This window comes from Phytoactinopolyspora halophila (assembly GCF_003287285.1).
Lineage (GTDB): Bacteria > Actinomycetota > Actinomycetes > Jiangellales > Jiangellaceae > Phytoactinopolyspora_A > Phytoactinopolyspora_A halophila.
This window is the reverse complement of record NZ_QMIG01000013.1, coordinates 57,672-114,098: the sequence shown is the minus strand read 5'-3', so window position 1 is coordinate 114,098 and position 56,427 is coordinate 57,672. Positions and strand designations below refer to the sequence as shown.

The 56,427-nt window shown below is 67.0% G+C and carries 58 protein-coding genes, 1 tRNA gene, 2 pseudogenes and 1 riboswitch (2 of these 62 running past the window's edge); of the genes and pseudogenes, 33 read left to right on the top strand and 28 right to left on the bottom strand.

The window, feature by feature from the left end; genetic code table 11:
* From DPM12_RS13210 to DPM12_RS22820, 3 genes are all read left to right on the top strand, one after another.
* Positions 1-344, top strand: partial view of a very short patch repair endonuclease gene (locus tag DPM12_RS13210; protein WP_112258787.1) — the 3' portion only. Its footprint begins 97 nt before the window's first position; the window shows 344 of its 441 coding nt (coding positions 98-441); the start codon falls outside the window, past its left edge; its stop codon occupies positions 342-344.
* A 97-nt stretch (positions 345-441) separates the two neighbouring features.
* On the top strand, positions 442-1,251 hold the full coding sequence (locus DPM12_RS13205) for a hypothetical protein (RefSeq protein ID WP_123788446.1): 810 nt from the start codon (positions 442-444) through the stop codon (positions 1,249-1,251).
* A gap of 233 nt (positions 1,252-1,484) precedes the next feature.
* Positions 1,485-1,763 carry a hypothetical protein gene (locus DPM12_RS22820; protein ID WP_123788445.1) on the top strand — a complete coding sequence of 93 codons (279 nt, stop codon included), beginning with the start codon at positions 1,485-1,487 and terminating at the stop codon, positions 1,761-1,763.
* 139 nt (positions 1,764-1,902) lie between these two features.
* On the opposite strand, the gene DPM12_RS24305 is transcribed toward DPM12_RS22820, so the two are convergent.
* The 4 genes from DPM12_RS24305 to mobF all read right to left on the bottom strand — a co-directional run bounded on the left by DPM12_RS24305 (position 1,903) and on the right by mobF (position 6,767).
* Positions 1,903-2,229, bottom strand: a complete 327-nt coding sequence (locus DPM12_RS24305; protein ID WP_112258784.1) for a winged helix-turn-helix domain-containing protein — start codon at positions 2,227-2,229, stop codon at positions 1,903-1,905.
* 2 nt (positions 2,230-2,231) lie between these two features.
* Positions 2,232-2,543, bottom strand: coding sequence for a hypothetical protein (locus DPM12_RS13190; RefSeq protein WP_112258783.1), 312 nt, complete (start codon positions 2,541-2,543; stop codon positions 2,232-2,234).
* A gap of 103 nt (positions 2,544-2,646) precedes the next feature.
* Positions 2,647-3,003: a sulfate permease gene (locus tag DPM12_RS13185; RefSeq protein ID WP_112258782.1), complete on the bottom strand. Its 357-nt coding sequence runs from the start codon at positions 3,001-3,003 to the stop codon at positions 2,647-2,649.
* 221 nt (positions 3,004-3,224) lie between these two features.
* Positions 3,225-6,767, bottom strand: coding sequence for a MobF family relaxase (mobF, locus tag DPM12_RS13180; protein WP_245951269.1), 3,543 nt, complete (start codon positions 6,765-6,767; stop codon positions 3,225-3,227).
* Between the two features lie 473 nt (positions 6,768-7,240).
* Between mobF and DPM12_RS13175 the strand changes: the two genes are divergently transcribed.
* From DPM12_RS13175 to DPM12_RS13165, 3 genes are read left to right on the top strand one after another with little or no spacing between them, the layout of a single operon-like run.
* Positions 7,241-7,606 (top strand): hypothetical protein, encoded by a 366-nt coding sequence (locus tag DPM12_RS13175; protein WP_112258781.1) that lies wholly within the window; start codon positions 7,241-7,243, stop codon positions 7,604-7,606.
* Positions 7,603-8,466 (top strand): hypothetical protein, encoded by an 864-nt coding sequence (locus DPM12_RS13170; RefSeq protein WP_112258780.1) that lies wholly within the window; start codon positions 7,603-7,605, stop codon positions 8,464-8,466. Before DPM12_RS13175 ends, DPM12_RS13170 begins: the two co-directional genes overlap by 4 nt.
* 6 nt (positions 8,467-8,472) lie before the next feature.
* On the top strand, positions 8,473-9,507 hold the full coding sequence (locus DPM12_RS13165) for an ImmA/IrrE family metallo-endopeptidase (RefSeq protein WP_112258779.1): 1,035 nt from the start codon (positions 8,473-8,475) through the stop codon (positions 9,505-9,507).
* Positions 9,508-9,901: 394 nt separating this feature from the next.
* On the opposite strand, the gene DPM12_RS13160 is transcribed toward DPM12_RS13165, so the two are convergent.
* The 4 genes from DPM12_RS13160 to DPM12_RS13145 all read right to left on the bottom strand — a co-directional run bounded on the left by DPM12_RS13160 (position 9,902) and on the right by DPM12_RS13145 (position 12,715).
* Positions 9,902-10,507 carry a phosphatase PAP2 family protein gene (locus tag DPM12_RS13160; protein ID WP_112258778.1) on the bottom strand — a complete coding sequence of 202 codons (606 nt, stop codon included), beginning with the start codon at positions 10,505-10,507 and terminating at the stop codon, positions 9,902-9,904.
* The gene (locus tag DPM12_RS13155; protein ID WP_112258777.1) at positions 10,504-11,688 is read right to left on the bottom strand and encodes an MAB_1171c family putative transporter; all 1,185 of its coding nucleotides are present in this window, start codon (positions 11,686-11,688) and stop codon (positions 10,504-10,506) included. Before DPM12_RS13155 ends, DPM12_RS13160 begins: the two co-directional genes overlap by 4 nt.
* Positions 11,685-12,182, bottom strand: a complete 498-nt coding sequence (locus DPM12_RS13150) for a hypothetical protein (RefSeq protein ID WP_112258776.1) — start codon at positions 12,180-12,182, stop codon at positions 11,685-11,687. The genes DPM12_RS13155 and DPM12_RS13150 overlap by 4 nt, the downstream gene beginning before the upstream one ends.
* A 101-nt stretch (positions 12,183-12,283) precedes the next feature.
* On the bottom strand, positions 12,284-12,715 hold the full coding sequence (locus tag DPM12_RS13145; protein ID WP_112258775.1) for a helix-turn-helix domain-containing protein: 432 nt from the start codon (positions 12,713-12,715) through the stop codon (positions 12,284-12,286).
* A gap of 341 nt (positions 12,716-13,056) precedes the next feature.
* On the opposite strand from DPM12_RS13145, the gene DPM12_RS13140 reads away from it, so the two are divergent.
* The 8 genes from DPM12_RS13140 (at position 13,057) to DPM12_RS13105 (ending at position 20,579) form a co-directional block, all read left to right on the top strand.
* Entirely contained in the window at positions 13,057-14,109 is a 1,053-nt protein-coding gene (locus DPM12_RS13140; protein ID WP_112258774.1) for an ArdC-like ssDNA-binding domain-containing protein, read from the top strand.
* Between the two features lies 1 nt (position 14,110).
* On the top strand, positions 14,111-14,983 hold the full coding sequence (locus DPM12_RS13135; protein WP_112258773.1) for a bifunctional DNA primase/polymerase: 873 nt from the start codon (positions 14,111-14,113) through the stop codon (positions 14,981-14,983).
* Between the two features lie 26 nt (positions 14,984-15,009).
* Positions 15,010-15,759, top strand: coding sequence for a DUF2637 domain-containing protein (locus DPM12_RS13130; RefSeq protein WP_170313700.1), 750 nt, complete (start codon positions 15,010-15,012; stop codon positions 15,757-15,759).
* Positions 15,759-16,184, top strand: a complete 426-nt coding sequence (locus DPM12_RS13125; RefSeq protein WP_112258772.1) for a hypothetical protein — start codon at positions 15,759-15,761, stop codon at positions 16,182-16,184. The genes DPM12_RS13130 and DPM12_RS13125 overlap by 1 nt, the downstream gene beginning before the upstream one ends.
* Before the next feature lie 127 nt (positions 16,185-16,311).
* Positions 16,312-17,136 (top strand): hypothetical protein, encoded by an 825-nt coding sequence (locus DPM12_RS13120; RefSeq protein WP_112258771.1) that lies wholly within the window; start codon positions 16,312-16,314, stop codon positions 17,134-17,136.
* Complete coding sequence (locus DPM12_RS13115) at positions 17,129-18,157, top strand: ParB/RepB/Spo0J family partition protein (RefSeq protein ID WP_112258770.1); 1,029 nt, start codon at positions 17,129-17,131, stop codon at positions 18,155-18,157. The genes DPM12_RS13120 and DPM12_RS13115 overlap by 8 nt, the downstream gene beginning before the upstream one ends.
* A 50-nt stretch (positions 18,158-18,207) precedes the next feature.
* Positions 18,208-18,912: a hypothetical protein gene (locus tag DPM12_RS13110; RefSeq protein ID WP_112258769.1), complete on the top strand. Its 705-nt coding sequence runs from the start codon at positions 18,208-18,210 to the stop codon at positions 18,910-18,912.
* 20 nt (positions 18,913-18,932) lie between these two features.
* Positions 18,933-20,579 (top strand): peptidoglycan DD-metalloendopeptidase family protein, encoded by a 1,647-nt coding sequence (locus DPM12_RS13105; RefSeq protein WP_112258768.1) that lies wholly within the window; start codon positions 18,933-18,935, stop codon positions 20,577-20,579.
* A gap of 76 nt (positions 20,580-20,655) precedes the next feature.
* Here the strand turns inward: DPM12_RS13105 and DPM12_RS13100 are convergent, their stop codons facing one another.
* Complete coding sequence (locus DPM12_RS13100; RefSeq protein ID WP_158542883.1) at positions 20,656-21,681, bottom strand: DUF4238 domain-containing protein; 1,026 nt, start codon at positions 21,679-21,681, stop codon at positions 20,656-20,658.
* A gap of 128 nt (positions 21,682-21,809) precedes the next feature.
* On the opposite strand from DPM12_RS13100, the gene DPM12_RS13095 reads away from it, so the two are divergent.
* From DPM12_RS13095 to DPM12_RS24300, 11 genes and pseudogenes are all read left to right on the top strand, one after another.
* Positions 21,810-22,121 (top strand): DUF6112 family protein, encoded by a 312-nt coding sequence (locus tag DPM12_RS13095; RefSeq protein WP_245951267.1) that lies wholly within the window; start codon positions 21,810-21,812, stop codon positions 22,119-22,121.
* Positions 22,122-22,216: 95 nt separating this feature from the next.
* The gene (locus DPM12_RS13090; RefSeq protein WP_170313699.1) at positions 22,217-22,549 is read left to right on the top strand and encodes a DUF6112 family protein; all 333 of its coding nucleotides are present in this window, start codon (positions 22,217-22,219) and stop codon (positions 22,547-22,549) included.
* Between the two features lie 51 nt (positions 22,550-22,600).
* Entirely contained in the window at positions 22,601-24,211 is a 1,611-nt protein-coding gene (locus DPM12_RS13085) for a conjugal transfer protein TrbL (RefSeq protein ID WP_211658943.1), read from the top strand.
* A gap of 101 nt (positions 24,212-24,312) precedes the next feature.
* Positions 24,313-25,776: an SCO6880 family protein gene (locus tag DPM12_RS13080; RefSeq protein WP_112258766.1), complete on the top strand. Its 1,464-nt coding sequence runs from the start codon at positions 24,313-24,315 to the stop codon at positions 25,774-25,776.
* 29 nt (positions 25,777-25,805) lie between these two features.
* Positions 25,806-26,249: a hypothetical protein gene (locus tag DPM12_RS13075; protein ID WP_123788444.1), complete on the top strand. Its 444-nt coding sequence runs from the start codon at positions 25,806-25,808 to the stop codon at positions 26,247-26,249.
* 48 nt (positions 26,250-26,297) lie between these two features.
* The gene (locus DPM12_RS13070) at positions 26,298-27,779 is read left to right on the top strand and encodes a TraC family protein (protein ID WP_112258764.1); all 1,482 of its coding nucleotides are present in this window, start codon (positions 26,298-26,300) and stop codon (positions 27,777-27,779) included.
* Entirely contained in the window at positions 27,776-28,270 is a 495-nt protein-coding gene (locus DPM12_RS13065) for a hypothetical protein (protein WP_123788443.1), read from the top strand. Before DPM12_RS13070 ends, DPM12_RS13065 begins: the two co-directional genes overlap by 4 nt.
* A 53-nt stretch (positions 28,271-28,323) precedes the next feature.
* Positions 28,324-30,084 (top strand): type IV secretory system conjugative DNA transfer family protein, encoded by a 1,761-nt coding sequence (locus DPM12_RS13060; protein WP_112258762.1) that lies wholly within the window; start codon positions 28,324-28,326, stop codon positions 30,082-30,084.
* 81 nt (positions 30,085-30,165) lie between these two features.
* Positions 30,166-30,705: a single-stranded DNA-binding protein gene (locus DPM12_RS13055; RefSeq protein ID WP_112258761.1), complete on the top strand. Its 540-nt coding sequence runs from the start codon at positions 30,166-30,168 to the stop codon at positions 30,703-30,705.
* 15 nt (positions 30,706-30,720) lie between these two features.
* A complete protein-coding gene (locus tag DPM12_RS13050; RefSeq protein ID WP_211658941.1) occupies positions 30,721-31,368 on the top strand; it encodes a hypothetical protein in 648 nt (215 codons plus the stop codon).
* 249 nt (positions 31,369-31,617) lie between these two features.
* Positions 31,618-32,748: pseudogene (locus DPM12_RS24300) on the top strand (recombinase family protein); the annotation flags it as partial.
* Between the two features lie 156 nt (positions 32,749-32,904).
* Here DPM12_RS24300 and DPM12_RS23915 read toward each other — a convergent pair.
* The 3 genes from DPM12_RS23915 to DPM12_RS13035 form a co-directional block, all read right to left on the bottom strand.
* Positions 32,905-33,108 carry a hypothetical protein gene (locus DPM12_RS23915; protein WP_245951265.1) on the bottom strand — a complete coding sequence of 68 codons (204 nt, stop codon included), beginning with the start codon at positions 33,106-33,108 and terminating at the stop codon, positions 32,905-32,907.
* A gap of 144 nt (positions 33,109-33,252) precedes the next feature.
* Positions 33,253-33,337 (bottom strand) — tRNA-Leu (locus tag DPM12_RS13040).
* Between the two features lie 170 nt (positions 33,338-33,507).
* Positions 33,508-34,020 carry a pyridoxamine 5'-phosphate oxidase family protein gene (locus DPM12_RS13035; protein WP_112258806.1) on the bottom strand — a complete coding sequence of 171 codons (513 nt, stop codon included), beginning with the start codon at positions 34,018-34,020 and terminating at the stop codon, positions 33,508-33,510.
* A 95-nt stretch (positions 34,021-34,115) separates the two neighbouring features.
* On the opposite strand from DPM12_RS13035, the gene DPM12_RS13030 reads away from it, so the two are divergent.
* Positions 34,116-35,003, top strand: a complete 888-nt coding sequence (locus DPM12_RS13030) for an NUDIX hydrolase (protein WP_112258760.1) — start codon at positions 34,116-34,118, stop codon at positions 35,001-35,003.
* 51 nt (positions 35,004-35,054) lie between these two features.
* Here the strand turns inward: DPM12_RS13030 and ku are convergent, their stop codons facing one another.
* Entirely contained in the window at positions 35,055-36,065 is a 1,011-nt protein-coding gene (gene ku / locus DPM12_RS13025) for a non-homologous end joining protein Ku (protein ID WP_112258759.1), read from the bottom strand.
* Between the two features lie 252 nt (positions 36,066-36,317).
* Between ku and DPM12_RS23215 the strand changes: the two genes are divergently transcribed.
* Complete coding sequence (locus DPM12_RS23215; protein ID WP_158542882.1) at positions 36,318-36,482, top strand: hypothetical protein; 165 nt, start codon at positions 36,318-36,320, stop codon at positions 36,480-36,482.
* Between the two features lie 117 nt (positions 36,483-36,599).
* Here the strand turns inward: DPM12_RS23215 and DPM12_RS13020 are convergent, their stop codons facing one another.
* The 4 genes and pseudogenes from DPM12_RS13020 to DPM12_RS13005 all read right to left on the bottom strand — a co-directional run bounded on the left by DPM12_RS13020 (position 36,600) and on the right by DPM12_RS13005 (position 40,044).
* On the bottom strand, positions 36,600-37,397 hold the full coding sequence (locus DPM12_RS13020; protein ID WP_112258758.1) for a TrmH family RNA methyltransferase: 798 nt from the start codon (positions 37,395-37,397) through the stop codon (positions 36,600-36,602).
* 263 nt (positions 37,398-37,660) lie between these two features.
* Positions 37,661-38,671 (bottom strand): annotated as a pseudogene (locus tag DPM12_RS13015) (SPFH domain-containing protein); the annotation flags it as partial.
* Between the two features lie 85 nt (positions 38,672-38,756).
* Positions 38,757-39,224, bottom strand: coding sequence for an NfeD family protein (locus DPM12_RS13010; RefSeq protein WP_112258756.1), 468 nt, complete (start codon positions 39,222-39,224; stop codon positions 38,757-38,759).
* A 37-nt stretch (positions 39,225-39,261) separates the two neighbouring features.
* Positions 39,262-40,044, bottom strand: a complete 783-nt coding sequence (locus tag DPM12_RS13005; RefSeq protein ID WP_112258755.1) for an ABC transporter ATP-binding protein — start codon at positions 40,042-40,044, stop codon at positions 39,262-39,264.
* 222 nt (positions 40,045-40,266) lie between these two features.
* Between DPM12_RS13005 and DPM12_RS13000 the strand changes: the two genes are divergently transcribed.
* The 3 genes from DPM12_RS13000 to DPM12_RS12990 are packed head-to-tail and all read left to right on the top strand — an operon-like array spanning position 40,267 to position 42,634.
* Positions 40,267-41,025: a hypothetical protein gene (locus DPM12_RS13000; protein WP_112258754.1), complete on the top strand. Its 759-nt coding sequence runs from the start codon at positions 40,267-40,269 to the stop codon at positions 41,023-41,025.
* 13 nt (positions 41,026-41,038) lie between these two features.
* Positions 41,039-42,310, top strand: a complete 1,272-nt coding sequence (gene serB, locus DPM12_RS12995) for a phosphoserine phosphatase SerB (protein WP_112258753.1) — start codon at positions 41,039-41,041, stop codon at positions 42,308-42,310.
* A gap of 33 nt (positions 42,311-42,343) precedes the next feature.
* Complete coding sequence (locus DPM12_RS12990; protein WP_112258752.1) at positions 42,344-42,634, top strand: YrhK family protein; 291 nt, start codon at positions 42,344-42,346, stop codon at positions 42,632-42,634.
* 68 nt (positions 42,635-42,702) lie between these two features.
* Here DPM12_RS12990 and DPM12_RS12985 read toward each other — a convergent pair whose 3' ends face one another.
* A complete protein-coding gene (locus tag DPM12_RS12985) occupies positions 42,703-43,215 on the bottom strand; it encodes a SixA phosphatase family protein (RefSeq protein WP_211658939.1) in 513 nt (170 codons plus the stop codon).
* Positions 43,216-43,451: 236 nt separating this feature from the next.
* Here DPM12_RS12985 and DPM12_RS12980 point away from each other — a divergent pair, with 236 nt between their 5' ends.
* Positions 43,452-44,684 (top strand): type III PLP-dependent enzyme domain-containing protein, encoded by a 1,233-nt coding sequence (locus DPM12_RS12980; protein ID WP_342778786.1) that lies wholly within the window; start codon positions 43,452-43,454, stop codon positions 44,682-44,684.
* Between the two features lie 19 nt (positions 44,685-44,703).
* Positions 44,704-45,561 (top strand): MOSC domain-containing protein, encoded by an 858-nt coding sequence (locus DPM12_RS12975; RefSeq protein WP_112258751.1) that lies wholly within the window; start codon positions 44,704-44,706, stop codon positions 45,559-45,561.
* Here the strand turns inward: DPM12_RS12975 and hisG are convergent.
* The 10 genes from hisG to fmt all read right to left on the bottom strand — a co-directional run bounded on the left by hisG (position 45,533) and on the right by fmt (position 55,763).
* Entirely contained in the window at positions 45,533-46,387 is an 855-nt protein-coding gene (gene hisG, locus DPM12_RS12970; protein ID WP_112258750.1) for an ATP phosphoribosyltransferase, read from the bottom strand. The two genes, DPM12_RS12975 and hisG, sit on opposite strands and share 29 nt — an antisense overlap.
* A 73-nt stretch (positions 46,388-46,460) precedes the next feature.
* Positions 46,461-46,724 (bottom strand): phosphoribosyl-ATP diphosphatase, encoded by a 264-nt coding sequence (locus DPM12_RS12965; protein ID WP_112258749.1) that lies wholly within the window; start codon positions 46,722-46,724, stop codon positions 46,461-46,463.
* An 11-nt stretch (positions 46,725-46,735) separates the two neighbouring features.
* Positions 46,736-47,206, bottom strand: a complete 471-nt coding sequence (gene ribH, locus DPM12_RS12960; RefSeq protein WP_112258748.1) for a 6,7-dimethyl-8-ribityllumazine synthase — start codon at positions 47,204-47,206, stop codon at positions 46,736-46,738.
* Positions 47,203-48,537 (bottom strand): bifunctional 3,4-dihydroxy-2-butanone-4-phosphate synthase/GTP cyclohydrolase II, encoded by a 1,335-nt coding sequence (locus DPM12_RS12955; RefSeq protein WP_112258747.1) that lies wholly within the window; start codon positions 48,535-48,537, stop codon positions 47,203-47,205. Before DPM12_RS12955 ends, ribH begins: the two co-directional genes overlap by 4 nt.
* Positions 48,534-49,154: a riboflavin synthase gene (locus DPM12_RS12950; RefSeq protein WP_112258746.1), complete on the bottom strand. Its 621-nt coding sequence runs from the start codon at positions 49,152-49,154 to the stop codon at positions 48,534-48,536. Before DPM12_RS12950 ends, DPM12_RS12955 begins: the two co-directional genes overlap by 4 nt.
* 4 nt (positions 49,155-49,158) lie before the next feature.
* On the bottom strand, positions 49,159-50,256 hold the full coding sequence (gene ribD, locus DPM12_RS12945) for a bifunctional diaminohydroxyphosphoribosylaminopyrimidine deaminase/5-amino-6-(5-phosphoribosylamino)uracil reductase RibD (protein WP_342778785.1): 1,098 nt from the start codon (positions 50,254-50,256) through the stop codon (positions 49,159-49,161).
* Between the two features lie 143 nt (positions 50,257-50,399).
* Positions 50,400-50,548, bottom strand: a riboswitch (FMN riboswitch).
* A 284-nt stretch (positions 50,549-50,832) separates the two neighbouring features.
* Positions 50,833-51,495, bottom strand: a complete 663-nt coding sequence (rpe, locus tag DPM12_RS12940; protein ID WP_112258745.1) for a ribulose-phosphate 3-epimerase — start codon at positions 51,493-51,495, stop codon at positions 50,833-50,835.
* A gap of 163 nt (positions 51,496-51,658) precedes the next feature.
* On the bottom strand, positions 51,659-52,219 hold the full coding sequence (locus tag DPM12_RS12935) for a pyridoxamine 5'-phosphate oxidase family protein (RefSeq protein ID WP_112258744.1): 561 nt from the start codon (positions 52,217-52,219) through the stop codon (positions 51,659-51,661).
* A 1,092-nt stretch (positions 52,220-53,311) separates the two neighbouring features.
* Entirely contained in the window at positions 53,312-54,721 is a 1,410-nt protein-coding gene (locus tag DPM12_RS12930) for an RsmB/NOP family class I SAM-dependent RNA methyltransferase (RefSeq protein WP_112258802.1), read from the bottom strand.
* Positions 54,722-54,827: 106 nt separating this feature from the next.
* Complete coding sequence (gene fmt / locus DPM12_RS12925) at positions 54,828-55,763, bottom strand: methionyl-tRNA formyltransferase (protein WP_112258743.1); 936 nt, start codon at positions 55,761-55,763, stop codon at positions 54,828-54,830.
* 209 nt (positions 55,764-55,972) lie between these two features.
* On the opposite strand from fmt, the gene DPM12_RS12920 reads away from it, so the two are divergent.
* Positions 55,973-56,427: the 5' portion of a helix-turn-helix domain-containing protein gene (locus DPM12_RS12920; RefSeq protein ID WP_123788442.1), read on the top strand. Its footprint extends 430 nt past the window's final position; the window shows 455 of its 885 coding nt (coding positions 1-455); the start codon lies at positions 55,973-55,975; its stop codon lies off the right edge, out of view.

Sequence of the window (56,427 nt, the reverse complement as noted above, 5' to 3'; positions counted from 1 at the left end):
TGCACGCTCTCGGTTTCCGCTATCGCGTCAGCATCCGACCAATCAAGGGCGTGCGCCGCACTGCGGACCTGGTGTTTACCAAACAGAAGGTCGCGGTCTTCCTCGACGGCTGTTTCTGGCACGGATGCCACGAGCACTACCGACCAGCGACCGGCCCAACCTCCGAATTCTGGAACAACAAAATCGCGGGCAATCGACGACGAGACGCCGACACCGACCAGCGCCTCCAGCAAGCAGGCTGGGAGGTAATCCGTGTCTGGGAACACGAGGAGCCCTCCCAGGCGGCGCGCCGCATCACCGAACGAGTCCAAGCCAAGCGTGCCGACTCACGCGGAGCCACATAGCCACTCTGACCTGTCGCGTGCGCACGTTGACATCACATGAGCATTCAAATCTTCTCGCACACCTCCCCTGTGACTCAGACTTTGGAGGTGCGTGGACGTGAACGCTGGACAACGCGACATGGTACTCACGATCGGTACCCTGCGGCTGTCGGTTGTGTATGCCGGGATGGTGTCGGATGAGTCGGGTGGGCGTCGATGCCAGTACCGGTACATGGTGGAATCGACCGATCCCGAGGCTCCGGGCGCCTATTCCAATGATGATCTTTTCGCCGGTGTCGGCGACCCCGTAGACGCCGAGCGGGCGATGCGGGCATTGAGCTCGTACTTATCCGCTGCCGGGGAGGCTTTCGGTCTGCGGTTCGCGTACCCGGGTCGGGAGTTCGAGAACAAACGCATGTTCCCGGAGTGGGTGGATGAGGCGGCTTACCAGAACGCTGAGGAGTTGGCCACCCTAGCGTTGAACGACGAGGAACTCATTCCCGACGAGACGACGCCGCCACACCACGAGCGCTACATCAGTGTGGTGTTCCATCAAGGCGATGACGCAGAGGAAACATTGCGGATCCTCGACGAACAGGGCCTGCAGGCGGCCTTGGAACATCTCGCACGGTGGGATTTCGGCGATGAGACCGAGTACGCGGCCGAGGCCAACGGCTATGTCTACGACGCGCCGCCAACCGGTGATGCCGACCGTGAGTACACCGATGGCGAGTATGTGATGAGCTACAGCCACGCCTTCGGCCACGTCGGCCTGGTCCGTAAAGTCGAAAAACCCGCCAGCGGCGTCGACATGCCGGAGACAACGTTGCAACAGCGAAGTCCACGCCGCTCGTCATCGGATCGGAGCGCGTGGACAACGCCTGCCGAGCCACACCTCCCTCCTGGGCTGGAACCACCAGGTCGCTGATCGGTCAAGCAGCCTTCGCCGCTGCTGGTCACGTTGATCCCGGACCGAGTTTTCGTCCCGGTGCCAGGTGTACAGCCAGGCGCCCGGATCGAGAACGATGTCATCTCGATACCAGGTGCCAAGGCGGTCTCGTGCCTGCGAGCACTCACGTTGGTTCGGCTCTTTGCCACCGGAACGGGTCGGCGAGAGTACAGACGCTAGCGTTCCTCTTCGTCTCCGGGCACCGGCCCGTCATGCAGCAGTTGGTGGGCTCTCTGGTGCGAGACGCCGAGGATGGTGCCGATGTCGCGCAACGACAAACCAGCGTCGGCGAGGAGACGAGCCACGACACGGCTCTCGGTGGCGGCGGTGCGATTGGCCCACGATGCGGTGCGTCGCAGTTCCCGTGTTCGAGTGATGTGCTGCTCGACGGCATGGGGAAGCACAGGCCGCACATCAACGACAACCTCGTCGGGGAGTGGGCCAAGACGGGCGGCGATACCGAACCGTTGATGCTCAGCCGCGTGGGCTAACAACCGGACATCTGAGCGCACGTCGGGGTGCTGGTGGCAGTGGACCAGCCAGCGCCTGCCTTGCCGAACAGCGGTGCTGGTGAACCTCCACCGACGTGGTTGCTGCTTCGAACTCCCTGAGGCGATAGGACGAGAGTGTTCAGTCATCGCCACCACGCCCTACATCGCCACCCTGCCCTTGCCATTCCGCTCTTGACCTACGTGAGTCGTCACCCTGGCCGGCAGAGCGGATGACGTAGGTGCCTTTCGCTGGCAAGGTGACGACGAGGCCACGCTCACGCAAGACCTCAGTCGCACGACGCACAGTCCCAATTGACACGCCGTGCTCGGATGCGAGGTCACGCTCACCCGGTAGTCGGGCACCGGGTGGAAGCGTGCCATCGTCGAAGCGAGCGGCAAGGTAGTCGGCGAAGGCAAGGAATAGATACTCCAGACCCGCCTTCTCGGGATCGAACTCCGCAACCATGACTACCGACTCGCGTACGATCGGCGGGCCTGCACCAGCAGCGTGGCTAGGAGTTCGACCTGTCGCCAGTCGAACACCAAGCGCTCCTGACCAGCGGCCAGTTCCAGGCGGCGCTCACCGACGCCGGTGCTGATGACCGCGACGCTGACGAAGCTGGGGTTGCGTTCTGATCCAGCTCTGGCCTCACCGAGATAGCGTCGGCACGGCCCAAGATGGAACTGGAGCTCGTCGCACCAACGAAGCTTCTGACAAGGCTGAGTGCGGGTATTGAGGCTGGTCGAGGCGTGCGTGAACGGGTTAGGTAGCGTACCCATCGGGTCTCCTCCTGTTGCGGCAGGTAGGGGATCAAGGGGCCGTCGTGGAGTGCCAGCTCCCGGCGGCCCCGCCTGGCAAAATGAAACGTGTCCGGTTAGTTGATCAGCTCCCTTCACTCACTGACTGACGAACGTTGGCAAAGTCGTCATGCTGGGCGTGGCCAGGCCGCGCGACGCGGGCGGTGACGAACAGGGCAAGGCTGACGGGGACGAAGAAGGCGAACTTCAACCCGTTCCAGATAAACAGCCCCGTGGTCGCGTACAGCCATTCCGGTGCGCCACGATCCACGAGCACGGTGCAGACGGCGGCGGCATACATGTAGGCGCCGCCCAGGAGCAGCGCAATCAGGCTGGCTGTGAGGTCTCGCCGCGTGCGCAGGTGTGCGAGCAGCACGTTCGACGGTGCGTGGGTCAGCAGCTGGCAGTAGCCGCTGCCGAGGCGGCTGATCAAACGGAACATCGCGGGTGTCCTCCCACCATCGAAGACGGTGCCAACTACTGGGATGCGGCCCCATGAGTTGAAAGGACGCCCGAGGATCCGGGGTTCGCCGCCCAGGCTCAAACTGGGTCGGAAAGACATTACTGCCGCAACATCCACGTTACGCCGGATCGGCCGCCATCGCCATCGATACCATCGGCGTGGCGGCTGTCAGGATCGCCCCGTGCGCACACCCCGATGACTCATATGCCCCGTTCCATCACCGGCCGAGCGGGCGGCTCATGACTGACGGCAGGTCGCTGGGCTGTGCCGTCGTGTGCGAGTCGGCGTGCGCGTTCCACCGCTGCGCGGGCATAGGCCGTGTCGGTGCGCGAGGGTTCGCTTGTCGCGGTTGCGGCCCCGAGGAGATGCGCATCAGTGATGCCGTAGCGGTCTCGGTAGGCAGCGAGTGCGACGACGGCGCGGTGCCAGGCAGCCCGCCGCCGCGGCTCGCGGGGTTCGTTGCCGAGTTGGCGCACCCAACCCGCCCGCTCCTTCATGGCAGCCCGAGCAAGCGTGTGTGCCCGGCGTTCAATGATCCGGTGCCGTTCATCCAACGCCTGCCGCGCCGACGCGTCCATGGGGCCTAGAGCTGCGGGGATGAGGCCAGCAATCAGTTCCGGCGGACGCTGGCGACCGGTGTGCCGCAGTGGAGCCGCGACGATGAGGCGTCGGTGCAGCACGGCTGCGATGTCGTCGGCGTCGTCGAACCCTTTCCGTGCGACGAGCCGTGGCAGGAGCGAGTCGACGTCGTAATGGTGGGCTTCAGCACGACGCAACGCCGCAGCCAGCGGTCCAAACGCCTCCGACGCAAGAACCGCCTCCACCTGCTCAGACGTGAGCCCGCACGATCGCACCAGCCTCACCCAGCGTCCGCGCTGAGCCTCCGCGGCGATGGTCTCGTACTCCGCGGCCAGCTGCCCGATGCCCGTCCAACGCTCGTGCTCAGCCCGGAGCGTCTCATGTGCGGACAGCTCCGCGCCACGGCGTGCCAGCACACCCTCCAGGACTGTCGTGGCGGTGACCTCGTCGTCGCTGACCGGCTTCTGGTGCTCTTCCAAGTGGGACTGATCGGTGGCCACATAGGCGGTGTTGCAGGCGCGGCCGCGGGTCATCGCGACGTAGAACGCCTCACGGGTCATCGACGGCGAGGCAACCACGGCGTGGGCCGTGTCCACCGTGAGACCTTGCGCCCGGTGCACCGTCACCGCGTAGGCAAGTTCGACGTGCTCACTGACATAGCTCGCCGGCAACATCACACTCAAACCAGGGCGTCCAGCGCGGCGGACGACCACGGAACCGTCGCCATGAACGGCCGTGACCGTCCACCGGTCGCCGTTCTTCACCCACCCCCGCCCGCACGCCAACCTCCTATCGTTACGGCGGCTGACCACCAGATCACCGACACTGGCCCGCGTGCCATCGTGCAGGCCCACCTCCGACGTCGTGGCGACCTCTCCAGCGACGATGCGGTCCAGTCGCGCCCGCGCGTTGAGGGTGGAGACTGTGTCGGTGGTTTCGGCGATCATGATCGACGTGTGCCCAGCATCGAGATCGTTGCGCCAAGCGCTGTAGGCGGCGTCCAGAATGTCGTCGAGCTCGCCACCGACGACACGGCCACGCTGGTCATACATCTCGACGACGGTGACATCGCCGCAGCGTAGCCCCAGTGACGCTGACCGTTCCCACGCATGGTGGAAGCGGCGCACGCCGGTCAGCTCGGCGACGTCGTTGCCGCGGTCACGAACCAACAACCCGAACACGCCACCAGCATCGACCGCGGCAAGCTGCGCCCAGTCCCCCACCAACAGCACCTTCGCCCCCACGTCAGCGGCTTTGGCTGCGATGGTATCGAGCGTGAACGTTCCCGCCATCGACGCCTCATCCACAATGATCAGCTGTCCTCGCTGCAGCGGCCACCGCCCGGCGGTGTGCTCGCTCAACCACTTGGCGGTGTTCTCGCACGCCACGCCGAGATCAGCGGCAAGCACCTCAGCTGCTGCGGCCGAGGGCGCCAACCCGACCACCGACCCGGCGCCATGCCTCGACTCCCACGCCCGGCGCATGCCCCGCATCGTGGTGGTCTTTCCGGCTCCGGCCGCGCCTACAAGCACGTCCACAGTCCGCCCGGAGGTCACGATCTTGGTGATCGCGTCCACCTGGTCCGTGTCGAAGGCGGCGCCGTCGCGGAGGTCTCGACGTGCACGCGGCCGGCCGTCAACCACCCTTGCGCGCGGTGCAGTGGTGGCGCGAGCGTAGTCCAGAAGCCGGTCCTCGGCGGCCAGCAGCTCCGCCGAGGTGAACACCTCGCCGTGTCGTGGCCGGAACACCGACGTGCCATCCGCGCGACGCCACGGCTCCGGGGACGATGCCACCTCCGGTGGGGTAACCCGCAACGAGAAACGCTCGGCCGCATCAACCACCCGTGCGACGGCAGCCTCCCGGTCACTCGTGCTGGCGAAACGCACGTGCATCAACGTGCGCGACGCTTCAGCGTGCAAGTTCCACCGCGTCCACGTGGCACGCTTCTCCCCCACCGCACGCACGATCTGCGCCGCGAATGCACGCACATCGGCATCGGCAACCTGATCCGCACGCCTCGTCCTCGTGTGCGTTGACGACGTGCCACACACGTCGCGCGCCAATGCTCCCGCTTCCACGCCGAGCACGGCAGTGGCGCGTCGTCGCCAATCGCCGGTCAACTCCGCCAGCGAGCGCACTGTCTTCTCCGGCCGCGTCGCCAGTGTCGCCTGTGCCCGCAGCCGGATCACGACATCGGTGCTGGGGCGACGCCCGTGCGTCTCAACGTAGTCGGCGATGAGGCGGTCGGTTTCGGCGTCGATCTCGCCACTACGGGACGAGAAGGCCGCCACCAGCTCATCCGGCACACCGGCGATCTCCCATGCCGGGTTGCGGTCCCGCCCACGCGAGCGCGCCTGCCACGTGATACCCAGCTCACGGGTGAGGCGATCAGCCAGCAACGCGTTGTAATGCTCCGACAACGCCACCACCGCCGCATGCAACGGCCTCCCGTCCAGCGTGCGCCATGCGCCGTCACGAACGGTGTGCACCTTGTTCGACACGACCACGTGCGTATGCAACTGCGGATCACCCGCACGCGAGTCGTAATGGTCAAACGCCGTCGCCACCACCCCGGTAACCTCGGCCCGCGCAACAGCTCCGTCCGGGCCTGCACGCCCGACACGTGTTGCCGCGACTTCCCGCTCCAGCAATGCAACTGTGTCAGCGATGGCAGCATGGTGCGCACGTACGATGCGTGCTTGCGTCGCCGCGTCACTGACAGCCCACAGCACGCTCACGCTCTTCGGCACCGAAAACGTCAAGTCGTATCCAGCCACCGCCCGCCGACTCCCCCGACCAGACTCCTCGGCCTCAATCGCCGCGACGGCCCCGGCCCGTTCATATTCGTTCAGGGCGGGGTCCAGACGAGCGATGCGGTCGTTGACACGGTTCTGCGCTGGTGCGAACGCCGGAAACGCCCGACCCAACGGATCACCAGTGACCGGATGCCTCCCCTTCCCCAACAGAAGCCTCAACTGCTCCTCAGCCACTACATCCCCTGCCGTGATTCCGGAAGCGAGGCTGCATACGCCGCTGCCCAGCCACCACCCCGGCGGCGTGCCCTTCTCCGCGTAGTACCGAACCAACGGCTCGGACAGACGCCGATTACCGTCACCAGCCGCCACCGACCTGAGGAGGTAGCTGTAGCCGCTCCCGGCAGCCATCACCCGCATCGAGACCGTCACACCCGTCAGGTGCGCCACCGGGCCTCGGTTGCAAGAGGTGTCTAAAGATCAATAATCAAAGCAGCAACGATCAGTGCAACCCACGGTGAGCGTGAGAGCCCGATACGGGGTGTCAAGCGCGCCGACGAGACTCGGCGCGAACGCCGAACAAGTGGCCAAGAGTGCGTAAGTCGACAGACACTCAGCAATGCGGACAGGTCGGGCTCCATGGCGCTCACCACCCCGAACCAAAGGCTGATCAGCACGGCTGCGGCGGCTGATCAAAGACAACACCGCTAGTGCACAGGATCACCAGAACGCGCGCAGCTACCGATCGCAAGTAGACCTAGCGTATTTTGTCACTTCGCCCAGAGGCCTCTTCCTGGGGCACGCAGAGTTGCGTGTACCGATTCGTCCGCCGTTGGGGCTAGTCTCTGGTGAGGTGCTCAAGCTTCGGAGGGGAGCGAGACTCTATGCCAGACGCCGATCCCCAGCAGGGCGACGTCTACAAGGCAAGCCCAGCGACATCCATTGACGGTGACGTCCACGGAGATCGGTACAGACCTGTCGCGGTCGTCGAACGGCTGCCGCGCACCGCGACGTGTCTCTCGCGGACCACACACCCCGAATCCGGCGCCAAGATACTGGAGTCGGACAAGAATGAAGAGATCGGCCTCTCGGAGAAGGGCTGGTGGACCAACCGTCATCAACGGTCCGTCCCTCGCCGATTTTGGGGAACGAGGGACTTCGTTTATGCTGGTCAGCTGCCCAACTCCGAGGCGGCTGAGTTGGCACGGTTCTGGGAGCTTCTCGGGATGCTCGGCAGGAGGAACGCATGACCTCAATTCCCACCCTCCCGCCCACCGAGCCAACCGACGGTTCCCGCGCCACGCCTCCGACGGAACCCGGTCAGCTGTGGGCCGTCTCATGGGGCGGCGAACCGCTTGGACTCGTTCTCGCAGCCATCGCGTACGACGCCTACTTCATCGCCTGGCCCGTCACCGACGAGAGCGTGACACCGTCGGAGCCGTGTTTCAAGCTGGCCACAGTAGACGCAAAGCTGGTCTGCTGGCCCGAGGTCGAAACGGGGATGTCAAACGCCGTACTGGAAAGCTACCTCGGGCAGCCGCTGACTGGTCGGGAAGTGCGCGAGATCCGGGCCTGGGTTCGGGGCGACGACCCCGTGGAGAGACTCGACGTGTACCCCGCACGCGCCGATGACGACGCGGAGGATGCTCTGGCACTCGTTTGCAATACCACCGCAGCTTGGGGCGAGTTGGACTCGCCTGGCTTGGAAACGACTGGCGGCGTCCTGAGCACCGACTTCGTCGATTCTCACGGTGTCGACGCGGTCAGACTCAACCAGGTGCTGGGAGGCGTGGCCGCAATCACCCGGGACACGCTGGCGCAGCGAAGACTTCTGGATACCAGCCAGGCCTCTGCGATCGCCGACGCGTTCGGAGCGCCCGTCGACCATGTATGGTCCCCGCCTTCGGGGCTGGAAGCCGTGCTGTTGCGAACCCCTGAGATGAAGCAGGAAGTCGTCGAGACTGCCCGCTCCGTCGGCTCGTCCGAGGATGAGGTGCGCGCCAAGGCGTGGGAGGCGTCCCTGATCGCCGCCCGCCAAGAACGGCAGTCCCATGATGCGGTCCGGGAGCGGGTCCGGCACGCACTCAGGTCAATGCGCAGTGAAAAGTAGGCGCCGATGCTGCCTGACCTAACAGCCGAGGCATGGTTCGGTCCCGAGCCAATAGCTGCCGCCACCGATCATCTGCTAGAAGCCGCCGAGGCGCTGCGGCCTGGAGTGCTCGACCAGTGCCGCTGGGATCCACGCGGTGCACTTGAAGCGGTGCCGGGCTTGTCGATCTACGAGGACTTATCGCTGCGTCCTAGCGTATGCCCAATCGACGGGACGTACGACCCGGCAATACGGTCGATCAGATACCGTCCAGTCAGCGCTCGCCGTGATCGCTTCACGTTGCTCCACGAATTCGGGCACGACCTGCTGGCGGTCGACACCGATTGGTCACTGCGCGTGGCACCCGCGTTAGACAAGCTTCAGTACGGTCGGCAAGTCGAGGAGAAGATCGTCAACCGATTCGCTTCCCGAGTCCTCATCACCGACCAAGAGGCGGCGAAAGCATTCGCGCACGGCGTGACGGCTGAGGCCGCGGCGTCTCTGTACGACATCGGAACCGCATCCGCAACGGCCTGCCTCGTTCGTTCCCTGGGAGAACCAGGGCAGCGGATGGTAATACTGGCCGACTCGGCCGGTCGGTCATGGTTCACCGAGAGCAACGGGGATCCCTACGCCCCATCCCGCAATGTCCGGCAGCCCGTGATCGAGAAGGCCGCCCAACGGGCGATCGAGACCGGCTCCGGAACGTTCAGCGGCGCAGGGCTCGGTGAGATCAAGTACAAATCGGGCAAGACTTTCTCCGACCTGCGCATCGATGTGGCAATCCGCGGCGGCATGGTCTTTGCGGTGGTTACAGCCCTACCGCGGGATCTGCGGGTGTCAGCCGGGTTCTCCGAGTGGCACGTCGAATGCCTAGCTGGCTGCGGCCACAGCTTCACCCAAGAGGAATCACCCAGAGTATGTGAGGAATGCGGCGAGCCGAAGTGTCCCCGGTGCCGCGAGTGCGAATGCGACGTCAATAAACAGGAATTCTGCTCCAACTGCTTCATGCTCTTGCCGAAGGCGAGAAAAGGCCACGAGCTCTGCGAGAACTGCGAGTGAGTGGACCCGGCGACCCTGGACGGCCCGATGTCGATCGCGAGCATTGGCTCATCAATGAGAGCACGATCTCGTTGCCCGGCTAGTAGGCGCTGCCTCCTACCCACGATCTGCGGCTCGAACGACTAGGCCGTATCCCACAGGACCTCGACTGGCCAAACTCCGTCAGGATCGTCTTGGCCCGGTCTCGTTGCGTGAGTTCAGACAGCCCGGCGGCCAGTCAGTCTCGTCCAACCGAAGGCTGCACGCACGGTCGCGGTGCACACGCCCGATAAGGATGCGCCACATCGCTGCGTACGACGTTGGTGACGTGCCGGGATCTCCAGGTGCGATCAGCGAGATCGGAGGTGAGATCTGGATCCCTGACGTCGGTTGTGAACGCAACGATTCTGGCCCTTCATCGAAGGGCGATGAAGACTGTCGCGGCGATGATCGTGCCTAGAATGGCGCCGGCGAGAACTTGCGCGGTGGTGTGGTCGCGCAGTCGGATACGCGACCATCCGGTGGTGACCGCGATGATCGCGCTGGCGGTGAGTGCGGGCCCGAACACGATGGTCAGGATGGTGGCCGTGCCGGCGGCAACCGCGGTATGAATCGAGATCTTCCATCTGAGTGTGATGGTCGTAGTGACGACTAGGCCGGTGAGCATGGCGACGAGCAACGCGATCAGCTGCTGTGGCGCCCCGAGGATCGCGAGGGTGAGCAGCCCGCCTGCGGCGGCCGCCGCGGCGACAGCCAGCGGGAGGAGCCGCTGGGCGCGGTCGGGAATGTGGGGTGAGCTGAATCGGCCTCGCCGCACGGCGTAGAGGACCCACGTATAGGGGAGGACGCCAACGAGGAGCGCGGCCAGGGTGCCCCAGCCGAGGCCACGGATGGCGGATGTGTCACTGGCGGCACCGATGATGGGTAGCACGCCGATCACGAGGTGTGCTGGTGCGAAGACCGTGGTCAATACGGTGGCGAAACGCTCTGACCGTGCAGGAGCGGTGTCGACCCGGCTCATGTGCTTGTCTTCCTCGCGTCGGTCATGTCGTCTATTCTGTCGGCGACGGTCTGAACGATTGACCACGATCTGGCGATACGAGTCAGGACGCGCGCCTCGTCGGTGACCGTCGCGCCGCCGCTGATGCCGACCTGAGAGTCGGCGCTGGGCTCAAGACCTCGGAGTTTGGCGCGTCGACCCGTTTCCAACCAGGCGGCTTCACCAACAAGGTCTGGATCTCTCCTCGTGATTCGACGGGCTTCACGCACGGCCAGGCCACGGTGGCCGGGATTGGCGTAAGCGCGGGCAGCCAGCATGCCGTCGCGGATCTCAATCACCCGCCGATAGAGACGAAGCTCGACGTCATACGGAGTCGGTCGTCCCGTCGCGCCGAACGCGATCCCAGGCTCGCCCCGAAGGTACGCCTGCCACACCGGGTGCAGCCGACGGTAGGTGGTGTAGGCGATGATGTGCCGGATCACCGGCCAGCGGACAGCGATCGGCCACAAGCAGCCGACAACGAAGCCGAAGACTGTGAGCGCAAGCAGCAATGCCTGCACTGTCTCCATGAGGTCTGCATGGTCCGACGTGAGACCGGCAGTGGCGGTGACGAGGTAGACCGCCTTGTTCAGGCAGTACGCCATAGCGATAAGCGCGCCGGCGCCCATCCACAACACTCCTGTCCGTAGCGCACCCGGTGGGAACGTGTGTAGCGCCGAGATCGCAACGCGGACGATTCCCACGACGACCACGGCGAGTACGGCCAGGTAGGCCGTCCAGTAGGCCAGGAGCACGGGTTCGCCGACGGCTGCGTTCGTGAGGCCGGGCAAGGGCTCGCCATGTACGGGTGCCAGGAGGAACATGCCGATCATGGCGCAGACCGCAGTCAGCGTGATAGCGGCGCGGCGGGCACGGTGTGTAGCTGCCTCAGGTTGCGGCAGCGCGATGTGGCGGGCGACTTCCCAGATGGCACTGGCGGCGAGCACCACGGTGATGTGTTTAATCAGATGGACGGTATTCGCGCCGACGATCCGTTCCTGAAGATATGCCCCGACCGCAGGGATCTCCAGGGTGCATCCGATCGCAAGGACGATCAGTCCGACCAGGAAATGACGTTGTGCGGCGTTCTTTACCGGTACAAGTAACCTGACGACGACCGTGATCCACAACAGGACGGCTGGTATCACGGTGTAAGCGCTCATGACTCTGGCTCGAAGACGTCTGCGGCGCGAGCGACGTCGCGTTCGGCATCCATGTGGTCACGACGTCGGACTTGTGCCCCGATCAGTCCAGCGAGCATCTCTGCCTGCCGTTCTTCAACCGAGGTGTAGGAAGCGCGGGCAAGCATCGAGGCGATCATTCCTGGGTCGAGATCAGGCAGCAGGCTGGTCTGTAACCGTTCGGAGCGGTCTTGCTTCGTGGTGTGGCCGAAGATCATGTGGGCGAGTTCGTGCAGGACGATGTGTTCCTGGTGGAGTTGAGAAGTCGCGGACTGGTGGAATACCCAGTCGGTGTCCGCGGTCGCCAGCCACATCCCGCACGGAGAGTCGGCGCCGTCGGGCATCGGCATCAGTCGGATGGGCTTGCCGCGCTCACGTGCCAGGGTGGAACAGAACGCATCGATCGTGAACGGTTCGGGCAGGACGAGTCGGTGTAGTTGTTCGTCACAGGCCTGCCTGATGCGACGCAGATTCACGTCCCCACCCCGCGGATCGCGACTAGATACCCTCACCATTCATTATGCCTTTGGTCAGGCTTTTTGTCATGATAAAGCTCTTTTCAAGAGCAAGGGCTTGTCTAGTCGTCGTCTGGCAAGCCCTCCATCTTTCGCGTGTTCTCGACGACGTTCTTGACCATCTGGAGCGCGGCATCGGATAGCCCGCTGGCACGTAGGGCGATCTCGCGGACGTCGGCGTCGCGCATCGCGGCCAGCAGCTCCAGTTGAGAGGTGACTTCGTCAGCGTCGTCGTCGCCAAGCAGCCATCGCGTCGGGACGCCAAAAAACCTGGCCAGAGCCTCAAGGTGCCTCACGGAGGGGTTGACCTTGCCGCCTTTGCGGAGTTGCCATAGGTAGCTGGCGGAGATGGTCACATCGTCTGGCGAGTCGTTGATCGCCTGCGCGACTTCACGGTAGGTGTACTCGCCTCGCCCCCGGGGACGGACAGTGGCAAAGAGGTAGTCAAGCCGTTCGGCCAGCGTGGCAAGCCGCGGCGATTCAGACTGATTCACGGCCCACCTCCCTGACGCTGCGATGGATTGGCTGACGTCTCAGATCATGCCACGCCTCCCAGGAATGACTCATCCTTCTCCAAAATTCGACAAAGCGCTTGACCAAGCTGCCGACGTCGACGCATTCTCGAGACTGTTCACATCAGTAAACATACCATGACGACGTGGTCTACATGAACAAACAGATCGTAGATGGGCGGCACACACGCGTCGCGGCCTATGCCCCACCGAAGGACGGCGCGCGCCGGAGAGCATCCGGCCAGTGCGTCACCAGTAGATGCCGCACACGCCATCGCCACGCGTCACACGGGTCGGCCCGGCGGTGCGCGCACCTAGCGGGCATGAACGACCAACGAGTCCGCAGGTCGCGACAAGAGAAGCTGGATGAACTCAGCGAGCGGCTCGAAAGAGCTGTCGAGGAGCTGGTCACGGGTGAGCAGTGGCGGCGTGCGATGGTGTTCGCGGCCCGGTTTCGGTCGCGGTCGTTCGCCAACACCCTGCTGATTCTCAGCCAGCATACGGATGCGTATGAACAAGGTCGCGTCCCGGATCCGTTCCCGTCGTACGTGGCGGGATTTCGTCAGTGGCAGCAGCTGGGCCGGTCAGTGGTGAAGGGCCAGGCAGGCTACATGATCTGGTCTCCGGTCAAGGCGCGGTTCGCTTCACCACAGCCGGACGATCCGAACTCGTGGCGAAGGCTAGGCCGCTACGAGCGGCCCGATCCGGGCGAAGCGGTCCGTCGCCGGGTCGTGGGGATGAAGCCTGCGTACGTGTGGGACGTCTCGCAGACCGCTGGCGAGCCGATCCCGGAACGCCCCGAGCCCGCAATGCTGCAAGGGCACGCTCCAGAAGGCTTGTGGGACGGGCTCGCCGCACAGGTCCGGCGGCTCGGATTCGCCCTCGACGACGCTCCCGACGCTGCAGCGCTAGCAGGCGCGGACGGAGTCACCCGCTTCAACGACCGCGCCGTGGTCATTCGCTCCGACATGAGTGAGGCCGCACGGGTGGCCACGCTCGTTCACGAACTGGCCCACATCATGCTCGGCCACGGTCCTGGCGATGACCGGCATCGTGGTATTCGCGAAGTGGAGGCCGAATCGACAGCCGCCATGGTGACAGCCAGCTTCGGCCTCGACACACAGGCGAACTCGATGCCCTACGTCGCGGGCTGGTCGTCGACCGTCAACGGACGCGATCCGGCCGACGTGGTGCGAACCACCGGCGAGCGTGCCCGCGCAACAGCATTGTCGATTCTCGACAAGCTGCCCGAGGCGCCGCTGGGTGATGGCACTCCACCGGGCGCGCAGATGACCCAGCCGGACTTCGACACCCCTGGGGCGATCGCGGCGACTGGTCCAGAGGCGGAACGCGCGGCAGTCCGGGCGGAGATGTGACATGCTCACCCACGCCACCCTGCTGCGCAGAATCGGGGATCTGAGTCTGAGCTCTGCGGCCGAGGCCTACGCGGCCGTCGGAGTGCCGGTATTTCCCTGCATTCCCGGAGGCAAACGCCCACTCACCCGGCACGGGTTCCACGACGCTACCACCAGCCAGGCACGAGTACACGCATGGTGGCAACGGTGGCCAGAGGCAAATATCGGCCTGGCCACCGGCAGCCGCAGCGGGTTCGACGTTGTCGACGTCGACGTGCACCCCTCCGGGTCAGGATTTAGGGCTTTTCGCTCGGCGTGCCGGGCGGGGCTGGCCGACGGCTGGGCGTGCCTGGTCCGCACACCATCGGGCGGGCTTCACGCGTATTACCCCGGCACTGCGACGCAGAGGTGCTGGTCGCTGGCCAGTGCACATATCGATTTCCGTGGCATCGGCGGGTACGTCATCGCCCCACCCTCCACCGTTACAAACGACGACGGGAGCCACCGCTCCTACCTGGTCGTCGCCATCCGCCATCGCGCACAACCGGTTGACGGCGAGGCCGTATGGGCGTTGCTCGCTCCGCCGATGCCGACGCACGATTCGACCAGCACGCCACCTCAAGCGGACGCGTCGATCGAACGGATCGCGGCCTGGGTGGCCGTGCAGCCGAAAGGAAACCGGAACTCCGCGCTGTACTGGGCAGCGCACCGCTACGCCGAGCACGGCGTGACCGAGGCAAGCGCCCACCGATCACTGGGCGCGGCAGCCCAACGTTCCGGGCTCGATGCGACCGAAGCGCACGTCACGATCCGCTCGGCCTACCGACGACACTTTCACAGCCCGCCACAGGCGGTGCACCAGCACGAGATCTCGCCGCCAGTTCTGATGCCATGACTCCCCTGCACCCGCCTAGGACCGACATGCCAGCACCTGCGGTGGCGCGCTGGGTCGTGGCCACTGCCGTCGCTGGCACGATACTGATCGCGCTCGGGGCGTTCTGGCTCTCCTTCGCCACACTGACCGATCTGGCGGTACGCTCCGGCATCGATGCCAGCCGGGCATGGACATGGCCACTCATCGTGGACGGCATCATCGTCGTCGCGACCATCTCCGTCGTCGCCCTGACCCCGTTCGGACCACGAGCAACCCGATACCCGTGGATGTTGCTCTTCGCCGGAGCCACCGTGTCCGTGACCGGAAACGCGCTGCACGCGCTCGTCGCCCGCCATGCGGAGGCGCCCGGCGTATTGCCGGCTGCCGTGTCCGCGGTGCCGCCGCTGGTACTGCTGGCGATCACACACCTCACCGTCGAGCTGACCCGCCGCACACACAGGTCCACGGCCAACGCGCAGTCGTCGAGCGGTCCTCCGTCCACATGTGCACTCACACCGATCAACGCTGACACCGCCACCAACGCGCAAGCTGAGCGGCACGGCCAACCCAACGGTGCCCGCCGCCGCAAGGCACACGAGCTGCGCCGCGTTTCTGGCTGGTCCAATGCCCAGATCGCCGACCACCTCGGCGTTCATCCGTCGACGGTCAGCCGCTGGCTGAATACGTCCGCGCCCGCGTCGCACGGATCGGCGCAGGCAAACACCAGAACGGCCCCTGAAGGGAACGCTGCACGCCCTGTCAGCCATGAGCATCGACGCGAAGACAAGGGGAACTAATGAGCACGCACACCGTCCCTGACCCCGTACACGACCCCGTCGACACCGACGCCTCGGCGGGTGGTCACGCGTCGGACCTTGAGTCAACGGCCACCCAGGCCAAACCCGCCGTGGTCCTGGCACGCCACGGTGACCCGTCGCTGCGGCACGCCGTCAACCGGAACAAACACTCCACCTGGGCGCGACAACTTGCCGATCTTCGGTGGGTGCGCGCGAGTGAGGTTCTCCACCGTACCGACGACGTCGTGGCAAGCCGCGCCGTCCGGGCTCATTTCAAGCTGAACGTGCTGGCACGCCGCAGTGCTCGGGCTGCGGCCCGGCTGGCCAAACTGCGACGCGAGCGGGCAGCCTCACTCGGCCCGGCCGAACTTGTCGATCAAAGCAGTGATGCACCGGCCGTCGAGCGGTCCACGCCGACCCTCTGAGCAACCTCCGCACATGCCCACTCGTCGACGCTCCTCATCCCGCGCCTCCGTGACGAGCCGGCCACGCCGGGCCGACGGACCGCGGCGGGACGCGGTGCGCACCTCTCCCATAACGAGGGAGGTGCCCATGTCGATCGTGCAGAACGCCAACGAGGTCGATGGCGCGGCAACGGAGGAATTCTTGGCCTCAAGTGAAGGACTAAGGACCGTGCTCACCGTTCTTGATCAGCTCGGTCCCGACGGCTGGCATACCCTGCCTGTGGCGAAAGTCCTGCTCGAACTCGCCCAGAAGCGGTTCGCACCGGTGGCCCAGGCATGGCACCGGCCACCTGAAGATGCGACCTACGCAGCGTTCCTGGCTATGCGAGGCCGCTCGGCCCGTACTGCCCGTGACCCCTGGGGCGTGGTGACCCGCGCGGTCGAGCTGGCCATGCAGGCCGAGACATACGGCGAGCGGCTACTGATCTCACCGGAGCGGGCCCGCCGCCCTGTTCATCGTCCTGCCGAGGCGCCGATGCGGGCGGGCGAGCACGAGGAGTTCCTGTACGACATCGTCGCGACTGAAGGCAGTGTCGCCGGCCGGTCCGATGATGGGGTCGAACGGCTGATCGCAACATGCGCAGCGTTCCTGGTTGTCGCCGGCTGGCCCCATGCTCGCGCGCGGCGGGTCGTCGAGTACGTGTCCATGCGCGCAGCCGACATGGGGTCGCGCGAATCGGCCTTGGATGCGCTCCGCCGTGACAACGTCACCCGCCTGCATCTCGGCCTGAGCCACTCCGCTTGGAACACCCTCGTGGGGCTACTCATCGGGGCGAAGCCGCGTGTCGGCTCCACCGCAACGCTCGGCGTGTTCGCTCGTGTCCTGCTGGGTGACCAGCTCGGCGACCTCCTGCGCGACACTGACCTTCTCGATCAGGCCCAGCTGACCTGCCCCGGAGGCAGCCATGACTGACGGGCGGCTCGATCTGAAGTACTCCGTCGACTCGATCAAACTCGGCCACACCTACCGCCAGGAGCTGGGCGACCTCGACGAGCTATGCCAGTCGATCCGCACCATCGGATTGCTACACCCGATCGTCATCAGCCCTGACGGGCTTCTCATCTCTGGACGTCGCCGACTCGAAGCGGTCAAGCGGCTGCGCTGGCGCCAGGTGCCGGTCTGGATCGCTACTCACATCTCTGACCGTCTGCGCACCGTGATGGCCGTCCAACACGAGAACACGATCCGTAAAGACCTCACACCCCTGGAAGCGGCCGAACTCTACGCGGAACTCAAGTCGCTCTACGCCGAAGAAGCCGCCCGCCGCCAGGCATCCACGCGGTTCGGCAGCCGGGAACACGGTGCCGTCGATTCGACGGCACCGCAAGACGCCCGCGTTCAGGCGGCCCGCGCGATCACCGGCCGCGACTCGCACGGCATGCTCGAACAGGTCCTCGAACTCAAACGCCTCGTCGACAGCGACGACATGCCGGAGTGGCTACGTACACAAACCGAACAGGCGCTAGCTGAGCTCAACGCCGACGGCAAAGTGCACGGCCGTTACCTTGCGATCACCACCGCCAAAGCCAGTCACGAACTGGAAGACGTCGCCACAGACCCTGCCGCCCCTGAACCGGCCCGCCACACCGCACAGACAGAGCTTGAACATCTTGCCGCCATCGATCACCCGGCGACCGCAGCCCGCGAAGCCAGGCGCGCGACCAGAAAGGTCCGCATGAGCGCTCAGGGCTGGAGCGACATCGAACCATCGACGCGTGACGCCCTCGCCGCACGCCGCCTCGCGACCCTGATCACACAGCACTACGGATGGTGGGACACCGTCTCACCCCAGGCCGTCGCCGAACACCTGACCGACGAGCAATGGAACATGCTGACTGCCTTCCACGAGGCCAGCACCACATTCATGCGCGCCGCGATCGACGCCCGCGCCGCACTCGACCGTCGCGACGGAGACATGCCAGCAGCCAGCTGAGCCCACCTCTCGGGTGAAACCTCCTCAACGCAGAAGGGCCATCACCCGTCATGAACCACCCCGCATGGGAACACGCGCACCCGCTATACCGACGTCGGCGTCTCGTCACCATCATCGTCACGGCTATCGTCGCCGCTGCCGTCGTCGGCATCGGTGTGTACGGGCTGATCACCGGCCCACCAGGCGAGCGCCCTTCACCGACGTCACCGGCCGCCGTTACAGCGCCGACCGAGGAAACTTCCACGCCGACACCCACCGCACCGTCGTGGCAGAACTTGCCGCCCCTACCGACGACGACCGATCCCATCAAGTACGCGCGGGCCATCGCCGACGCGCTGTTCACCTGGGACACGATGTCCGGCCTGTCGCCGGCTGAATACGCCAACGTCGTCCTGATTGACGCCGATCCATCCGGTGTGGAGACCCCCGGGCTACTCGCGGACCTGGACCACTACCTCCCCTCGGACAGCACCTGGCAACAGCTGCGCGAATACCAGACCCGGCAAACATTCACCATCCATGACGCCTTCGTCCCCGACTCATGGGAACAGATCGCCCGTGACGCCGCCGGAAAGATCCGCGACGGCACTGTGGCCATCACCATCGAAGGCACCCGTCACCGACACGGCATCTGGCACCACCGAGCCGAGCACTCCGTCCACGACGTGAGCTTCACCGTCTTCCTCGCCTGCCAGCCGGCGTTCCCCCGCTGCCACGCCCTGCGGCTCTCCGAAGTCAACAATCCGCTCACCTGACACGCGCGATCGGCAAGACGATGCTGAAGAAGGCACTGATCGGACTCGCCGCGCTGTTTCTCCTCGGACCGTCACTCGGCATACTCACCATCGCTGTCCTCATGAATCCCGCCGGGCAAGCGGCAGGCACTGGATGCCTCGACCTGCCCCGCGACGATGATCCGGGATTCCACGACGACGCGCCCATTCCCGACGAGGCGCTGCCCTGGATCGCCACCGCAGCGCAAACATGCCAAGAGCTGCCAAGCGTGTGGATCGCCGCAGTCATGTACCAGGAAAGCAGCTTCAACCCAGCCGCCTTCGCCACGGACATCAACGGCGGAACCTGGGGCCTGCTCCAAATCAACCAGCACATCTGGCGCTCCGTCTACGGCCCCGTGTCCAGCGACCGCAACAACAATGGCCTCTGGGACATCCTCGAACCCGACATCCATGCAGAGTACGGCGCCATCTACCTGTGCGACCTGCTCGACGACATCCGCACCACCCGGCAAACCCACCCTGAATGGCCCTCCACCCAAGAACTCACCGAGCTCGAAGCACTCGTCGTCGCGCACAACGCCGGCCCCGGCCGACTCGCCACTTACCCCGACATCCCCCAGATCACCCGCGACTACCTCAACAACATCCGCCAGCGCATGCGCGACTGGCCCGACCTCGACCACGACGACACGGACAACGCAGACAACGGCACCGATGAGCTTGATCTCGAACGCCCGCAGCCGCATCACGGTGCAGTGGTGTTTCCGCTACCCGATGGCACGTGGCGACTCACTTCACCGTTCGGGTGGCGAACCGACCCCACCAACCCGGACAGCCGCGAACTCCACCCCGGCGTCGACCTGGCCGCCGCCGACGGCACACCCATCTACGCCATCGCCGACGGCCACGTCACCCGCGCCGAAACCACCAGCAGTGGACTGGGGATCATCACCCTCATCCACACCATCCGCGGCGACACCATAGCCAGCGTGTACATGCACATGTGGGACTACGGCATCCATGTCCGGACCGGCCAGCATGTTCAAGCCGGGCAGCACATCGGCGACGTGGGCTCCTCCGGCCGCTCGACCGGGCCCCACCTGCACCTAGAAATCCGCCCTGGCGGACCGACTGCGGACGCCGTGGACCCCATGCCCTGGCTCGAACAGCACGGCGCCACCCACCCCGATTCAGATGAGACTGCCGATCCTGGCCACTGCCATCCCGACGTTGGCGGTGAGTTGCCGCCCGCGCCGCAGCCGTTCACCGGCACACCGGGCGGTCGTATCCCAGATCCGACCGGCACCGGTGGCTGGGTCACCCGCCAACTCGAACACCTCATCGCCGAAACCCGCCGCGCCTTCCCCAACGCCGGCTGGTCCTGCTGGGACCAACGCCCCGGCAGCGACTCCGACCATCCGCGCGGCCGGGCTTGCGATGTCACATTCGGCAACGCCATCGGCGAACACCCCACCGACGCCCAACGCACCGAAGGATGGCGCATGACCACCTGGCTACAAACCCACGCCAACGCCCTCTGGGTCGACTACCTCATCTGGGACGGCCTCATCTGGAGCCTGAACCGAGCTGATGAAGGCTGGCGCCCCTACGACGGCGGCGGCATGCACAACCCCGACGACGTCACAGGAGGCCATCACGACCATGTTCATTTGAGTGTCCGATAACAAGATCATCAGCGGAGAAAGCCCCATCGGTGGCGTCCGATAGGCAAGGATGCCGATACCGGGGTGTGCATTTAGATCATCCGGTTGAGGCGTCCTTTGTATCGCCTCCTGTGAACCACTGCTCACCGTCAAACTCCGGGGGACCTCCTGACATTTGCAGGGTCACGGGCCTCGGATTTGGCAGGTCGGTGGGCACATACTTTTCGTCGTCAGGATGATGAAAGAGCCATTCGCTCGCGCCTTGGACCGTATGGAAGTTGAAGAATTTCTCCATCTTGGCCGTGCCGTCCTGAACCCAGTCGGCCCTGCCCTGGTGGACCTTCTCAACCGGGACTCCCAGTTCAATCTGTGGCTCGACGCTGTTCATTAAGAGTCCGGCCTTGCGGGACAGCGGGAAGGTAATACCCCATGCCGTCATGAAGCCGACGCCCATCCCCCACTTGTCATTTGTGTGTGCAACGAGACCGACGGGGGCATCGGACAAAATAAGCGACCGCCGTTCAAACCGAACAAGCGACCACGGGCGCCCGACAAGGTACGGAATGAGTTTGCCGGAAAGGTCGAGCATCTGCTCGATATGCACCGTCTTGGGTCGCTTGACGGGCGGACCTTGAGGGCGGGTCATCTGCTCCCAAACCTCCTCAACGATGTCATCCGAAACCTCCAGACCGTGTTCCTCAAGTTGCTTCCTCAACCCTGTTTTGCCGCTCGCGCCAATCTGGAGACGAAGCATCTGTGCCGCTAGGTAGTCCATCGTGTTTCGTTGCACAGGCACTCGGGTGGCTTGGAGCGCGACGAAGTAGCCGAGCGTCATCCTGTCCTCGTGGCCTAGTGGCCACGAGCCTCCGGCGATCTTCTTGAAAACGGCCGCAGCCAGACCTTCGATCTCTGAGAGCGCCTTCTCAATCACGTCCGGGCCATCGGGATGCCCGTCGACCGCGTAGAAGTCCTTTGCCACGGCGGCGTCACCGACTGACTGGGGGAACCGCTGGTCCCCAGGAAGTCGGACCGTCGCAATTTTGCCCGCTTCAGAGAAGCCTTGAAGGTAGAACCGCGGCACCGTATGGTGCCGCCTGGCGACTGGGCGCGACTGGTTGTTCACCACGTCATTGTGCCCCGTCAGCATCTGTGCGCGGGAAGGACGTGCTGCGGGCCCGCGGACCAATTGGGTGCCCAGCTTCCATACAAGCCTCCTCCTCCGTCTCGCCGGTCCTAGCCGCACCTACAAACGTGAACATCGCGGCCCTTGGCAGTATCCGACTAAAGGCGATCAGCTCTACCGTCTTTCCCGACTTCGACGGTGTCGGTGGCTCTCGTGACCTGGCGGCAATCGTTGGTGGGCTGTTCACCGTCGGGCTCGTGGTCGCGGTCCTGATGCTGGTCATCTCTGCCGTGACTTGGGCGGTCTGTTCTGCTGCGGGTAACTACCAGGCGGCTGCCAGAGCGCGTACCGGGGCGTGGGTGTCGATCGGTGCTGCTGCTCTGACTGGCGCGGGTGTGGCGTGGACGAACTTCCTGATCGACCTCGGCTCCACGTTGTAGCCGACATTCGCCATCTGTCGTGTCCGGCGGCCTTGGCGCACCTGTGTGACAGCACCATTCAATCCGCCCGGTGGTTTGAAGGAGCGTCACTGATCATGTTGGAATCCCTCACGGCTGCTATCGACGCGTTCACCTCCGTCGTCGAAGCAGTACCAACGCAGATCAATATCAACCCGAACGAAAGTGGACTACCCGGAATCCGGGCGCTTCGGCGCATCGTCGGTGCGGTCATGACGATCGGGCTGGTGTTGTCGGTGCTGGCGTTGATCATCTCCGCGATCGTGTGGGGCTTCGGATCGAACTCGTCCAACCCGCACCTGGCTGGCCGGGGCAAGACCGGTGTGCTCATCTCCTGTGGCGCGGCGATCATCACGGGCGCATCAGTCACGTTGATCAATTTCTTCTGGGATGTCGGCCAGGGCATCTAGCCGGGTCCATCTCGTAGCCCCGCCTGAAGCCGTAGCTCTAGGAGACATGTGATGAGTGTCTGTGACGTGCCGGTGATCTCGACGGTGTGCAACGTCGCCGGTGAGGCAGCCGCCACGCTCGTATCGGCGCCATTCGACTGGCTCGCCGACGCGATCGGCCACGCAGCCGCATGGATGTTCGAAGGCGTCTGGACGATCTTCGACACCACGACGCTCGTCGACGTGACCTCCAGCGGGTATGTCGCGGTCTACAACATCCTGTTCGGCGTCGCCGTGTTCCTCATGCTGATCTTCTTCTGCCTGCAACTGATTACAGGGACGATCCGGCGAGACCCATCGGCCCTACAACGCGCCGGCCTGGGGCTCGCGAAATCCGTGCTTGGCTCGTTCCTGGTCATCACGATCACCGCGATGCTGCTGGAGATCGTGGACCAGCTGTGCGTCGGTATCGTGCAGGCGACCGGCACGAGCATGCAGGAGATGGGCGACCGCATCGCCGCCCTCGCGGCCGGGCTGACTGCCATCAACATAGCTATGCCTGGTGTCGGTGCGATCATCACGATCTTCCTCGCCGGGCTCGCCATCTCAGCCGCCGCGATCGTGTGGTTCTCGCTGCTGATTCGTAAGGCACTGCTGCTGGTGGCCATCGTGCTCGCCCCGATCGCGTTGTCAGGGCAATCGTGGGACGCCACCAAAGGCTGGTTCGGCAAGTGGGCAGCCTTCGTACTCGCGTTGATCTTCTCCAAGCTGGTGATCGTGGTCGTGTTCCTCGTCGCCATCAATCAGGTGTCGGCTCCCATAGATATCGATCTTGCCTCGATAGCTGATCCGATCGCGGGTGTCGTGTTGATGTTCGTGGCTGCGTTCGCGCCGTACATGACGTACAAGTTCATCAGCTTCGTCGGTTTCGACATGCACCACGCCATGTCCACAGAACAGGAAGCCAAGAGCGCCCTCAACCGGCCCGTGCCAGTCTCTGCCATGCCTAACACCGACGCGGCGACGAAGGTCCTGAGCGACACCGGCGGTGGCCACAAGTCCAGCGGCAGTGGCGAAGGAACGGCCACACCCGCACAGACGCGGACTCAGCCGATCTCGCCAGCTGCCGACGGCGCAGGCGGCGATAGCGATAGCGGCCCAACGCCCACGGCCGACGCCGACCCGCCGACACAGAGCCGGCAATCCCGTCCGACAGACACCGGGCACGAACGTTCACCGGATGCGAGTGACGCGGCGGGCGAGAAGACGCCCATGGGCAGCAGCGCGGGTGCGGTGAAGGCTTCCGGAGCTGCGGCGGCCGCGGGAGGGGCCGCGCCTGCCGTCGCCGGTGGGGCCCAGGCGGCTGAGGCCGGACACGAGGCTGGCTCGAAGGCCGGTTCCGCTGCGGATACACACATCGACGCGTCCCAGCAGGCGGACCGCCCACACAGCAACGAGGCGACGACCAAGCAGGATCCAGCCGGACCGTCCTCGCCATCCGGGCCAGAACCGGTGCGCCCCGGACAAGCAAGCCCTGACGTCAGCAGCCGGCCCGACTCGGCACCGGTGGTGGAAGGCGAGAGTCCGCCCCCTGCGTCGGCGCCGCCGCAGCCAACAGCACCGGTCAAAGAGGACGCCACGCCGGTGAAGCCTTCGAGCACGCCGGATGACAACAGCACGTAGGACGCGTGTACGAAGACCACTTGGGTCAGTCCGGGAGACCGGGCGCTATTGCCTACCTATCTGGTGCAAGGCACCTCCGTTCGAACCTCGAAGGGCAGTCCATGTCCAACGACTCCAACCGGAACGACGCCGAGCTTGCCCCGGTGAAGTTCTCCCGCCTGACCCGCCGCGGTCTGATCCTCGGGCTATCCGTCTCGCAGGTCATCTCGGTGGCGCTCACGGCCACCGTCGCCGTGGCTGGGTTGTACGTGGCAGGCGGTGCAGGACTGCTCTGGGTCTCCCCCATCTGGCTCTCAGCATTGGTGGTCACCTGGACGCCTGTCGGTGGGCGGAAGATTGTCGAGTGGATTCCACTCCTCACGCACTGGCTGCTACGCGTTCTTGCCCGGCAGCTGGTGTATCGCCGCAGGATCGTCAAACCCCGCCCCGCTGGCACGCTCGCGCTGCCCGGGGACGCCGCCGCACTGCGGGAATACCACGATCCGGAAACCGACACGGTAATGATCCACGACCCGCATCAGCGGACGCTGACCGCGATCCTGCACGTGTCTCACCCCTCGTTTGTGCTGCTCGACCCTGGTGAGCAGCAACGCCGGGTGACCGGGTGGGGCCGCGTGCTCGCCACCTGCTGCCGGTCCGGACGGATCGCTCGCATCCAGGTGCTGGAGCGCACACTGCCGGACTCCGGCACAGGCCTGGCACAGTGGTGGTCACGTCACGGCGTGAGCGACGACTCGTGGGTATCCACCACCTACCAGCAGCTGATCGAACGAGCCGGGCCGGCCGGTGAACGCCACGCCACCACGATCTCGCTCGCCCTGGACATGAAAGCCGCCGCCCGCGCCATCCGCACCGCCGGCGGCGGGATACGCGGCGCCGCACACATCCTGCGTCAAGAGATGAACACGTTCACCACCGCGCTCCGGTCGGCAGACCTGAAACCATCGGCCTGGTATACGCCCGGTGACCTCGCGATCGCGTTGCGCTCCGCCTACGACCCGAGCATCGCAGCAACGCTGGAACGTGCCGGAGACCTTGGCCACGACCTGGCCACCGCCGGCCCAGTGGCGGTCGAGGAATCGTGGGACAGCCTGCGCTCGGACAGCGCGGTGCATGCGGTCTTGTGGGTATCTGAATGGCCCCGCTCGCAGGTCTACCCGGGGTTCCTCTCCCCAGTGTTGCTCACGTCTGGCGTTCGGCGCTCGTTTTCGCTGCTGTGCCACCCCGTCCCCGCCGATCAGGCCGCCCGCGACATCCGGCGACGAAAGACCGAGCACATCTCCGATGCCGCCCAACGCGCCAAACTCGGCCAGATCGAAGACGCCCACCAGACCGCCGAATATCACGACGTGCTGCAGCAGGAGGCCGACCTCACCGCCGGGCACGGCGTTGTACGCTACACCGGCCTGATCGCCGTCTCAGCGGCCACCCCCGACGAACTCGACGCTGCCGTCGCCGAAATCGAACAGGCCGCCATCCAAGCCTCCTGCGAAACCCGCCGCCTCGTCGGCCAGCAAGCACAGGCTTTCACAGCGGCCGGCCTGCCTCTTTGCCGAGGCATCTGAGCATCCCTCCCATGCCGAAAGGGTTCGTGATGGCGACATTCAATGATCCGAAAACCGACGCTGCGGAAGCCGCACACGCGTTGCGTGGCCTTGCCCACGCCAGCCGCACACTCACTGATCCGGATGCGAGCTACGACATACTCGGCGCTCTCGCTGCCGGTCTGCGATCCCTGCAACAGTCACTTGAGCAGCTCGCCGCGTGGCATGAGCGGCACGCCGGACACGCCGCTACCGATGACGGAGACCGGATAGCCGGGCACCGCAACGCGCAAGCAGCCGCCGCCCATCTGCGCGACGCCGCCTCGTTCGTCGGATTCGCCTGCGGTGAGGTCGATCACGCACACAACCGCAACAGCGGCATCGCCTGGGACCGGACGGCATCGGCGTCCCGAAGCCGTCACGTCTCGTCGGCCACTCCCGCTGCCACGGCCAACCCATTGAACCCAGCGGAGCGCGACGGTATGGAGCGCTAAATACCAACGTTGCACCCCCTCCAGGTCGCCGGGAAGGAAGGTTTGGCCATGCCGCAGAGTCCGGAGAAGAAGGTCCACGCCACCGTGCTCATCGGGCCCGCCAAGGAGCGACGCCGCTACCGAAGGGCACGCCGACGCGCGGCCTCACAGATCCACGCCGACGCAGCCGCCGCACGCCGGGCTGAAGCGAAAGCCCTCGTCGACGCCGAGCGGGCCGAAAAACGCAACACCCCTCTCCTTCCTCCGAGCGGGGAGTCAGGCCCGGCAGCCTTGCGGACGTACCGGCGGTTGCGGATTCCGCTGCATCAGGACACCTCAGCCACGTTGTCAGGTGCCTACCCGTTCCTCGCCGAAGGAGGCCTGGGCAGCGAAGGCGTCTTCGTCGGCCAGGATCTCTTCTCCGGCAGCTCCTTCGTCTACGACCCGTGGGTGCTCTACGAGCACGGCGTGATCACCGCACCGAACGTGGTACTGGCCGGCATCGTAGGGTCTGGCAAGTCATCGCTCGCCAAGAGCTTGTACACCCGCTCGCTCGGGTTCGGCCGCCGCGTCTACATCCCAGGCGACCCGAAAGGTGAACACACCGCCATCGCCCACGCTGTCGGCGGGCACGCCATCGTCCTCGGACACGGCCTACCCAACCGGCTCAACCCGCTGGACGAGGGACACCGCCCGTCCGGTCTGTCCGGCACCGAATGGGCCACCATCGTGGCCTCTAGACGCCGCTCCCTCATCGGCGCCCTCGCCGAAACCGTCCTCGAACGGCCACTCAGCCCGCTCGAACACACCGCCATCGACACCGCCCTCACATCCACACTGGCCGCCGCCGAGGTGCCGATTCTGCCTATGGTCGTTGACCGCATCCTCAACCCCGACCATGGCACCGACGCCAGTCTCGCCGACGACGGACGCATCGTCGGACACGCGTTGCGCCGTCTCGTCGCCGGTGACCTCGCCGGCCTGTTCGACGGCCCATCAACCGTCACCTTCGATCCGACAGCACCGATGATCACCCTCGACCTCTCCCGGGTCGTGGAGAACTCCACCCTGGTCTCCGTGCTGATGACCTGCGCATCGGCCTGGATGGAATCAGCGCTGCTCGACCCGCACGGAGGACAACGCTGGGTCGTGTACGACGAAGCGTGGCGGCTCATGATGCACCCGGCCCTGCTGCGCCGCATGGACGCCCACTGGAGGTTGGCGCGGCACTACGGCATCGCCAACCTGTTGATCTTCCACAAGCTCACCGACCTGGACAACGTTGGCGACGCTGGCACCGCCGCACGAGCGCTGGCGTCCTCCCTACTGGCCAACGCCGAAACACGGATCATCTACCGGCAGGAAGCCGACCAGCTCGGCGCCACCGCCACCGCGCTCGGTCTCACCCGCACCGAACAGAAACTGCTCCCGACACTCGGCACCGGGCAAGGCCTCTGGAGAATCAAAGAACGATCATTCGTGATCCAGCACCAACTGCACCCCGACGAACTCGCGACGTTCGACACCACCTCGAGAATGGTCGCGCGGTGAGACACCAACAGCGGGCCGACCCGGTAGATGTGGCGGGCGTGCCGGTCATCCTGCCACAACTGATCGTTCAGCCAGCCGCTGCGTCGGAGGGGTACACGGTCACGTTGAACGGCCAGCCGGTCTCCGACGACCCTGTCCCCGGTGCTGAGCTCGGCCGCGCTGTGGCATCAGTGGTCGAGCGAGCCGGGACCGCAGTCCGGGTCGAGGTACACGACGCCGACGGCGGCATCTACGCCGACATCGTCTACCCGCCTCTGCCCGATCTCCGCGAGCTTGAGTCTTCCGGCCACGGTGATGGTGAGGATGGCTCCGATGCCCGCCACTGCGGATTCATTCCCGGCGAGGAGGTACTCATCGCGACCGTGGAGCGTATCGAGCATGCCAACGACGACGGCGTCCTCGAACTCCGGATCAGCCCTCAGCCGACCGACTCCACGATCGTCGTCGGATCCGTATCCGGAACCACCATCGTGAACCGCTCGCCCGAGTAACGCCCTCCGAGTAGGGCCGCTACCATCCGGCGGGCAGCGCGCACCTGACCGGTGTGACCCGATCTCCCAGTCCTCACGACCACCAAGCAGCCACCGTCGGCCTCGCCCTGCTCGCCGCGAGCGCCGGGTTAGCAGCCGTGCTCAGGAGCGCTGGCGATATCACGGCCGTGCTCACCGGGAAACCACAACCGGCCACGAGCCTCACGAGCAGTCTCAGCGTGCTGACCCGTCCTCTCGACGTCGGAACAGCGCTCGGCACACCGGACCTCAACTCGGTCGTCTACTGGGCCGTCGTCGCCGCCATCCTCACTATCCTGACGGCCGCAGCGGTCGTGGTATGGCGTGCCGCGCAGACCAGGCACCAGGGCAAGGTCACCGACCCACACCGGCTCGTGGGCACAGCCAGCCGCGCCGACGTCGCCCGGGCCGCCTCGGCCCGGGTACTGCTGAAACGAGCGGGGACGCTGCGGCCGTCGCTGACCAGACCGGAACCTGCCGATGTCGGCTACCTGCTCGGCACGGCCCACGGCCGACCCGTGTGGGCCACGGTCGAAGACTCGATCCTGCTCATCGGCCCCCCACGTTCCGGCAAAGGGCTGCATCTGGTGATCAACGCGATCCTCGACGCGCCCGGCCCGGTCATCACGACCTCGACCCGGCCGGACAACCTCACCGCAACCCTCGCCGCGCGTCAGCGCCACGGCCCGGTGGCGGTGTTCGACCCCCAGCAGCTCGCGCCCGGCGTTCCCGCCGGGCTGCGCTGGTCCCCCGTCCGCGGCTGCGACAACCCGCTCACCGCCATGATCCGAGCCACCGGGCTGGCCTCATCTACCAACTACTCCAGCGTCACCGGAGGCGACTTCTGGCAAGGCAAAACCACTACCGCCATCCAAGCGCTCCTGCACGCCGCCGCCCTCGACGGCCGCGACGCCGCCAGCTTGTACCAATGGGCGCTCAACCCCACGATCGCCGGCGACGCGGTGCGCATCCTGCAGTCGAATCCACGCGCCGCCACCGGCTGGGCCGATTCACTGGAAGCGATGCTGCAAGCCGACCCCAAAACCCGCGACTCAATCTGGCACGGCGTCTCCCTCGCCTTCGCCGCCCTGGCCGATCCCCGCGTCCTCAACGCCGTCACACCACGCGCCGGTGAGGTGTTCGACCCCGAAACGTTCCTGCGCGACAACGGCACCCTCTACCTGCTCGCCACCGGCGCCGGAGCCGGCGCCTCAGCTAGCCTGGTCGCCGCCCTGATCGAAGACCTCGTCGAAACCGCACGCACACTCGCCGCCCGCTCCCCCGGCACCCGGCTCGATCCACCGCTACTGCTCGCCCTGGACGAGATCGGCAACCTCGCACCGCTGCCGTCCCTGCCGACCCTGATGGCCGAAGGGGGCGGTACCGGCATCACCACCCTGCCGGTCCTGCAATCACTGGCCCAGGCCCGCGAGAAATGGGGCGACAACGCCGCGAACGCCATCTGGGACGCCGCCATCGTCAAAATCGTCCTCGGCGGGGCGTCCAACAGCCGCGACCTGCAAGACCTCTGCACCCTCATCGGCGAACGCGACGAGACCACCGACTCCACCACCATCGACCACCACGGCGCACGATCAACCCAACGCTCAGTCCGCCGGGTCCCGGTCATGCCCCCGGACGTGCTGCGCACCCTGCCCTTCGGCACCGGCGTCACCCTCCTGCGTACCGCACGGCCGATCATCACCACCCTGCGCCCATGGACAAAGCGGGAAGACGCCGACCATCTCGCTAAAGACCGCGAGAACCTCGAACGGCGACTGCGCGACGCCGCCTAGAACGCGCGGCCACGCGACGCACCTGACCGGTACACCCGGCCCTGCCGGGTCGCCCGGTCATTTATCGGTCAGGAGGTAGCCGTGGCTATCAAGACAACCCAAGCGATCAACGGTTTCGTCGCCGCCGAACCCCGACTCAGCTTCAACGACGACGGCCAAGCCCGCCTGTACGTGCGCATCGGCATCAACCACTTCGAACGCCACGACGACGGCACATTCCGCAAACTCGACCCCACCTACCACAACCTCGTCCAATTCGGCCAAGGCGCAGAACGCTCATACGAACGCTTCCGCCGCGGCGACGACATCGTCGCCCAAGGCTACGTCCGCCAATACACCCGCAACGTGGACGGAGAAGAACGCACCGACGAACAGTTCGTCGCCAAACGTCTCGTCCACGACCCGAACACCACCACGTATGAGGTCCAGCGCAAGGCCCCTGCCCGTGAACGAGACAGCGGCCGAACAGGACCCGACGGCGCGCGTGGGGCCGCGGCACCCGCGTCGCCCGCATCGACACCTCGCGACGCCGATGTCACGCGGAACAACACGACGCGAACGAACGCGGCCGAACCCGTCAGCCCTCCACCACCGCCCAGCCCACCAGCCGTGACCCGCTGAGCAGGAGACACCACGATGCGCGACTTCAACACGCCCGACCGCACAGACGACCACGCACACGACGCGTCCCTGGACTTCGTGCCCGACATGGACGAACCCGACATGGTCACCGCCGAACCGCTCAACCCCACCAGCCACGACGCCGACATCGACGACGAGGTCGACGCACTATTCCACGACGCCTACGGCCTACCACTGCACCCCGTGAACTGGCGCACCCTCACCGCCGACGAAGCCGAAACCGAATGGCACGCCCTCAACGACTGGGTCAACTGGCTCCGCCGCGAATTCGGCCTCCCCGCCTCGATCATCCCGCCCTACTGGCACCGCCACCCCGAACTCGTCTGGGAACTCTCCGCCCTGCACCTCAAATGGCTCGGCGCCTACGACCCCCACCAAGACCCCGCCGCACCACTGGCCTGGATGGTCGACTTTCGCGCCGCCCGCGAACGCCTCCGCGAATGGGTCACCATCTCCGGCACCCGCCTCGACCGCGACCGGCCAACCCGCCAAACCACCTGGCCCGGCGAACCCTCACCTGACGAACCAGCCGAAACACGCATCACCAACCGGGAGCAAGACTTCGCCCAGTTCGTCAACGAAGACCTCAGCCGCCGAGCCAGCGCAGCGGCCTTCCTTCACGGTGACATCGCGGAGCCGTGAACAGATACCGGTCGCCCAGCGCCCATGAGGGGCGGCCGCGGGAACCTGAAACGGCGTGATTCCCATGGTCGGCCAACATACAACTCGGACAACGCTCCATGAACCACCAAAACTTGTTGTCGACACGCCGCCCGACTGGAAACCACCAGCCGAAGCGGCCAGGATCATACTGAAGATACTCAGAAACGTCCGCGCCCGGCAGGCAGCCAGACGGGACGGAAACACAACAGGTCTCACCGTGGAGCGAGGATGCGATTCGCCTTCTACGGCCGATGCTCAACCGAAGACGCCCAAGACCCAGAGTCCAGCCGTGGTTGGCAAGTCCGACGCGCACAACAGCTCATCGACCCCCACGGCGGCGAGATAGTCGCCGAGTACTTCGATATCGGCCAATCACGTTCGTTGCCGTGGAAACGACGCGCCGAGGCGTCACGGTTACTCGACGACATCACCAACCCGGCTCGACCGTTCACCGAACTCGTGATCGGCGAACCGCAACGCGCCTTCTACGGCGCACAGTTCGCGCTGACATTCCCCGTGCTCACGCACCACGGAGTCAGTCTCTGGGTGCCGGAGGTCGGCGGTCGCATCGACCCCGGCAGCGAAGGACACGACCTGGTGATGGCTCTGTTCGGTGGAATGTCCAAGGGCGAACGGATGCGCATCCAAAAACGCGTCAAAGACGCCATGGCCAACCTCGCCGAAACCACCGATCGACACCTCGCCGGCCGGCCACCCTACGGCTACCAACTCGTTGACGCCGGCGAGCATCCCAACCCCGCCAAAGCCGCCCTAGGGCAACGACTGCGACGGCTGGAACCAGACCCAGTGACCGCCACCGTGGTCAAGGAGATCTTCACGATGTACCGCAGCGGCATGGGGTTGCGTGCCATCGCGCAGCACCTCACCGATGTCGGTCATCCCTCCCCTTCGCAGCACGACCCACGACGCAACCCGCACCGGGACCAGAGAGGCTGGGCACACTCCGCCGTCCGCGCCATTCTGGTCAACCCCGTCTACACCGGTGTTCGGGTCTGGGGCAAGCAGGAAAAGTTCGAAGCACTCGTCGACCCCGACGACGTCGCTGCGGGCTACCAGACGAAGATGCGCTGGCGGCGCCGCGACAGCTGGAGCATGCCCGACCACAAGTCTCACGAACCACTCGTTGATGACGATCTCTTCACCGCCGTGCAGACTCGAATCGCCAGTAGAAGCAAACCGGGCACCACAAGAGCAATGCCGGCCAAGCGTTCTTACGCGCTCTCGGGCCTGCTGTTCTGCGGTCAGTGCGGTCTACGGATGCAGGCGGGCTACCACAAATCACGCCATGCCAACGGTCGTGGCTGGAAGATGTACCGGTGCATTCCCGGAAGACGACGGTCGATCACACCAGACATGACGGGCCACCCGTCCAGCCTGTACGTCCGCGAAGACGAGATCATCTCCAAGCTCGATCCGTGGCTCGCTACGCTTGCCAGCCCAGAATGGCTCCACGCGGCACAAGAACCGAGCGCGACCCACGACGCCCATATCGCATCACTTCGCAAACAGATCGCAGACCGAGAACGCAAGATCCGCAACCTCGTTGATGCCATCGAAGAGGCCTCCGGCGACATGGCCCTCCTCACCGAGAAGCTCGCCCAGCGCACCCATGAACGCGATCACCTCAAAGAAGAGCTCCGGCGCGCCACCCAGAAGAGGACCGCCGCGGATCAAGAGATCGAAGAACTCATCGCCCACGTGGGCGGAATCACATCGGCATTGGCCGAAGCCACACCTGAAGAACGAGCCGAACTCTACCCGTCGCTGGGTCTCAAGCTCACGTATAACGCCGACCCACGCCAGGTCAACGTAGAAGTTGACCTGGCGCGTGTGGCATGGGCGTGTCCGAGGGGGGACTTGAACCCCCACCCCCTTGACGGGGACTAGCACCTCAAGCTAGCGCGTCTGCCTATTCCGCCACCCGGACAAAGTGTCGGCGCTCGTGCGCCGGCGGCCGAGCAACTGTACCAAACTCGCGTGGCACTCTGTCCAACCACCAGCCCATCGACTCCGGTGCCACAGGGCAAGAACGCTCCCTTACGGCACCGCGCGCCGTTGTCCATTGTAGACACTTCGCGCAGCGACAACGACGGGGGATCAGAACCGGTATTTGGTCTGGCTGTATTCCCCCTTGCGGAATCCGAACACGGTCACCGGCGCCACCTCGAACACTAGCGCGTGTCCCGCACCGCTGGAATGGTGGAACAGCCCGTCGCGGGCCTCGAAGCGCCACCCCGGCCCGTACTTGGCCTCGTACGTGACTGCCAGCCGCTGTAGCTTCGCGTCGTCGTCGACCCGTACCGCCGAGCCCTCGACGACGACGTCGATCCCGTCATTCAGCTCGTTCCGTCCGGTCGTGAGCACGCACTCCGGGTTGAGGGCGAGGTTCTTCGCCTTGCGTTCTTCGGGACCGGTGCAGAAGTACAGGGCGTCGTCGACCCACACGGCCAGCAGAGGGGTCACGTGGGGGCGGCCCTCCGGGTGCACCGTCGAGATCCAGTACAGCTCCGCGTTCTCCACGATGTCCTGCACGTCCTCCCACGGCGGCGCCGTCGCGCCGGGCATGCTGAATCGGGTGTCGACCTCGGCCCGGGGTGTCACTGCGCTCATCATGTCTCCCTTCGAGAACACGTATCTACGAAAAGGCAGACCATCGCGTGCGGGCGAAATCATCGGTCACACCGTCTCGTGGGAAGCTAGAAGCGATGACTCCAGTCAGACACCGCACTGATGGCGACGGGTGGGTGGAGTGCGAGTGCGGGCAGCGCCACTGGGGCCTCTACGGCTCGGCTGGTCTCCTCCTCGTGGATCCGGAACACGGCGTACTGCTGCAGCACCGGGCCGAGTGGAGCCATCATGGCGGCACGTGGGGCGTGCCGGGCGGGGCGCGGGCCTCCGGGGAACCCGCGGTCGACGGCGCGTTGCGCGAAGCGCACGAGGAGGCGGGAATCCCGCCGGAGCTGGTCCGGCCGAATCACGCATGGGTTGAGGACCATGGCAGCTGGTCTTACACCACGGTCATCGCCGATCGTGCCGGCGCCTTCGAGCCGTACGCCGCCGACGCGGAGAGCCTCGCGGTGTCCTGGGTCGTCCCCGCCGACGTCGACACGCTGCCGCTGCATCCCGGGTTCGCCGCGTACTGGCCGTCCATCCGGGAGCAGATGTTTCGCCAGCTCGTTCTCGTCGTCGACGCCGCCAACGTCGTCGGCTCGCGCCCGGACGGCTGGTGGCTCGATCGTGCCGGTGCCGCCCACCGCCTGCGCACCCGGCTCGCAGGTGCTCCTCCCCTGCCGGGTGCGGAGCTCGGCCTACCCGGCACGTACTGGTGGCCGCAGGTGCACCTCGTCGTCGAAGGTGATGCCCGCGACATCGACGACGAGCCGACCAGCTCGATCACCGTGGAGCGGGCGGCAGTCAACGGCGACGACACCATCGTGGCGGCCGTGGCCGAGGCATCCATACAGCGGCCCGACGACCATATCGTCGTCGCCACCGCCGATCGGGGCCTGCGCGAGCGGGTCGAATCGCATGGCGCGAAGACGCTCGGTCCGCGCACGCTGCATGGCCTCATCACCCGGCAGGCTCGCACGTGAGCCGGGCATCTCGACCGGTCGCGAGCCCGGCATCTCGACCGGTCGTTCCGCTCAGGCAGACTTGCGCGCCTTCTCACCCGTCTCCTTCTCGGATTGTTTCGCCGCGGAAGACTTCTTCGCCGCTTTCGCTGTCTTCTTCGCGGCCGTCTTCTTCGCGGGTGCCTTCTTGGCAGGCGCCTTCTTGGCGGTGGACGCACCCGACGCCTTCTTCTGGCCGGACTTCGACGCGCTCTTGGCCGGGCCGGTCTCCGTCGCGGCAGCGCCACCGCTCGCCCGCTGTCCCCCGCCGCGGTCGTCCTTGGCCTGCTCCACGCTGCGCCGTAGCGCTTCCATCAGGTCCACGACCTTGCCCTCGGTGGGCTCTTCGGCCGGCGGGGCCACCGATCCTCCGCCTTCCGCCTTGGCGTCGATGAGCTCCAGCAGCGCCGTCCGGTACTCGTCGCTGTACTGCTCCGGCTCGAAATCGCCGGACAGTGTTTCGATGTAGGACTCGGCCATCGCCATTTCCTGGTCCCGGACCTCGACCTTCTCCGACAGGAAGCCGAACTCGGGCTGGCGGATCTCGTCCGGCCACAGCATCGTTTGCACCACCAGCACGCCCTCGTGTGCCCGCAGGATGGCCAGCCGTTCCCGGTTGCGCAGCGCCACCTTCACGACGCCGACGCGGCCGGACTGCTCCAGCGAGTCCCGGAGCAGCACGTACGGCTTGGCGTCGCCGGTCGGCTCGACGTAGTAGGCACGAGCCAGCGCGGTGGGGTCGATCTGCGAGAACGGCACGAATCCGAGAACTTCGACGGCGCGGCTCGACGCGACGGGGAGATCCGCGAGATCGTCGCTGGTCAGGATGACCATCTCACCATCGGGAAGTTCGTATCCCTTGGCGATGTCGGCGTAGGCGACCTCCTCGCCGTCCTTCTCGCATACCCGCCGGTATCGGATCCGGCCACCGTCGACCGCGTGCACCTGGCGGAAGCTGACGTCCTTCTCCTCGGTGGCCGACACCAGCCGAACCGGAATGGACACCAGGCCAAACGAGATCGAGCCCTTCCACACCGTCTGCATGCCATCCCCGCTCTCGTCGAGTCCGTACCAGCGATGATGCCGCGAATTGACAGGTCGCGCCAACTATCTGGCGATCCCGGCCGGCTGGCACTGTCTCACGTCGGCACCTCACGAGAGGTTGACCACGGGCGAACGCCGGATTCATCGGTGCCGTCCGTGATCCGGTATCGACGCTTCCCGGCGCGCCTCCCGGGTTCTGTCCGCGCCGCGTGCCAGCCTGGTCACAGCGAGCAGAAACGGAAGGAGACGCGGATGGACTCGGTGATGAGCTGGTGCGCGGAATGCCGCACCGACACCGTCTTCGACGCGGTTCCCGGCGGCGAGCCCGACGAGTACGTCTGCCGTGGCTGTGACGCCGCGATCCTCGCGGGTGACGCACCGGTCATCGACACACCGCTCGTCTTCGCCGCCGCCTGATCCGCGCTGCCTCACTCCGGCGCCGCCTCACTCCGGCACTGCCCCACTCCGGCTCCGCGCCCGCTCCGCCCGGCAGCCTCTCGCGGCTCGTCCGCCGGTGCGCATCACACGGGGGATTCAGCGGCGCAGCGCGTAGCATGCCACGGCCGTGGCGGCGGCGACGTTGAGGGACTCGACTCCGCTCCACATCGGGATACGCACTCTCTGATCGGCTTCGCGTATCCAGCGCTGGCTCAATCCCTCGCCTTCCGTGCCGACGAGCAGCGCCATCCGCCGGGGCGCCTCGACCTCGGCGAGGTCGACGGCATCGGCGGCCGGGGTCAGCGCGAACACCTCGAACCCGGCGGCGCGCACCGTGCCCGGGCCGTCGTACCAGTGCTCGATCCGCGTGTACGGCACGGTGAAGACCGAACCCATCGACACCTTGATCGATCTCCGGTACAGCGGGTCGGCGCAGCGAGGGCTCAGCAGCACCGCGTCCCACCCCAGCGCGGCGGCACTCCGGAACGCGGCGCCCACGTTGGTGTGATCGACCAGATCTTCCAGGATGACCACTCGCTCCGCGTGTTCGAGCACGGATTCCAGGGCGGGCATGGGTGTGCGGCACAGCGACGCCAGGGCGCCGCGGTGCACGTGGAAGCCGGTGACCTGTTCGACGACGGACTCGGGGGCCACGTAACACGGGACGTCACCGGCCGTCTCCAGGACATCAGCCAGCGTGTCCAGCCACTTCGGCGCCATGAGGAACGAGCGCACCTCGTAGCCTGCCTCGACCGCGCGCCGGATCACCTTCTCGCCCTCGGCGAGAAACAGCCCGTGTTCCGCCTCCAGCGACGTGCGCAACTGTACATCGCGCAGCGACACGTAGTCGGCGAGGCGGGCATCTCCGGGGTCGTCGATATGTACCGTGTACACGCTCTCGCTACGGCCTCGCCCGCTCAGCTCTCCGGGGGCCGTGGAACGGGCGGGGGCTCCGGAGGATGACCCGGTCCCTGACCGCCCGGGTCCGTCTCGCCGGTCTCGGCAGCCACGTCTTCGGGCGACGTGCTCCGTCCACGGGAGGCGGCTTCGGCAGCCTTGAGTGCGGCGCGCACCTCGTCCTGCGCCGCGGTGACAGCCGCCTCACCTTCAGCCGCGGCATCGCTCGCCGCGTCGTGAACCTCATCTGCTACCGCGGCGCCGGGCATCGCCCCGTCCTCGTCCCGTTCGCTCCCCTCGGTATCACCGTCACCTTCGGCTCCGTGACCGGGGAACCCCGAGCCGGGGAACGTCGAGCCGAACTTGCCCGCGGCCTGGCCGAGACCCTCCAGGGCGGCGCCGATCTCGCTGGGAACGATCCATACCTTGTTGGCGTCGCCCTTGGCGATCTCCGGCATCATCTGCAGGTACTGGTAGGACAGCAGCTTCTGGTCCGGTTTGCCCTGGTGAATCGCATTGAACACGGCGCCGATCGCCTTGGCCTCGCCGTCAGCCTTGAGGATCTGTGCCTGCTTGTCCGCCTCGGCCCGCAGGATCTGGGCCTGCTTGTCACCTTCAGCCGACAGGATCGCTGACTGCTTCTCCCCTTCGGCGGTGAGGATCTGCGACTGCCGCGACCCCTCGGCCGTAAGGATCGCCGCGCGCTTGTCGCGGTCCGCGCGCATCTGCTTCTCCATCGAATCCTGGATGGACGGTGGCGGATCGATCGCCTTGAGCTCGACCCGGTTGACCCGGATCCCCCACTTGCCGGTCGCGTCGTCGAGTACGCCGCGCAGCGCGCTGTTGATCTCTTCGCGGCTGGTCAGGGTGCGTTCCAGATCCATGCCACCAATCACGTTACGCAGCGTGGTGACCGACAGCTGCTCGATTCCCTGGATGTAGTTGGCGATCTCGTAGGTGGCCGCCTTGGGGTCGGTCACCTGGTAGTACACCACCGTGTCGATCGAGACCACCAGGTTGTCCTGGGTGATCACTGGCTGCGGCGGGAACGAGACGACCTGTTCCCGCAGGTCGACCATGGGCAGCACGCGGTCGATGAACGGGACGACGACGGCCAGGCCCGGAGACAGGGTGCGCTGATACCGGCCGAGCCGCTCGACGATTCCCGCCCGTGCTTGTGGCACGATCCGCACCGCCTTGGCCAGCGCGACCAAGACGAAGACGGCCAGCAGGAAGATGACGAAGAGAAGAAACGCCTGTCCGGCTTCCATCGGTGACCTTTCGTATTGCACATGACGTCATCGGCCCCGGAGAGCTGGAGCCGTATCTCGCCAGCGTGGTATGACGTGACCTACGCTACAACGGGCCATCCTCCGGCAGTACGAGTGCCGTGGCACCGTCGATCTCGATCACGTCGACGTTCTTGCCGGCTTCGATTTCCGTGCGGCCATCGAAACTGCGCGCGGTCCATTCTTCACCGGCGAGCTTGATTCGCCCGTCGTCTCCGTCCACCGGTTCGAGTACGACGGCGCTCTGGCCCACCAGCGCAGCCACACCGGTGCGTACCTTCTGTGGCATGCGCATGTGTCGTTTGGCTATAGGACGCACCACGCCGATCATGATCGCTGACACGCCGATGGCGATCAGCATCTGTCCGACGAGCGGCACCTCAAGTATCGCCGCCAGCGCACCACTGAGCGCGCCGGCAGCCATCATCAGGAACACGAGATCGAGCGTTGTGGTCTCGAAAATCCCGAAGAGGAACGCCAGTCCCAGCCAAGCCGACCACTCGTTGTCGCTCAGCCAGTCCCAGAACCCTTGCATGGATCCAGATTACGCCCCGGCAATCGCGTGTCCCGGCTCAGATGGCGCGCGCGTTCCACCGCCCGTTGTCATGGCCGATGTGCAGCGGCAACCCGAAACAGGAACTCACGTTGTCCGACGTCAGCGTGGTCTCGATCGGTCCGGCCGCGACCACGCCACCCTCGCGCAGCAGCAGTGCGTGCGTGATTCCTCGCGGGATCTCTTCCACGTGGTGCGTCACCAGGACGAGCGCCGGCGACGACGGGTCGCTGGCGATCTCGCCGACCGTGGCGACGAGTGTCTCCCGGCCGCCGAGGTCGAGACCGGCCGTCGGCTCGTCGAGCAGCAGCAGCTCCGGATCGCTCATCATGGCACGCGCGATCTGGGCCCGCTTGCGTTCACCCTCGGAGAGCGTGCCGAACGTGCGCTCGGCCAGGTGGGGAATCTCCAGGCGGTCGAGCAACTGGTAGGCGCGGCTGTCGTCGACGTCCTCGTACGACTCCCGCCAGCGGCCCAGCACGCCGTAGGCGGCCGTCCGCACGACGTCGAGTACTCGCTCCCGGGCCGGAATCCGCTCGGCCAGTGCCGCGCTCGTCAATCCGATGAGCGGGCGCAGCTCGAAGACGTCGACCGCGCCGAGCGTCTCGCCGAGCACGACGGCGCGCCCGCTGGTGGGGTGCATGTTGGTGGCGGCAATCTGGAGCAGGGTCGTCTTGCCCGCGCCGTTCGGCCCCAGGATCACCCACCGCTGCCCGTCGGCCACCGACCAGCTGACGCCGTCGAGCAGCCGGTGCCCTGCACGCACCAGTGTCACATCGGTGAACTCGATCACGTCGGACATCGCCAAGCCAGCTCCTCAGCGCTCGGTAGGTCGGTTCAGCATCCGGGCGGTCACCTGGTTCGGCACCGGGCCCGGTTAGGGGCCGCATCCGCACCCTACCGGGCGCGCCACACCGCTCCACCCACCCGTCCCTGTGCTCGCGTTCCTGCACCACCAGCGAACGGCCCCGGATCGGCTGCAACCACCGACGATCTTGGCAGCCGCACCATCTAGGCTTGACGTATGGTGACCATGCCTCGTTCGGCCCGCCTTGCCGCTTGGGCTAGTGCGTGGTTGCGCGACCAGTGCACCCTCGACGACGTCGTGGCCCGCGTCTGCGGCGACGACGAGCCACATGACGTCGTCGACGTCCCCGGTGCCGTCACGGCCGTGCCTCTCGCGACCGCACTGACCACCCTGCGGGAGCAGGGTGCGAGCGCATTCCGCGCATCCCTGCCGGTGCCGGGTGATCCCGTCGGCCTTGGCGGGCCCGCGGATCTCACCGAGGATGCCGTCGATGCCGGCGAGGCAGTCATCGCCGAGAACGCCGGCTACGCACTGGTTCCTGACATCCGGGTGTTCGGCCCGCCCGGAGATCAGGGCCATCTCGTCACGTGGCGATGCCGCCCGGCCAATCCCCCGCCGTCCGAGCCACGCCTCGCGGAATCCGATCAGTTGCTGGCCGACACCTTGCGCGAGACGGGCTCGGCGCTGGCCAAGCTCGACGTCGCGTCCTGGCGTCCCGAGGTCGCCACACTGCTCGACGAGGTCCGTTCCGCGAAGGCAGGCGAGCCACTGCCGCGCGGGTTCCCCACAAAAGCTCAGCTCGTTGCCGCACGCAGTATCCGGCTGCTGGCCGTGGCCGAGCTGGCGCTCGATGACGACGGCGGTGCCGTCACGGCCGCGGAGGCCGAATCCCGGCGTGCCGTGCTGACGCCGCTGGAGCGTGCCGCCCGGCACGCGCTCGTGGCCGCCTGCAACTCGCTCGACGGCAGCCGGTAGCGTTGACGATGTTATGACTGCTCCGACAAGTCCGCATGGCGCATCGGGCGCTGCCGGCGGCCACGACACCGCTGCCGCGCGCGCCGATGCACTGCTGGTGACGTTCACCGGGCAGGATCGCCCCGGCCTGACCTCCAGCATCTTCGCCGCTCTGGCTCCGTACGAGATCGAGATTCGCGATATCGAGCAGGTGACCGCCGGAGGCAAGCTCGTGCTCGCCGCCCTGCTCGGCCAACCACCGGACAGGAGCACCCTGCAGCGCACGCTCGCTGACGTCGCCGCCCAGCTGGAGCTCCAGGTGGAGCTCAGTCACGGGCATCGCGACCCCGCTCCCACCGAGCAAGCACACGTGACGGTGCTCGGTTACCCCTTGCGTCCCACCGCCATCGAGGCCCTGGCCGGGCGCATCGCCCGCACCGGCGCCAACATCGACCGCATCGTCCGGCTCGCCTCGTACCCGGTCACGTCCATCGAGCTGGAGGTCTCCGGAACGCATCCGGAGCATCTCAAGGCCGAGCTCGCCGACGAGGCACTGACCAGCGGCGTCGACGTCGCGGTGCAACCGTCCGGGTTGATCCGGCGGGCGAAGCGCCTCGTCGTCATGGATGTCGACTCCACTCTCGTGCAGGGCGAGGTCGTCGAGATGCTCGCCGCCCGCGCCGGCGTACTCGACCAGGTTGCCGGAGTCACGGCGGCGGCGATGCGCGGCGAGCTCGACTTCGCGGAATCGCTGCGGGCCAGGGTCGAGCTGCTCGCCGGCTTGCCCGCTTCTGCCCTGGACGACGTCCGCAACGACGTCATTTTCACCCCGGGAGCACGCACGCTGGTGCGCACGCTGAAACGGCTCGATTACCAGTGCGCCATCGTCAGCGGCGGGTTCAGCCAGATCACCGACGGCCTGGCCAGCGAGCTCGAGCTCGATTACGCGGCCGCGAACACTCTCGAAATCGTGGACGGCCGGCTCACCGGGCGCCTTTCCGGCCCCGTTCTCGACCGCGCCGGAAAGGCGGCCGCGCTGCGCCGGTTCGCCGCGGAGGCCGAGGTGCCGCTCTCGCAGACCATCGCCATCGGCGACGGTGCGAACGATCTCGACATGATCGCCACAGCCGGTCTCGGTGTCGCGTTCAACGCCAAGCCCGTGGTCCGCAGCGCCGCCGACGCCGCCGTCAACGTCCCCTATCTTGACGCGGTGCTCTACCTGCTGGGCATCAGCCGCGAGGAGATCGAGGCCGCCGACGCCGCGGACGGATACACCACCCCGGCCCCGCCGGTACCCCAGCCTTGACGTGCCGGACGCACGCACGGACGGAGGCGGCACATGTCGGACGACGCACACGATCGGGATCTGATTCTTCGGCTCGGCCGGGAGGAGCTGGTGATCCGCCGGCGGTACGAGACCGCCAGCATCGTCAACGACATCCTCATCGCGCTCTGGTTCATCGTCGGCAGCATCATGTACTTCTTCGCTGCCTGGGAGACGGCGGGAACGTGGTGCTTCCTGGTGGGCAGCATCGAGTTGCTGGTCCGCCCGCTGATACGGCTGAGCCGGCACATCCACCTCAAGCGGTTCCGTACGCAATACGCCGCTGAGGCACCGCACGACTTCTAGGCGGGCTAGACGCTGGTTCGAGAAGCGGGCGGATGCTGGCCGTCACCGGCTGGTCTCGGTCCGCTTGCCTAGCCGCGCGGCACGGCGAACGCGACGAGTCTGGCCGTGCCCGGATCGATGCCTGACCAGTGGCCGTCGACCTCGAAGACCGCACACGCCGCGGTACGGAAGTTCAAGCGCATCTGCTGCCGCTCCGGCACGTCGGTCGCTTCGTCGTCGATCAGGCTCGCCAGCGTGGCGATCCCCGGGTTGTGCCCGATGAGGATCGCCGAGGACACGTCGTCGGGGATGTCCCGGACGAGGTCGAGCAGGTCGCCGGTCCCGGCCGCGTAGGCGGCATCGGCGACCTGCAGTTCCGGCGCCGGGTCGAGCTCGCCGGCCATTCCGTCATACGTCTCCCGGGTGCGACGTGCACCCGAGACCAGGGCGAGCTGCGGCGCCAGAGCCTGATCTCGAAGCCAGCGACCCACCGCGGCAGCGTCGCGACCGCCACGCGTGGTCAGTGGCCGCTCACGATCCGACACGTCCTCGTCCGGCCACGCGGACTTGGCGTGCCGCAACAGTACGAGAGTTCTCGACATACCGCTCCACGCTAGAACGTCCCGGCTACGGCTCGTGGCACTCCCCCGGCGGGGCAGATGTCGCACTTCTCCGCAAGATTGATCATATCGGGCAACGCGTGGTGGTTAGGCCGGTAGTGACCCGGATGGTGATTGTCTGATAAGCATTCCGGGTGGAGATCAAGCTCGCAGACGAAACGACCCCGCCACCGCCACCGCCTGGCGCGGGTCCCGACCGCATCTCGGATGGCGACGACGTGTCCCGGAACGCACCCACGGCCCCGCCCGCAAGCTCGCGCGCTGACCTGCGACATCGGCTCAACTCGGCGACGACGAGTTGCGACGTCCCGCTCGCGGCCATCGACATGGACGCCTGGGACGCCAACGCCGAAGAACTTCTCCACCGCGCCGCGGGAACCCCGATCCGTGTCGTGAGCGCGGCGCTTCGCAACCGCGCACTGCTGCGCGATGCCCTCGGCCGGGAGGGATTTCGGGGCGTGCTCGCCTACACCCTCTCCGAGGCAATCTGGCTCGCCGGCACCGGAATCTGCGACGACGCTGTCGTCGCCTACCCCAGTGCCGACCGGCGGGCACTCTCGCGGCTCGTGAGCGACGAGCACCTCGCCGGCCGGGTCACCATCATGGTTGACGACATCGCCCAGCTGGATCTCGTCGACGCGGTGGCCGCCCCCGAGGCGCGGGCCGAGCTGCGCGTCTGCCTGGATCTCGACTGCTCGTGGCAGGCGCTGCGCGGCCGGATACGCTCCGGTGCCCGCCGCTCGCCGCTGCGCGCCCCCGAGGACGTCGTTCGCCTCGCCCGCGCGGTCGTGTCGCGGCCTGGTTTCCGCCTCGTGGGGTTGCAGGCCTTCGAGACGCAGTTCGCCAACGCCCACGATCACCTACCGCGGCGTGGGCTGCGTGCCCGGCTGCATCGGATGATCCAGAAACGTTCCGAGCGTGACCTCGCCGCGCGGCGCGCCGCCGTCATCGACGCCGTGTGCAACGTCACCGATCTCGAATTCGTCACTGGGGGCGGAACCGGCTCGATCCGCGACACCGCCGCGGCGCACGGCATCACCGAGGTCGCCGCGGGTTCTGGCCTCCTGGGTCCGGTGACGCTGGACAACAACTCCGCCGGCTACCGCCCCGCCGCCTTCTTCGCCTTGCCCGTAGTTCGCCGCCCCGGGCCGGGAACGGTGACCGTCGCCGGCGGTGGCTACCTTGCCAGCGGTCCCGCCGACCCGCTGCGGCTGCCCGTGCCGTGGCTTCCCGAAGGGCTGCGGCTCAGCCGTTCGGAAGGTGCCGGGCAGACCCAGACGCCGTTGCTCGGCGCGACCGCCGACGGGCTGGCGCTCGGCGATCTCGTGTGGTTCCGGCACGGCAAGGCGGGCGAACTGGCCGAGCACTTCTACAGCTACCACCTGGTCCGCGGCGAGCGGCTCGTCGACACCGCGCCCACCTACCGCGGCGACGGCAAGACGTTCCTGTAGCGCGGCGGGTTCCGACCAGATGCGTGTCAGCCAGCTGACCATCTACCCCGTGAAGTCCACCCACGGTCACCCGGTCGACTCCGCCCCCGTCGAGCCGTGGGGCCTGGCCGGCGATCGCCGCTGGATGGCGGTCGACGCGAAGGGATCGGCAGTGACCGCCCGGCGCTTTCCCCGGCTGCTCCACGTCACGGCGACGCCCGATGCTCCCGGACAGCTGCGCCTGCACGGCCCGCACGCCGAACCGATCGACGTCGATGCCACCAAGGCGCCAGCCGAGCCGCTCGTCGACGTCGACGTCTTTCGAGACGAGCTCAGCGCCACACATCCCAGCGCGGACGCCGACGCGTGGCTCAGCTCCCTGCTGGACCACGACGTCCGGCTAGTCTGGCTCGACGATCCTCGCCGCCGGGCGGTCGAGCCGCAACACGCGCAGCCGGACGACCGCGTCAGCTTCGCCGACGGCTTCCCGTTGCTCCTCGCCACCACCAGCTCGTTGGACCAGCTCAACAGGTGGATCGAGTCGGATGCCCGCCAGCGTGGCGAGATCGTCGAGCCGTTGCCGATGCGCAGGTTCCGGCCAAACGTCGTCGTCGAGAACGACACACCGTTCGCCGAGGACACGTGGTCACGGATCCGGCTCGGCGATATCGAGTTCCGGGTTGCCAAGCCCTGCGGCCGGTGCGTGCTGACCACCATCGATCCGGATTCGCTGGTGAAGGGCAAGGAACCGCTGCGGACCCTGTCGCGCTACCGCCGATGGGACGGCGAGGTGTGGTTCGGCGTCAACCTCATCCCCGAGACTCCGGGCGAGCTCCGCGTCGGCGACCTGGCCGAGGTCGCCGCCGAATCTACACCCGACAGGCGACGATCTCGGTGACGAGGATGGCCCGGGCACCGATCTGCCACAGCTCGTCCATCACGCGCTGCGCACGATCACGCGGGACCATGGCCCGGACCGCGACCCACCCCTCCCGGTGCAGCGGGGAGACGGTCGGCGATTCCAGCCCGGGCGTCAGGGCGCTGGCTTCCTCGACCCGCTCGGCCCGGATGTCGTAGTCCATCATCACGTATCGCCGCGCGACCAGCACGCCCTCGATGCGGCGCTTCAACTGCTCCGTCCCCGGCGCGGGTTCCGCGCCGGCGCGCCCGATCAGCACCGCCTCGGAGTTCAGGATCGGCTCGCCGACGATCTCCAGCCCCGCCTGGCGCAGTGTCGTCCCGGTTTCCACCACATCGGCCACGATGTCGGCGACGCCGAGCTGCACGGCCGTCTCCACCGCCCCGTCCAGCTTGATGACCTCGGCGTCCACATCCCGCTCGCTGAGATACGTGCGCAGCAGCCCGGCGTACGACGTCGCCACCCGCAAGCCGTCGAAACCGCTCAGGTCCGTTGCCGTGTCCGGCCGGGCCGCGAACCGGAACGTCGAACGGGCAAAGCCCAGGCTCAACAGCTCTTCCGCGTCGGCACCCGAATCGAGCAACAGGTCACGCCCCGTGATGCCGACGTCGAGCGTGCCCGAGCCGACGTACACGGCGATATCCCGCGGGCGCAGGAAGAAGAACTCGACACCGTTTTCCGGGTCGCTGAGCACGAGCTCGCGGCCGTCGTCGCCGCGCTGCCGGTAGCCGGCCTCGCGCAACATCTCGGCAGACGGCTCGGCCAGCGACCCCTTGTTGGGCACGGCTATACGCAGAACAGTCATGACATCGAGCCTTTCTCATGAGCCGCTCGCGCGTTTCCCCGCCGGGCCGCGCTCGGCACCCGGCGACGAACGCTCAGAGCTTGGCGTAAACGTCGTCGAGGTTGACACCACGGGCGAGCATCAGCACCTGCACGTGGTAGAGAAGCTGGGAGATCTCTTCAGCGGCACGCTCGTCGCTCTCGTGCTCGGCCGCCATCCATGCCTCGGCGGCTTCCTCCACCACCTTCTTGCCGGCATGATGGACACCCTCGTGCACCGCCCGCACCGTGCCGGAGTCGGGCGCACCGGTCTTGACCTTCGCGGTCAGCTCAGCCCATAAGTCGTCGAAGCTCTTCACGTACGCATACCCTACGGGACGGACCGCAACGCCAGCGCCGCGGCCACCGCAGCCTCGGCGGCTTCCCGTCCCTTGTCCTCGCGCGAGCCCTCCAGCCCGGCGCGATCCAGAGCCTGTTCCTCGGTGTCGCACGTGAGCACGCCGAAGCCCACGGGGACGCCGGTCTCCACCGACACCTGCGTCAGCCCGCTCGTGGCGGCCTGGCAAACGTAGTCGAAGTGCGGGGTCCCGCCCCGGATGACGACGCCCAACGCGATCACCGCGTCGTGCCCGCCGCGGGCCAGCCGGGCGGCCGCCGCGGGCAGTTCGAACGATCCCGGCACCTGCACCACCAGCGTGTCCGACACGCCGGCGTCCTCCAACGCGTGCAACGCCCCACGGACCAGGCCGTCCATCACGGTCGCGTGCCACTGCGCCGCCGCCAGTGCCACCCGCAGGTCGCGCCCGTCCAGGTGAAGTTCCGGAGCACCTTCTCCACTCACGCCGTACGTCCTTCCTCGTCGTCGACCGGGCCCGTTGCCCCGGCCGTCTCGTTCGCGGTGTCCGCGCCAGGCTCGGGAGCATCGGGCTCGGGGGCGGGATCGTCGGGATCGGCCTCCAACCCGGGCAGATCGTGCCCCAGGCGGTCCCGTTTCGTCTTCAGGTACCGCAGGTTCTCCGGATGCGGCTCCACCGGCAGCGTCACCCGCTCGGCGATCGTGAGCCCGTAACCCTCGATACCGGCAAGCTTGTGCGGATTGTTGGTCATCAGCGCGATGGATCCCAGACCGAGATCGGCCAGGATCTGCGCACCCGTTCCGTAGTCGCGCGAGTCGGCGGGAAAACCCAGTTCGAGATTCGCATCGACGGTGTCGTGGCCGCCGTCTTGCAGCTCGTAGGCACGCAGCTTGTGCGCCAATCCGATACCGCGTCCCTCGTGTCCGCGCAGGTACACCACGACACCCGCCCCAGCCCGCGCGACCATGGCCAGCGCGGCCTGCAACTGAAGCCCGCAGTCGCACCGCAACGAGCCGAGAACGTCACCGGTCAGGCACTCGGAATGCAGGCGGACGAGCACCGGTGTGTCGGCTCGCAGCTCGCCCATCGTCAGCGCGAGGTGCTCGCGGCCGTCCAGCAGGTCGCGGTAGCACACGGCGTGGAACGTGCCGTGCACGGTGGGAAGCCGGGTGGTCGCGACCCGCTCCACCTGACACTCGGTGCGCCTGCGGTAGCGGATCAGGTCGGCGATGGACACCATCGCCAGCCCGTGCTCGTCGGCGAAGCCGCGCAACGCCGGTGCGCGCATCATCGACCCGTCGTCGTGGACGAGCTCGCAGATGGCGCCCGCCGGTGAGAGGCCAGCCAGCCGGGAGAGATCCACGGCGGCCTCGGTGTGACCCGGGCGCCGCAGCACGCCACCCTCGACAGCTCGTAGCGGAAAGACGTGCCCGGGGCGCGTCAGCTCGTAGGCCTCTGTCGCGGAATCGGCCAGCACGCGCACGGTGTGCGCGCGGTCGGCGGCGGAGATGCCGGTCTCGATGCCGTGCCGCGCGTCCACGGACACGGTGTAGGCCGTGCCCTTGCGGTCCTCGTTCACCGTGGTCATCGGCGGAAGTTTGAGTCGGTCCAGTTCCACGCCGGGCATCGGCACGCACACGACGCCCGAGCTGTGCCTGATCATGAAGCCCATGAGTTCCGGCGTGGCCCGCGAGGCCGCGAATGTCAGATCACCCTCGTTCTCCCGGTTCTCGTCATCGACGACGATCACCGGGCGGCCTGCCGCGATCTCCTTGATCGCTCGCTCCACCGAATCCAGCTGGATCGGCCCGCTCATGCCTCACCCCGCCTTTCGACCAGGCGCTCGACATATTTGGCGATCACGTCGACCTCGAGGTTCACCTCGTCGCCCGGCTGTCGATGCCCCAGCGTGGTGGCCTCCAGCGTCGTCGGGATCAAGCTCACCTCGAACCAATCCGGTCCCAGCCCGGACACCGTCAGGGAGACGCCGTCGACGGCGATGGAGCCCTTCTCGACGACGTATCGGCTGATATCGGCCGGGAGGCCGATTCGCACGACATCCCACCGCTCCCCCGGTGTCCGGTGGTGCACGGCCCCCACACCGTCCACATGGCCCTGGACGATATGCCCGCCGAGCCGGTCGCTGGCTTTCACGGCGCGTTCGAGGTTGAGCGGGTCGTCCGGGCGCAGCCGCCCGAGCGCCGAGCGGTCGAGCGTTTCGGGCATCACGTCGACGGTGAAGGTCGCGGCGTCGACGTCGACGACCGTCACGCACACCCCGTTGACACTGATCGACGCGCCGTGCGTGGCATCCGAGGCGACCAGGGGGCCGCGTACAGTCAGCCGGGCCGACGCCGCCGCGTCGTTCGCCCCCTCGCCCGGCATGTCCAGCTTAACGACGCTGCCCAGCTCCTCGACGATTCCGGTGAACATGTCCTCATGCCTCCTCGTCCGCGGCCGCTGCTACCGCGGGTTGTTGCGGGCCGGCGACCCCGCTGTCGGGTGCCGGGTGGGGTGTGGCGGTGATCCGCACGTCGCCGTCGACGGTGGTCACCTCTCGAACGTCGAGCCGTATGGCGTCGTCGATGGTGTCGATACCCGCGTGCGCCAGCGCGGTGGGGCCCGCACCCAGCAGGGCCGGAGCGATGTAGGCGACCACCCGGTCCACCACGCGGGCCTGCCAGAACGCCCCGGCCAGGGCCGGGCCGCCTTCCAGCAGGAGATAGCGCTGACCCCGCTCGTACAGGGTCGCGAGGAGCTTGTGCAGATCCACCCGTCCGTCCGGGGTGCTCCCGACCTCCGCGGCCGTTGCGATCCACGTGGGTGCCGCGTCGTCGCACACGCGGGCGGTTGCGGGAGTACGCGCCGCCGAATCGACGACGACGCGCAAGGGCTGCTCCGCATATGGCACGGGCGTGCCGCCATGCCGGACCGTGAGCTGCGGATCGTCGGCGATCACGGTCGCGGATCCGACCACGATGGTGTCCACGGCCGCGCGCAGCCGGTGCACCTCGGCCCGCGCTCCGGCGCCGGTGATCCAGCGGCTCGTCCCGTCCGCGGCAGCGCTGCGGCCGTCCAGGGTGGCGGCATACTTCCACACGACGAACGGACGGCCCGTGTGAAAGGGGGTGAGCCAGCGCGCATTCACGGCCGCCGCCTCCGACGCGAGCAGCCCGCCATCCACCTCAATGCCATGCGCCCGCAAGACGTCGGCGCCCCCGGTGGCCTGCGGATTCGGATCGGTAACGGCGTACACGACGCGACGGACACCAGCGTCGATCAGCGCGGTGGTGCACGGGCCGGTGCGGCCCTCGTGGCTGCACGGCTCCAGGGTCACGACCGCCGTACCACCCGATGCCCGGTGACCTGCCTCGCGCAGGGCGACGATCTCTGCGTGCGGGGCGCCCGGGCGTTCATGCCAGCCTTCGCCGGCGACCTCGCCATGCGCGTCGAGAATCACGCAGCCGACGTCGGGATTCGGTGGGGTGGTGTGCTGTGCGCGAGACGAGAGCTCGACAGCGCGCCACATCGCCATCCGCTCGGCCGGCTTCGCCACCGGAGTCTCCTCCTCGCTCGTCAGTCGAGCGCGCTCCGGGACGTCGATCCGCCTGGGCGGACATATCGGGCACCGTGCCCCGCCTGCGACGTCACCGCGCCGTCACCACGGAGAGGTACCCGCGCGTGCTGCCTCCCATCCGGACTGTCACCGTCGGTCCCGGAGTTTCACCGGGTCCACCGTTGACCACCATGCCGCCACGCGAACACTGGCCAACGGGTCGCGGACTGTCACCGCCGGTTCGGAATTTCACCGAGCCCCGGAGCACGCGTTGGTTCTCCTGTAGAAGTCTAACCGCCACCGGGCACCACGTGTTCCCGGCAGCATCCGGGCCGGCCATTCCGTACTCGGCGGAGGCTCACGGTCCCGGGACAGCAACCGGCCTCAGTGCACCCTCGGTGAGTCGCCCCGGGGCGAGACGAAGGCAGCCGTCGCGGGGGCATCGTCGCCGGTGCATCACGTGGTGTGTCCCGCGCCCACAACCGGCTCACTGCCCCTCGGTAAGTCTCTCCGGCAAGACACCGCTTGGCGTGCCGTACCCGGCCACAACCGGCTTCAGTGCGCCGCGGACGCGGCGAGGTGGCGCAGCTCGTCCACGGCGGCCGCGGCGTCGTCCGCACCGTAGACGGCGGAACCGGCGACGAACACGTCCGCGCCCGCCTCGGCGCAGCGCTCGATCGTCGCCTTCGACACTCCCCCGTCGATCTGGATCCACACGTCCAGCCCGGCACGGCTGACCATGTCCCGTGCCCGGCGGATCTTGGGCAGGCACAGGTCAAGGAACTCCTGGCCCCCGAATCCGGGCTCGACAGTCATGATCAGCAACATGTCGAACTCGGCGAGAGTGTCCTCGAACGGCTCGACGGGCGTCGCCGGTTTGAGACCGATTCCCGCTCGCGCTCCCTGGCGGTGCAATTCACGGGCCAGCCGGATGGGAGCCGCCGCCGCCTCGGCGTGAAACGTCACGCTGTCCGCACCGGCCTCCGCATAGGCCGGTGCCCAGCGGTCCGGGTCCTCGATCATCAGGTGACAGTCCATCGTCAGCCCGGTACGCTCCCGGATCGCCGCCACCACAGGCAAACCCAGCGTGAGGTTGGGCACGAAATGGTTGTCCATGACGTCCACGTGCACGAGATCGGCATTCGGGATACGAGCGATCTCGGACTCGAGATTGGCGAAATCGGCCGACAGGATGCTCGGAGCGATCTGGATTCCCACGACTCCACCCTAGCTTCGCTGGACATCCAAAACGTCGACACCTGAGCTAGCCGTGCAGGGCGTCGTCACCGGTCGTCGTCCACGGGCATCATCTGTACCGCGTCTCGTACCCGTACCGGCGTTCATGCACCACGAACACGAATGCACATCGACCATCCCCAGATCACATCGGCCGGAACCGCCATCGGGTAGCGACGGCCTCGTCGTCGGTGGGCATGCAGAACGCCGTGTGCGGAATGACGCGATGGACCCGGTACGGCGGAGGACCCGCCGTCGGGGCGCCATCTGCCCAGAGCGCACCGTCATGGACCTCCGGCCGCCACCCGTACTTCGCATCGTATGCGCTCGCGATCTTCCTCACCGTGTCGTCGCCGGTGACGATCGTGATGCTGCCCTCCACCACAAGATCGAAATCGTCGCTGCTGCCGGTGACCACGATCCGCGGATCGCCTTGCAGGTTCCGCGCCTTCCTTGTCCGCTCGTTCGCGCAGAAGTGAACCGCACCGTCGACCACCACCCCCAACACCGGGACCGCGTGCGGCCGGCCGTCAGGATGCACCGTGGCGACCCAATACGTCGGCACACTCGTCAAACTGGACAGCGCCCGCGTCCACGGCATCGGCGTGGACACGCTGCTGTCGGGCTGCTGCAGATCGCCCCACGACAGCGACGTTCTCATCGGCTCGGCACTCACCGGCTCGATGACGCGCTGCTCGTCACTCATACGTGTCCTCCTTCTCTGTCGCCGTGTGCTCCTCCCCAGATAGACCAGCCGATCGTCCGATATTCATCGCCGCCACCGACCACCTCTCGGCAGCCCTCGTCGCCACTGCCCGCTACCTCTCCGCTACCTCTCCACTACCCCGTCACCACTACCGACCATCTCCGCCACACCATCGCCCCCATCAACCGTCTCTGGGCCACACCATCGCCCCCATCAACCGTCTCTGGGCCACGCTCATCTCGCCGCCGGCACCAGCGGATGGTCTGCACTCATACACACTCGCTGCACCGACTCCCTGCACGCTGAACGCGCCTGCCGTGCACGCTGAGCGTACGGACCATGCACGTTGACTGCATCGGCCGTGCACGCTCACTGCACCTGCCATGCACGTTGAGTACCCCCGGATCGATCACGGAAAGCGCTTGCCAACGTGAACTCACCGTGCACGGCACCCTCTCGCAAGCCCCCGCTCTCGTGAGCCATCGCTCTCGGAGCTGGCCGCTTCCGTAAAGGTGCCACCAGGCAACGAACCCGCTGCCATCTGCGGGGACGCTCAGACAACGCACCGTGGTCGCTGCGGCTCGCAGCTCGACCGCCGTACCCACGCACAGCCGGTCCTCTCGGCCGTGCACGCTCACTGCACCGGCCATGCACGTTGAGTACCCCCGAATCGATCACGGAAAGCGCTTGCCAACGTGAACTCACCGTGCAAGGCGCTCCGCGGGAGGCAAGCCGGGTCATCAGCGGGGGAAGGCAGAGCGCGTAGGAACGGGCAGAGCGCGTAGGAACGGGCAGAGCGCGCGGGAACAGACGGAGCGCGCGGGAACAGGCAGAGCGCGTAGGAACGGGCAGAGCGCGTAGGAACGGGCGGGGCGCGCGGGAACAGGCGAGGCGCGCGGGAACAGGCGGCCGGGTCATCAGCGAAGACTGCTATGCGCGCCCCGCATCGCCACGGTCTACACCAGCTCAGGTGTGCTTGTGCACCGCTTGCGGGCGCAAGGTCATCGAGGCTGCCGCACCCGGCCATGTGGAGGGCGCTCGCCGGCGCTAGCAGCAGCGGCTCACGTGGCCGCTGCCGTCAACGACGCCAGCTCAGGTGCGGCGCAACAGTGCCAGATACATCGCGTCGGTGCCGTGCACATGTGGCCACAGCTGAACATCCGGGCCCGAGCCCAGATCCGGAACTCCAGGCAGATACGGACGCGCGTCGACGCGCTCGATGTCGTCGTTCCGGCGCAGGATGTCTTCCACGACGGTGACCGTCTCGGCCAGGTGCGGTGAGCACGTGATGTATCCGACGACGCCGCCCGGACGCACCGCCCGTACCGCCGCCTGGAGCAGCGCGGTCTGCAACGGCCGGAGCTGGGCGATGTCCGACGGTGTCCGCCGCCACCGCGCTTCGGGGCGGCGGCGCAGCGCTCCGAGCCCGGAGCAGGGTGCGTCCAGCAGCACCCGATCGTAGCTCCCGTCTTGCCACTGCTCGTCGGTCGCGTCGCCCACCACCACGGAATGCTCGCCTGGTGCACCACGCAGCGCCTGCTCCACCAGTCTCGCCCGGTGCGGATGCTGATCGAGCGCCACGAGCTGCGCTCCTCGCTGATGGGCGAGACCGGCCAGCACGGCTGCCTTGCCTCCGGGCCCGGCACACATGTCCAGCCAGCGCGCGTCGTCGCCTTCGACGGGGACTCCAGTCACTGCAAGGGTGACTAGCTGGCTCCCCTCGTCCTGGACTCCCGCCCGGCCGGCCTTAACCGCGTCGAGGCGTCCGGGGTCTCCGGAGTCAAGCACCGCGCCATAGGGCGACCACCGGGTCGGCTGCGCGCCAGCGGCCGTCAGCTCCGCGACGTCGCCGCGGGCGGGCCACGCCGCCAGGACGACGCTCGCCGGTTCATTGTTCGCCGCGAGGCAGGATTCGAGCGCATCCGCCTGGTCTCGTGATCCGGATCCCGGGCCGTACCGATTCAGTGAGTCCCGCAGCGCCCGCACGATCCACGGCGGATGCGCGTACCGGAAGGCCAGGAATCCTTCCGGATCGGCATCGCGTGACGGCGCCAGCTCGTGCGTCCACGCGTCGAGATCGTGCTCGCCGATCCTGCGCATCACGGCGTTGACGAACCGGCCCGCGCCGTCGCTGACCGTGGCGCGGACCAGATCCACCATCGTGGACACCGCCGCGTGGGCGGGGACCCGCATGGCCAGGGTCTGATGGGCACCCAGGCGGAGCACCTCGAGGACTCGCGGGTCCAGCTCACTCATCGTCCGGTCGATGCACGCCTCGATGATCTGGTCATAGATACCGAGCCCGCGCAAGGTGCCGTAGGTGAGTTCGGTGGCGAACGCAGCATCGCGGGTGTCGAGCCGGTAGCGGCGTATCAGGCCGGGAAGGGTGAGGTTCGCGTACGCGTCCTCGTCGGTGACCGCACGCAACGTCTCGTACGCGACCCGACGGGCAGGACGTCCCGAGCGGGTGCGCTCCTGGCCCGAGCGCTGCTTCGACCGCAGGTCCGAGCTTCGCGCCTTCCCGTCCTGTGCCTTGCCGCCCGAACGCTGCGTGCCTGCCGGGTTGGTGCCTCGTCCCCGGCCGGGCCCATCGGGCGTGCCCTGCGGCCTACGCGGCGTCGCCAAGACGCTCCCCCGTCTCCGGGCGCGTGCCGCGCGCCCAGGCGTCGGCTGGCATGGCCCGCTTGCCCTGTGGCTGCACGTCACCGAGGACGACGGCGTGGCTCCCCGTACCGACGTGGATGCGGCCCTTCTCGACCAGCATCGCCCCCGGCTCGAGGTCATGGCGGTCAGGTTCCAGCGCGATGGGGCCGATCTTGAGCCGCTCGCCCCGGAACGTCGTCCACGCACCGGGTGCGGGCGTGCACGCCCGCACGAGGCGGTCAATATGCAGCGCAGGAGAACTCCAGTCCACGGCGGCGTCCTCGACGGTGATCTTGGGTGCGTAGGATACGCCGTCGCCCTGCTGTGGTTCGGCGCGCAGCGTGCCGTCTTCGATGCCGTCGAGCGTGCGCACGAGAAGCTCGGCTCCCGACTCGGACAGCCGCTCGAGGACGTCCCCACTGGTGTCCGACGGCCGGATTTCCTCGGTGACCAGCCCGTAGACGGGGCCGGTGTCGAGCCCTTCCTCCAGGAGGAACGTCGTCGCACCGGTCATCTCGTCGCCGGCGAGTATCGCGTGCTGCACCGGGGCCGCGCCCCGCCAGGCCGGAAGGAGTGAGAAGTGCAGGTTCACCCAGCCGTGTTTCGGGATCTCCAGCGCCGCCGGAGGGATGAGCCCGCCGTAGGCCACGATGGGCGCGCAATCTGGGGCCAGCTCGCCGAGCCGGGCCAGGAACTCCGGATCGCGTGGCTTGGTCGGGGTGAGTACCTCGATACCTGCCTCGTCCGCAACGGCGCCGATCGGGCTGCGTGCCAGCTTGCGCCCGCGGCCGACGCGGGCATCTGGCCTGGTGAGAACGGCGACGACGGTGTGGCGTGAGGCCAGGAGCGCACGTAACGACGGGATCGCAGTCTCCGGGGTGCCGGCGAACAGAACGCGCATCGCTGATGAATCCTCGCCCGAGATGGTGACGGTTGGAAAACGGTTGGAAAGCTGAGGGTCACCACGATATCCGGCAGCCCCATACGGTTTCCGCCAGGGCCGCGTCCCGTGTCTACGCCGGGCGCACGCTCCGCGCGCCGCTGGATCGGCACCCGCAACACATGCAATCATCACACAATGAGTTGCCTTTATTGCATGTATTCGGGAGCGTGATGAAGCCCGCAGCGCCGCCAGCATTTCCGCTTCTGCGCTCGCAGATGCAGGCTGACCTGCTGGTCCGGTTGTTCATCGGGCAGGTTGAAGAGTCGGTATCGGACCTTGCCGCAGCCGTGGACGCACATGCGGGCAACGCACTGCGCGAGGTGGAACGGCTGGAACGTGGCGACATCGTTGTCACACGCCGTATTGGCCGAAGCAGGCTCGTCCGCGCCAACACTGACGCGCCCTTCTACCGCGCGCTGCACGAGCTCATCGTGGTCACGATGGGACCGGCACACGTGCTCACCGCCGCACTCGGAGGTTTGGAACGCGTCGCGTCCGCCAGCATCGTCGGTGCATGGGCGGCGTATCTGAACGGCGCCGGCGAGCCCGCGCCGACCGACGTCGAGCTGCTCGTCGTCGGCACGCCGGATCGCGACGATCTCGACCGCCGGGCCGCTCACGC

Excerpts from the sequence above, each read along its gene's own strand:
- DPM12_RS22820 (WP_123788445.1), top strand. The coding sequence starts at position 1,485 with ATGCAGCAGTTGGTGGGCTCTCTGGTGCGAGACGCCGAGGATGGTGCC.
- DPM12_RS24305 (WP_112258784.1), bottom strand. The coding sequence starts at position 2,229 with ATGGTTGCGGAGTTCGATCCCGAGAAGGCGGGTCTGGAGTATCTATTC.
- DPM12_RS13190 (WP_112258783.1), bottom strand. The coding sequence starts at position 2,543 with ATGGGTACGCTACCTAACCCGTTCACGCACGCCTCGACCAGCCTCAAT.
- DPM12_RS13185 (WP_112258782.1), bottom strand. The coding sequence starts at position 3,003 with ATGTTCCGTTTGATCAGCCGCCTCGGCAGCGGCTACTGCCAGCTGCTG.
- mobF (WP_245951269.1), bottom strand. The coding sequence starts at position 6,767 with ATGGCTGCCGGGAGCGGCTACAGCTACCTCCTCAGGTCGGTGGCGGCT.
- DPM12_RS13175 (WP_112258781.1), top strand. The coding sequence starts at position 7,241 with ATGCCAGACGCCGATCCCCAGCAGGGCGACGTCTACAAGGCAAGCCCA.
- DPM12_RS13170 (WP_112258780.1), top strand. The coding sequence starts at position 7,603 with ATGACCTCAATTCCCACCCTCCCGCCCACCGAGCCAACCGACGGTTCC.
- DPM12_RS13165 (WP_112258779.1), top strand. The coding sequence starts at position 8,473 with ATGCTGCCTGACCTAACAGCCGAGGCATGGTTCGGTCCCGAGCCAATA.
- DPM12_RS13160 (WP_112258778.1), bottom strand. The coding sequence starts at position 10,507 with ATGAGCCGGGTCGACACCGCTCCTGCACGGTCAGAGCGTTTCGCCACC.
- DPM12_RS13155 (WP_112258777.1), bottom strand. The coding sequence starts at position 11,688 with ATGAGCGCTTACACCGTGATACCAGCCGTCCTGTTGTGGATCACGGTC.
- DPM12_RS13140 (WP_112258774.1), top strand. The coding sequence starts at position 13,057 with ATGAACGACCAACGAGTCCGCAGGTCGCGACAAGAGAAGCTGGATGAA.
- DPM12_RS13135 (WP_112258773.1), top strand. The coding sequence starts at position 14,111 with ATGCTCACCCACGCCACCCTGCTGCGCAGAATCGGGGATCTGAGTCTG.
- DPM12_RS13130 (WP_170313700.1), top strand. The coding sequence starts at position 15,010 with ATGCCAGCACCTGCGGTGGCGCGCTGGGTCGTGGCCACTGCCGTCGCT.
- DPM12_RS13125 (WP_112258772.1), top strand. The coding sequence starts at position 15,759 with ATGAGCACGCACACCGTCCCTGACCCCGTACACGACCCCGTCGACACC.
- DPM12_RS13120 (WP_112258771.1), top strand. The coding sequence starts at position 16,312 with ATGTCGATCGTGCAGAACGCCAACGAGGTCGATGGCGCGGCAACGGAG.
- DPM12_RS13115 (WP_112258770.1), top strand. The coding sequence starts at position 17,129 with ATGACTGACGGGCGGCTCGATCTGAAGTACTCCGTCGACTCGATCAAA.
- DPM12_RS13110 (WP_112258769.1), top strand. The coding sequence starts at position 18,208 with ATGAACCACCCCGCATGGGAACACGCGCACCCGCTATACCGACGTCGG.
- DPM12_RS13105 (WP_112258768.1), top strand. The coding sequence starts at position 18,933 with ATGCTGAAGAAGGCACTGATCGGACTCGCCGCGCTGTTTCTCCTCGGA.
- DPM12_RS13090 (WP_170313699.1), top strand. The coding sequence starts at position 22,217 with ATGTTGGAATCCCTCACGGCTGCTATCGACGCGTTCACCTCCGTCGTC.
- DPM12_RS13085 (WP_211658943.1), top strand. The coding sequence starts at position 22,601 with ATGAGTGTCTGTGACGTGCCGGTGATCTCGACGGTGTGCAACGTCGCC.
- DPM12_RS13080 (WP_112258766.1), top strand. The coding sequence starts at position 24,313 with ATGTCCAACGACTCCAACCGGAACGACGCCGAGCTTGCCCCGGTGAAG.
- DPM12_RS13075 (WP_123788444.1), top strand. The coding sequence starts at position 25,806 with ATGGCGACATTCAATGATCCGAAAACCGACGCTGCGGAAGCCGCACAC.
- DPM12_RS13070 (WP_112258764.1), top strand. The coding sequence starts at position 26,298 with ATGCCGCAGAGTCCGGAGAAGAAGGTCCACGCCACCGTGCTCATCGGG.
- DPM12_RS13050 (WP_211658941.1), top strand. The coding sequence starts at position 30,721 with ATGCGCGACTTCAACACGCCCGACCGCACAGACGACCACGCACACGAC.
- DPM12_RS13035 (WP_112258806.1), bottom strand. The coding sequence starts at position 34,020 with ATGAGCGCAGTGACACCCCGGGCCGAGGTCGACACCCGATTCAGCATG.
- DPM12_RS13030 (WP_112258760.1), top strand. The coding sequence starts at position 34,116 with ATGACTCCAGTCAGACACCGCACTGATGGCGACGGGTGGGTGGAGTGC.
- ku (WP_112258759.1), bottom strand. The coding sequence starts at position 36,065 with ATGCAGACGGTGTGGAAGGGCTCGATCTCGTTTGGCCTGGTGTCCATT.
- DPM12_RS23215 (WP_158542882.1), top strand. The coding sequence starts at position 36,318 with ATGGACTCGGTGATGAGCTGGTGCGCGGAATGCCGCACCGACACCGTC.
- DPM12_RS13010 (WP_112258756.1), bottom strand. The coding sequence starts at position 39,224 with ATGCAAGGGTTCTGGGACTGGCTGAGCGACAACGAGTGGTCGGCTTGG.
- DPM12_RS13005 (WP_112258755.1), bottom strand. The coding sequence starts at position 40,044 with ATGTCCGACGTGATCGAGTTCACCGATGTGACACTGGTGCGTGCAGGG.
- DPM12_RS13000 (WP_112258754.1), top strand. The coding sequence starts at position 40,267 with ATGGTGACCATGCCTCGTTCGGCCCGCCTTGCCGCTTGGGCTAGTGCG.
- serB (WP_112258753.1), top strand. The coding sequence starts at position 41,039 with ATGACTGCTCCGACAAGTCCGCATGGCGCATCGGGCGCTGCCGGCGGC.
- DPM12_RS12990 (WP_112258752.1), top strand. The coding sequence starts at position 42,344 with ATGTCGGACGACGCACACGATCGGGATCTGATTCTTCGGCTCGGCCGG.
- DPM12_RS12985 (WP_211658939.1), bottom strand. The coding sequence starts at position 43,215 with ATGTCGAGAACTCTCGTACTGTTGCGGCACGCCAAGTCCGCGTGGCCG.
- DPM12_RS12975 (WP_112258751.1), top strand. The coding sequence starts at position 44,704 with ATGCGTGTCAGCCAGCTGACCATCTACCCCGTGAAGTCCACCCACGGT.
- hisG (WP_112258750.1), bottom strand. The coding sequence starts at position 46,387 with ATGACTGTTCTGCGTATAGCCGTGCCCAACAAGGGGTCGCTGGCCGAG.
- DPM12_RS12955 (WP_112258747.1), bottom strand. The coding sequence starts at position 48,537 with ATGAGCGGGCCGATCCAGCTGGATTCGGTGGAGCGAGCGATCAAGGAG.
- DPM12_RS12950 (WP_112258746.1), bottom strand. The coding sequence starts at position 49,154 with ATGTTCACCGGAATCGTCGAGGAGCTGGGCAGCGTCGTTAAGCTGGAC.
- ribD (WP_342778785.1), bottom strand. The coding sequence starts at position 50,256 with ATGGCGATGTGGCGCGCTGTCGAGCTCTCGTCTCGCGCACAGCACACC.
- DPM12_RS12935 (WP_112258744.1), bottom strand. The coding sequence starts at position 52,219 with ATGAGTGACGAGCAGCGCGTCATCGAGCCGGTGAGTGCCGAGCCGATG.
- fmt (WP_112258743.1), bottom strand. The coding sequence starts at position 55,763 with ATGCGCGTTCTGTTCGCCGGCACCCCGGAGACTGCGATCCCGTCGTTA.